Annotated in this window: 58 protein-coding genes and 2 tRNA genes (2 of these 60 only partly in view); 26 read left to right on the forward strand and 34 right to left on the reverse strand. The window is 59.0% G+C overall.

Annotated elements, in window-relative coordinates; translation table 11 throughout:
* Positions 1 to 823, reverse strand: partial view of a flagellin gene (locus ACI3K0_RS10185; RefSeq protein WP_183823315.1) — the 5' portion only. The gene continues 59 nt to the left of window position 1, outside the view; 823 of the gene's 882 nt are visible here — the first part of the coding sequence; its start codon is at positions 821 to 823; its stop codon lies off the left edge, out of view.
* A 388-nt stretch (positions 824 to 1,211) separates the two neighbouring features.
* Here ACI3K0_RS10185 and ACI3K0_RS10190 point away from each other — a divergent pair, with 388 nt between their 5' ends.
* Together ACI3K0_RS10190 and ACI3K0_RS10195 are read left to right on the forward strand one after the other, a co-directional pair.
* Positions 1,212 to 3,140 (forward strand): glycosyl transferase, encoded by a 1,929-nt coding sequence (locus ACI3K0_RS10190; RefSeq protein ID WP_183823317.1) that lies wholly within the window; start codon positions 1,212 to 1,214, stop codon positions 3,138 to 3,140.
* A 382-nt stretch (positions 3,141 to 3,522) separates the two neighbouring features.
* Positions 3,523 to 3,984, forward strand: coding sequence for a hypothetical protein (locus ACI3K0_RS10195; protein WP_148144387.1), 462 nt, complete (start codon positions 3,523 to 3,525; stop codon positions 3,982 to 3,984).
* 426 nt (positions 3,985 to 4,410) lie between these two features.
* Here the strand turns inward: ACI3K0_RS10195 and fliP are convergent, their stop codons facing one another.
* Genes fliP through flgB form a run of 10 tightly spaced genes read right to left on the reverse strand, consistent with a single transcriptional unit; the run spans position 4,411 to position 10,550 of the window.
* Positions 4,411 to 5,145 (reverse strand): flagellar type III secretion system pore protein FliP, encoded by a 735-nt coding sequence (fliP, locus tag ACI3K0_RS10200; RefSeq protein ID WP_404945299.1) that lies wholly within the window; start codon positions 5,143 to 5,145, stop codon positions 4,411 to 4,413.
* On the reverse strand, positions 5,142 to 5,642 hold the full coding sequence (locus tag ACI3K0_RS10205) for a flagellar basal body-associated FliL family protein (RefSeq protein ID WP_148144389.1): 501 nt from the start codon (positions 5,640 to 5,642) through the stop codon (positions 5,142 to 5,144). The genes fliP and ACI3K0_RS10205 overlap by 4 nt, the downstream gene beginning before the upstream one ends.
* A 33-nt stretch (positions 5,643 to 5,675) precedes the next feature.
* Positions 5,676 to 6,395, reverse strand: coding sequence for a flagellar basal body L-ring protein FlgH (flgH, locus tag ACI3K0_RS10210; protein ID WP_148144390.1), 720 nt, complete (start codon positions 6,393 to 6,395; stop codon positions 5,676 to 5,678).
* Positions 6,392 to 6,949, reverse strand: a complete 558-nt coding sequence (locus ACI3K0_RS10215) for a MotE family protein (protein WP_246435961.1) — start codon at positions 6,947 to 6,949, stop codon at positions 6,392 to 6,394. Before ACI3K0_RS10215 ends, flgH begins: the two co-directional genes overlap by 4 nt.
* The gene (locus ACI3K0_RS10220) at positions 6,946 to 8,067 is read right to left on the reverse strand and encodes a flagellar basal body P-ring protein FlgI (RefSeq protein ID WP_148144391.1); all 1,122 of its coding nucleotides are present in this window, start codon (positions 8,065 to 8,067) and stop codon (positions 6,946 to 6,948) included. Before ACI3K0_RS10220 ends, ACI3K0_RS10215 begins: the two co-directional genes overlap by 4 nt.
* Positions 8,064 to 8,552, reverse strand: coding sequence for a flagellar basal body P-ring formation chaperone FlgA (flgA, locus tag ACI3K0_RS10225; protein WP_183823319.1), 489 nt, complete (start codon positions 8,550 to 8,552; stop codon positions 8,064 to 8,066). The genes ACI3K0_RS10220 and flgA overlap by 4 nt, the downstream gene beginning before the upstream one ends.
* A gap of 21 nt (positions 8,553 to 8,573) precedes the next feature.
* The gene (flgG, locus tag ACI3K0_RS10230) at positions 8,574 to 9,362 is read right to left on the reverse strand and encodes a flagellar basal-body rod protein FlgG (RefSeq protein ID WP_148144393.1); all 789 of its coding nucleotides are present in this window, start codon (positions 9,360 to 9,362) and stop codon (positions 8,574 to 8,576) included.
* A 20-nt stretch (positions 9,363 to 9,382) separates the two neighbouring features.
* A complete protein-coding gene (locus tag ACI3K0_RS10235; protein WP_148144394.1) occupies positions 9,383 to 9,730 on the reverse strand; it encodes a flagellar hook-basal body complex protein FliE in 348 nt (115 codons plus the stop codon).
* A 2-nt stretch (positions 9,731 to 9,732) separates the two neighbouring features.
* On the reverse strand, positions 9,733 to 10,146 hold the full coding sequence (gene flgC, locus ACI3K0_RS10240) for a flagellar basal body rod protein FlgC (RefSeq protein ID WP_148144395.1): 414 nt from the start codon (positions 10,144 to 10,146) through the stop codon (positions 9,733 to 9,735).
* Between the two features lie 2 nt (positions 10,147 to 10,148).
* Positions 10,149 to 10,550: a flagellar basal body rod protein FlgB gene (gene flgB / locus ACI3K0_RS10245; protein WP_148144448.1), complete on the reverse strand. Its 402-nt coding sequence runs from the start codon at positions 10,548 to 10,550 to the stop codon at positions 10,149 to 10,151.
* Positions 10,551 to 10,772: 222 nt separating this feature from the next.
* Here flgB and flgF point away from each other — a divergent pair, with 222 nt between their 5' ends.
* From flgF to flhB, 8 genes are all read left to right on the forward strand, one after another.
* Positions 10,773 to 11,507 (forward strand): flagellar basal-body rod protein FlgF, encoded by a 735-nt coding sequence (flgF, locus tag ACI3K0_RS10250; RefSeq protein ID WP_148144396.1) that lies wholly within the window; start codon positions 10,773 to 10,775, stop codon positions 11,505 to 11,507.
* Positions 11,508 to 11,608: 101 nt separating this feature from the next.
* Positions 11,609 to 12,946 carry a flagellar protein export ATPase FliI gene (gene fliI, locus ACI3K0_RS10255; protein WP_373289445.1) on the forward strand — a complete coding sequence of 446 codons (1,338 nt, stop codon included), beginning with the start codon at positions 11,609 to 11,611 and terminating at the stop codon, positions 12,944 to 12,946.
* 2 nt (positions 12,947 to 12,948) lie between these two features.
* Positions 12,949 to 13,518, forward strand: a complete 570-nt coding sequence (locus ACI3K0_RS10260; protein WP_404945300.1) for a hypothetical protein — start codon at positions 12,949 to 12,951, stop codon at positions 13,516 to 13,518.
* A gap of 127 nt (positions 13,519 to 13,645) precedes the next feature.
* Positions 13,646 to 14,518, forward strand: a complete 873-nt coding sequence (gene motA, locus ACI3K0_RS10265; protein WP_148144399.1) for a flagellar motor stator protein MotA — start codon at positions 13,646 to 13,648, stop codon at positions 14,516 to 14,518.
* Between the two features lie 5 nt (positions 14,519 to 14,523).
* Positions 14,524 to 15,477 (forward strand): FliM/FliN family flagellar motor switch protein, encoded by a 954-nt coding sequence (locus ACI3K0_RS10270; RefSeq protein WP_148144400.1) that lies wholly within the window; start codon positions 14,524 to 14,526, stop codon positions 15,475 to 15,477.
* Positions 15,478 to 15,548: 71 nt separating this feature from the next.
* Complete coding sequence (fliN, locus tag ACI3K0_RS10275; RefSeq protein WP_148144401.1) at positions 15,549 to 16,127, forward strand: flagellar motor switch protein FliN; 579 nt, start codon at positions 15,549 to 15,551, stop codon at positions 16,125 to 16,127.
* 33 nt (positions 16,128 to 16,160) lie between these two features.
* The gene (gene fliG / locus ACI3K0_RS10280; RefSeq protein WP_148144402.1) at positions 16,161 to 17,204 is read left to right on the forward strand and encodes a flagellar motor switch protein FliG; all 1,044 of its coding nucleotides are present in this window, start codon (positions 16,161 to 16,163) and stop codon (positions 17,202 to 17,204) included.
* A gap of 258 nt (positions 17,205 to 17,462) precedes the next feature.
* On the forward strand, positions 17,463 to 18,542 hold the full coding sequence (flhB, locus tag ACI3K0_RS10285) for a flagellar biosynthesis protein FlhB (protein WP_183823321.1): 1,080 nt from the start codon (positions 17,463 to 17,465) through the stop codon (positions 18,540 to 18,542).
* 12 nt (positions 18,543 to 18,554) lie between these two features.
* On the opposite strand, the gene visR is transcribed toward flhB, so the two are convergent.
* The 14 genes from visR to ACI3K0_RS10355 form a co-directional block, all read right to left on the reverse strand.
* Positions 18,555 to 19,301 (reverse strand): transcriptional regulator VisR, encoded by a 747-nt coding sequence (gene visR / locus ACI3K0_RS10290; RefSeq protein ID WP_404945301.1) that lies wholly within the window; start codon positions 19,299 to 19,301, stop codon positions 18,555 to 18,557.
* A gap of 12 nt (positions 19,302 to 19,313) precedes the next feature.
* Positions 19,314 to 20,036, reverse strand: coding sequence for a transcriptional regulator VisN (gene visN / locus ACI3K0_RS10295; RefSeq protein WP_246435964.1), 723 nt, complete (start codon positions 20,034 to 20,036; stop codon positions 19,314 to 19,316).
* 307 nt (positions 20,037 to 20,343) lie between these two features.
* Complete coding sequence (gene fliF, locus ACI3K0_RS10300) at positions 20,344 to 22,017, reverse strand: flagellar basal-body MS-ring/collar protein FliF (protein WP_183823323.1); 1,674 nt, start codon at positions 22,015 to 22,017, stop codon at positions 20,344 to 20,346.
* A gap of 142 nt (positions 22,018 to 22,159) precedes the next feature.
* Positions 22,160 to 22,549, reverse strand: coding sequence for a hypothetical protein (locus ACI3K0_RS10305; RefSeq protein WP_148144407.1), 390 nt, complete (start codon positions 22,547 to 22,549; stop codon positions 22,160 to 22,162).
* A gap of 31 nt (positions 22,550 to 22,580) precedes the next feature.
* Positions 22,581 to 23,138, reverse strand: a complete 558-nt coding sequence (cheD, locus tag ACI3K0_RS10310) for a chemoreceptor glutamine deamidase CheD (RefSeq protein WP_148144408.1) — start codon at positions 23,136 to 23,138, stop codon at positions 22,581 to 22,583.
* On the reverse strand, positions 23,135 to 23,524 hold the full coding sequence (locus tag ACI3K0_RS10315; RefSeq protein ID WP_112508324.1) for a response regulator: 390 nt from the start codon (positions 23,522 to 23,524) through the stop codon (positions 23,135 to 23,137). The genes cheD and ACI3K0_RS10315 overlap by 4 nt, the downstream gene beginning before the upstream one ends.
* Positions 23,525 to 24,574 (reverse strand): protein-glutamate O-methylesterase CheB, encoded by a 1,050-nt coding sequence (cheB, locus tag ACI3K0_RS10320; RefSeq protein WP_183823325.1) that lies wholly within the window; start codon positions 24,572 to 24,574, stop codon positions 23,525 to 23,527. It abuts the gene before it with no gap.
* On the reverse strand, positions 24,571 to 25,479 hold the full coding sequence (gene cheR, locus ACI3K0_RS10325) for a protein-glutamate O-methyltransferase CheR (RefSeq protein WP_148144410.1): 909 nt from the start codon (positions 25,477 to 25,479) through the stop codon (positions 24,571 to 24,573). Before cheR ends, cheB begins: the two co-directional genes overlap by 4 nt.
* The gene (locus ACI3K0_RS10330; RefSeq protein ID WP_183823327.1) at positions 25,476 to 25,961 is read right to left on the reverse strand and encodes a chemotaxis protein CheW; all 486 of its coding nucleotides are present in this window, start codon (positions 25,959 to 25,961) and stop codon (positions 25,476 to 25,478) included. The genes cheR and ACI3K0_RS10330 overlap by 4 nt, the downstream gene beginning before the upstream one ends.
* 8 nt (positions 25,962 to 25,969) lie before the next feature.
* A complete protein-coding gene (locus ACI3K0_RS10335) occupies positions 25,970 to 28,198 on the reverse strand; it encodes a chemotaxis protein CheA (protein WP_183823329.1) in 2,229 nt (742 codons plus the stop codon).
* A 16-nt stretch (positions 28,199 to 28,214) separates the two neighbouring features.
* Positions 28,215 to 28,580, reverse strand: a complete 366-nt coding sequence (gene cheY1, locus ACI3K0_RS10340) for a chemotaxis response regulator CheY1 (protein WP_119938787.1) — start codon at positions 28,578 to 28,580, stop codon at positions 28,215 to 28,217.
* Positions 28,581 to 28,582: 2 nt separating this feature from the next.
* Positions 28,583 to 28,876: an STAS domain-containing protein gene (locus tag ACI3K0_RS10345; protein WP_148144413.1), complete on the reverse strand. Its 294-nt coding sequence runs from the start codon at positions 28,874 to 28,876 to the stop codon at positions 28,583 to 28,585.
* The gene (locus ACI3K0_RS10350) at positions 28,876 to 30,504 is read right to left on the reverse strand and encodes a globin-coupled sensor protein (RefSeq protein ID WP_183823331.1); all 1,629 of its coding nucleotides are present in this window, start codon (positions 30,502 to 30,504) and stop codon (positions 28,876 to 28,878) included. The genes ACI3K0_RS10345 and ACI3K0_RS10350 overlap by 1 nt, the downstream gene beginning before the upstream one ends.
* 371 nt (positions 30,505 to 30,875) lie before the next feature.
* Positions 30,876 to 33,260, reverse strand: coding sequence for a cellulose synthase (locus tag ACI3K0_RS10355; protein ID WP_404945302.1), 2,385 nt, complete (start codon positions 33,258 to 33,260; stop codon positions 30,876 to 30,878).
* A 261-nt stretch (positions 33,261 to 33,521) separates the two neighbouring features.
* On the opposite strand from ACI3K0_RS10355, the gene bcsN reads away from it, so the two are divergent.
* The 3 genes from bcsN to ACI3K0_RS10370 are packed head-to-tail and all read left to right on the forward strand — an operon-like array spanning position 33,522 to position 39,261.
* Positions 33,522 to 34,547 carry a cellulose biosynthesis protein BcsN gene (gene bcsN, locus ACI3K0_RS10360; RefSeq protein ID WP_183823335.1) on the forward strand — a complete coding sequence of 342 codons (1,026 nt, stop codon included), beginning with the start codon at positions 33,522 to 33,524 and terminating at the stop codon, positions 34,545 to 34,547.
* A 40-nt stretch (positions 34,548 to 34,587) separates the two neighbouring features.
* A complete protein-coding gene (bcsA, locus tag ACI3K0_RS10365) occupies positions 34,588 to 36,765 on the forward strand; it encodes a UDP-forming cellulose synthase catalytic subunit (protein ID WP_404945303.1) in 2,178 nt (725 codons plus the stop codon).
* Between the two features lie 9 nt (positions 36,766 to 36,774).
* Positions 36,775 to 39,261 (forward strand): cellulose biosynthesis cyclic di-GMP-binding regulatory protein BcsB, encoded by a 2,487-nt coding sequence (locus ACI3K0_RS10370; RefSeq protein WP_404945304.1) that lies wholly within the window; start codon positions 36,775 to 36,777, stop codon positions 39,259 to 39,261.
* A gap of 5 nt (positions 39,262 to 39,266) precedes the next feature.
* Here ACI3K0_RS10370 and ACI3K0_RS10375 read toward each other — a convergent pair whose 3' ends face one another.
* The gene (locus tag ACI3K0_RS10375; RefSeq protein WP_183823341.1) at positions 39,267 to 39,815 is read right to left on the reverse strand and encodes a DNA-3-methyladenine glycosylase; all 549 of its coding nucleotides are present in this window, start codon (positions 39,813 to 39,815) and stop codon (positions 39,267 to 39,269) included.
* Positions 39,816 to 40,026: 211 nt separating this feature from the next.
* Here ACI3K0_RS10375 and ACI3K0_RS10380 point away from each other — a divergent pair, with 211 nt between their 5' ends.
* Positions 40,027 to 40,269, forward strand: coding sequence for a hypothetical protein (locus tag ACI3K0_RS10380; protein ID WP_183823343.1), 243 nt, complete (start codon positions 40,027 to 40,029; stop codon positions 40,267 to 40,269).
* A 135-nt stretch (positions 40,270 to 40,404) separates the two neighbouring features.
* Here the strand turns inward: ACI3K0_RS10380 and ACI3K0_RS10385 are convergent, their stop codons facing one another.
* The gene (locus tag ACI3K0_RS10385; protein ID WP_183823346.1) at positions 40,405 to 40,665 is read right to left on the reverse strand and encodes a hypothetical protein; all 261 of its coding nucleotides are present in this window, start codon (positions 40,663 to 40,665) and stop codon (positions 40,405 to 40,407) included.
* Positions 40,666 to 40,958: 293 nt separating this feature from the next.
* On the opposite strand from ACI3K0_RS10385, the gene ACI3K0_RS10390 reads away from it, so the two are divergent.
* From ACI3K0_RS10390 to ACI3K0_RS10425, 8 genes are all read left to right on the forward strand, one after another.
* Positions 40,959 to 41,390, forward strand: coding sequence for a DUF2948 family protein (locus ACI3K0_RS10390; RefSeq protein ID WP_206823974.1), 432 nt, complete (start codon positions 40,959 to 40,961; stop codon positions 41,388 to 41,390).
* A 53-nt stretch (positions 41,391 to 41,443) separates the two neighbouring features.
* Entirely contained in the window at positions 41,444 to 42,742 is a 1,299-nt protein-coding gene (gene hisD, locus ACI3K0_RS10395; protein WP_404945305.1) for a histidinol dehydrogenase, read from the forward strand.
* Positions 42,743 to 42,745: 3 nt separating this feature from the next.
* Positions 42,746 to 43,219 (forward strand): UPF0262 family protein, encoded by a 474-nt coding sequence (locus tag ACI3K0_RS10400; protein WP_404945306.1) that lies wholly within the window; start codon positions 42,746 to 42,748, stop codon positions 43,217 to 43,219.
* Position 43,220: 1 nt separating this feature from the next.
* Positions 43,221 to 43,712, forward strand: coding sequence for a low molecular weight phosphatase family protein (locus tag ACI3K0_RS10405; RefSeq protein ID WP_246435966.1), 492 nt, complete (start codon positions 43,221 to 43,223; stop codon positions 43,710 to 43,712).
* 142 nt (positions 43,713 to 43,854) lie between these two features.
* The gene (gene infA, locus ACI3K0_RS10410; protein ID WP_004435948.1) at positions 43,855 to 44,073 is read left to right on the forward strand and encodes a translation initiation factor IF-1; all 219 of its coding nucleotides are present in this window, start codon (positions 43,855 to 43,857) and stop codon (positions 44,071 to 44,073) included.
* Between the two features lie 25 nt (positions 44,074 to 44,098).
* Complete coding sequence (locus ACI3K0_RS10415; RefSeq protein WP_220327268.1) at positions 44,099 to 44,719, forward strand: Maf-like protein; 621 nt, start codon at positions 44,099 to 44,101, stop codon at positions 44,717 to 44,719.
* Between the two features lie 90 nt (positions 44,720 to 44,809).
* Positions 44,810 to 45,028, forward strand: coding sequence for a DNA gyrase inhibitor YacG (yacG, locus tag ACI3K0_RS10420; protein ID WP_183823354.1), 219 nt, complete (start codon positions 44,810 to 44,812; stop codon positions 45,026 to 45,028).
* Positions 45,029 to 45,573: 545 nt separating this feature from the next.
* Positions 45,574 to 45,649 (forward strand) — tRNA-Phe (locus tag ACI3K0_RS10425).
* A 324-nt stretch (positions 45,650 to 45,973) separates the two neighbouring features.
* Here the strand turns inward: ACI3K0_RS10425 and ACI3K0_RS10430 are convergent.
* Positions 45,974 to 46,062 (reverse strand) — tRNA-Ser (locus ACI3K0_RS10430).
* Positions 46,063 to 46,395: 333 nt separating this feature from the next.
* Here ACI3K0_RS10430 and ACI3K0_RS10435 point away from each other — a divergent pair.
* From ACI3K0_RS10435 to ACI3K0_RS10445, 3 genes are all read left to right on the forward strand, one after another.
* On the forward strand, positions 46,396 to 47,100 hold the full coding sequence (locus ACI3K0_RS10435; protein WP_183824106.1) for a GntR family transcriptional regulator: 705 nt from the start codon (positions 46,396 to 46,398) through the stop codon (positions 47,098 to 47,100).
* Between the two features lie 105 nt (positions 47,101 to 47,205).
* On the forward strand, positions 47,206 to 48,168 hold the full coding sequence (locus ACI3K0_RS10440) for a dihydrodipicolinate synthase family protein (protein ID WP_183823374.1): 963 nt from the start codon (positions 47,206 to 47,208) through the stop codon (positions 48,166 to 48,168).
* A 95-nt stretch (positions 48,169 to 48,263) separates the two neighbouring features.
* Entirely contained in the window at positions 48,264 to 49,517 is a 1,254-nt protein-coding gene (locus tag ACI3K0_RS10445) for an NAD(P)/FAD-dependent oxidoreductase (RefSeq protein WP_404945375.1), read from the forward strand.
* Positions 49,518 to 49,615: 98 nt separating this feature from the next.
* On the opposite strand, the gene ACI3K0_RS10450 is transcribed toward ACI3K0_RS10445, so the two are convergent.
* Positions 49,616 to 50,191, reverse strand: a complete 576-nt coding sequence (locus tag ACI3K0_RS10450) for a hypothetical protein (RefSeq protein WP_183823378.1) — start codon at positions 50,189 to 50,191, stop codon at positions 49,616 to 49,618.
* A gap of 252 nt (positions 50,192 to 50,443) precedes the next feature.
* Here ACI3K0_RS10450 and ACI3K0_RS10455 point away from each other — a divergent pair, with 252 nt between their 5' ends.
* Positions 50,444 to 52,222 (forward strand): bifunctional diguanylate cyclase/phosphodiesterase, encoded by a 1,779-nt coding sequence (locus ACI3K0_RS10455; RefSeq protein WP_183823380.1) that lies wholly within the window; start codon positions 50,444 to 50,446, stop codon positions 52,220 to 52,222.
* 63 nt (positions 52,223 to 52,285) lie between these two features.
* Here ACI3K0_RS10455 and ACI3K0_RS10460 read toward each other — a convergent pair whose 3' ends face one another.
* The 5 genes from ACI3K0_RS10460 to hutX form a co-directional block, all read right to left on the reverse strand.
* Positions 52,286 to 53,128 (reverse strand): oxidoreductase, encoded by an 843-nt coding sequence (locus ACI3K0_RS10460; protein WP_183823383.1) that lies wholly within the window; start codon positions 53,126 to 53,128, stop codon positions 52,286 to 52,288.
* A 201-nt stretch (positions 53,129 to 53,329) separates the two neighbouring features.
* Entirely contained in the window at positions 53,330 to 54,622 is a 1,293-nt protein-coding gene (gene murA / locus ACI3K0_RS10465) for a UDP-N-acetylglucosamine 1-carboxyvinyltransferase (RefSeq protein WP_148144432.1), read from the reverse strand.
* A gap of 106 nt (positions 54,623 to 54,728) precedes the next feature.
* A complete protein-coding gene (locus ACI3K0_RS10470) occupies positions 54,729 to 54,971 on the reverse strand; it encodes a hypothetical protein (protein ID WP_404945307.1) in 243 nt (80 codons plus the stop codon).
* 84 nt (positions 54,972 to 55,055) lie between these two features.
* Positions 55,056 to 55,727, reverse strand: coding sequence for an SDR family oxidoreductase (locus ACI3K0_RS10475; protein WP_183823387.1), 672 nt, complete (start codon positions 55,725 to 55,727; stop codon positions 55,056 to 55,058).
* Position 55,728: 1 nt separating this feature from the next.
* Positions 55,729 to 55,834, reverse strand: the end of a protein-coding gene (gene hutX / locus ACI3K0_RS10480; RefSeq protein WP_183823389.1) for a heme utilization cystosolic carrier protein HutX. The gene runs 425 nt beyond the window's last position; only the last 106 of its 531 coding nucleotides appear in the window; its start codon lies beyond the right edge, outside the window; the stop codon is at positions 55,729 to 55,731.

The raw sequence follows: 55,834 nt of genomic DNA on the forward strand, positions 1-55,834 counted from the left end.
CAGCGAGCTGCTGCTGGGTCTGGAGAGCCGAAAGCTTTGCAGATTCTTCTTCCATATCGGCGTCGATGAGGCGGCTGACGCCCGAGTCGATTGCGTCGGAGATCTTGGAAGCGAATTCGTCCTGCAGGGTGATACGGGTGGTCAGAGCGCCGAGAGCAGCGCCGGCATCCGTCAGGCTCGACAGAGCGGTTTCAACCGTGGTCATGAAGCCGTCGATTGCGCCCTGCGTGGAAGCAGAGGTCAGAGCGATGGTCATGACAGCGCCCAGAATGCCGCCGGAACCGACGTCGCTGGCGAGCGTCGAGAACATTGCGTAGCTGGACAGGTTGAAGTCGGCAGTGGTGATCTTGACCGTACCGCTGTCTTCGCGGACGAAGCCGTCGACAACCTTAGCGGTGGTCGAGGTGTTCGAGCCGGAAATCTGCCAGTTTTCGCCGTTGAACGAGGCGGCCTTACCGATTGCGGTCAGCTGTTCCTGAAGCTTTTCAACTTCCAGGTTGATCTGATCCTTGTCGGCAGAGCTTTCCGAAGCGGTAACCAGCTTGGCCTTGATTTCGTTGACGACGTCAATGGCGCTTTCGGTTGCAGCGTAAGCTGTGTCGACCTTGGCAGCGCCAACGCCGAGTGCGTCGGAAGCGGCGCCGAGAGCCTTGTTGTCCGACTTCATCGTGGTCGCGATGGACCAGTAGGAAACGCCGTCAGAAGCAGAGTTAACGCGCTCGCCCGTGGAGACGCTGTTCTGCGTCTTCTGCAGATCCTTGTTGATGTTGCGGAGGGTTTCGAGAGCCGAAGTAGCGCCGGCATTGAAGTTGATGCTAGACATGAAGTGTCCCCTAAAGACTGAAAACAAACGGTGAGGACATGCCGGTTCTTAATCGGCTGCGACGGTCCGACATCATGCCACTCGGTTCCGTTTATTCGTTTAGGACACCAACCCGTCGCAGGACCAAATTAGCCAGCCAAGAGTTGCCACAGTCTTAATTTTGGGGGTGAGTCGTCGGCAATGCGGACACATAGTAAACAAACGGTTAGCGCTCGGGGTGGTACGTTAAACATAATTTTAGCGAGCGTTTTTCCGGCTCCGGCCAACCAACACCGGTTTCAAGCAAGCTTCGCCGGATAGCAAAGTCGGATCGATTTCTTGCGTCGCCCGCAAGCAAGCCTCTGCAACCAACAGACGAACTTGGCGCGGCAACGAAAATACGGAGCAGATGTTGACCGAGATCAGCTATAAGGCCGCGTCCCAGCATTTCCGCAGCGGCGACTACACCTCCTCGCTCGTCACCATCAACAGGTTGCTCGAAGTTCAAAAGGATGCCCGTACCTACACGCTGCTCGCCCGCACGCTGAAGCAGCTCGGTCACAAGGCGGAAGCCGCCCAGTCCTTCCAGTTGGCTGCCGAGCTCGGCGGTCAACATGCCGACGACAATCTGATCGATGCCATCAAGCTCAATTTCGAAATCGGTGAGAAGGACAAGGCGCTGGCTCTGGCCAATCGCATTCTTCCAAAGCTGACCCGCGACCCAGAACTGGCTTTCATCGTCGCGTCAACTCTGGTCGAGAGAGGTGAGGCTCGTATCGCCCGCGTGTTTAAAACCTTGCTGATCAGGAGTAAGGAGCTGCCGCATATGCTGCTCGGCGCCCGGATTTCGCTGAACACCTGGGATATGTTCGATCCGTCCGATATCGAGACAGCCCGTGTACTGCTCAGCCGAATTCCGAACAGCCAGCCGGTGCGGCTGATGTATCTCACCTTCAGCCGCGAACACAGCAAGTACGACGCGATAGAGCGCCACCAGCCGATCATCGACGCTGAACTTGCGTCAGGCGAGACGGACTTCGTCAGGATGGACGGCACCTTCTTCAACCTCCATTGGACCGGCAATGAGCATCTGAACCAGCTGGCTCGTAGCAACACGCCGAGATTTTCCCCGGAGATGACCGCAATCCGGCATCAAATGCCCCATACGTGGGGTGACAAGATCCGTGTCGGTTACCTCTCCTCCGACCTTTTCGACAAACATGCCACGATGAAGCTTATCCGCCGGGTGTTCGAATTGCATGATAGGGATCGCTTCGAAGTGACCCTCTTTTGCCATACCGATCCGAAGATGCTGGCGACCAATGAGGCAAACCGCGAAGAGTGGGGCAATGTCGTCACCGTTCGCGATCTCAGCGATGAGGAGATCGTGGCCGAAATCAGGTCCCGCAATATCGACATCCTCGTCGATCTCAAGGGCCATACGATCGGCACTCGCAATACGGTCTTCAACATGCAGGCGGCACCGATCCAGGTTGCCTGGCTGGGCTTCCCAGGCTCCACTGTCAACGTCGATCTCGACTATGCCGTGGGCGACAGATACGTTTTGCCGGATAGTTCGAAACCGCACTATTACGAGAAGTTCTGCCGCCTGCCGGAAACGTATCAGCCGAACGATCCGGTCAACAGGCCGCTTGCCAAGCCTATGACACGCAAGGAAGTGGGCCTTCCCGAAGACGCCTTCATCTATGGGTCGTTCAACGCGAACCGCAAGATTACGCCGCAGATGCTGGATATGTGGGCAGATATCGTGAAGTCCACGCCGAACGGCATCCTCTGGATCCTGACCAACAATGCCGAAAGCAGGATGAACATACAGAAGAAGCTCGTCGCCGCCGGCGTTCCAGCCAAGCGCATCTTCTTCATGACCAAGATGCAGTTCGAGCACCACCTGAACCGCATTCCGCTCGCGGACCTTGGCCTCGACACCTATCCCGTTAACGGCCACACGACGACTTCCGAGATGCTCTGGGCCGGTCTGCCGGTCCTGACCTACAAGGGCACCAATTTCGCCTCGCGCGTCAGCCAAAGTCTGCTGCATGCAATCGGACTGCCCGAACTTATTGCGGAAGACGAGAACGACTATGTAAGGCTGGCCGTCGAGTTCGGCAAAAATCCCGAACAGCTCAAGCCTCTGCGGCAGCGCCTGGAAGACAATCGCCTGAAAAGCCCGCTTTTCGACGACGCACGCTTCACCCTGCATCTCGAAACCGCTTACGAGACAATGGTAGAGCGCGCCAAAAACGGCTTGAAGCCCGATCATATCGATGTTGCGTGCCTGCCGGCACGTAGCGGGCCTTTCATGGAAAAGTCCGACTGAACACAAACGCCAGACACAGGCCTGGCCGGACGCACATTGAGCGTTGCGCCCGACAACCTACAAGCATGATGCTGCTCTGAAGCACACCGTTCCCGACACGCGTTGTCCGGAACCGAACATCATTGCCGAGATGCGTGCAAGACGCATCATGACAGCCCGGTATTCAACCTGATGAGAACTGGCGATCGAAAGCCGGCGCGATCTGTTGCGCTACGATGGTCGACCAAGCCTTGGAATGTCGAATTTCCTTTTAAATTCAACACTCCATTTCTACGCAAGCCTCATACTCTAACTTCACTACCGAGCGATCCTCTGAAGTTTCAGGGATCTCGTGACGGCCCGAATACAACGTTAACCATAAAAACTGGCTAGACGGCTCATTATGAAAACATGCCCCTACTCCATCGAACGAGAAGAAATCCTTGCCAAGGCGATTGGCCCGTTGGCGGCCGAACTGAGGCTGCTGGACGCTGCCGATCTCATTTCGCTTCTTCGTTTCGAGTATCACAGCAGCATCGCTGATCTCGTCGATTCTGCTGCCGAACTCTATTTTCATCCGGGGACGGTCCGCTTCGGCGTCGGAGGCGACTATGCTCTCGACTGGTCGACCTACCCGTCGATCACGCTCGATCTGGAGATCAGCCCACCGGGCATCACCATATATAGCCGATTGAAGCTGGAAGCCGACAAGGCAAGCATCTCGATCAACTACATCAACTTCCACAGCCCGTCTGCCGATCCGAGGGAGAACACGTCCATTCTGGCCGACAGCCTCAGGAAGGTGACCTTCCATACGACCAAGGCGCAGGCGGCTCTCGAGCTGAGCAGCCCGGCTCATCACTGACAAGACTATCGTTCCCCTCCTGCGTGCGTCGGAGGGGAACCGAGCGATTTATTCACCGCTTGCCGCGCCATGTGCGCGGCAATTTGCGTTTAAGAAGCCCCTCACCCGGCCGATGGGCAATCCCAGTGCTGCCGCCTCGCCTATTGCACACAGGCGAGATCGAGCGACGGGAGCGGATGTGACATGAAGGAGATCAGTATCGCCACCAACGCGCCTGCTCGTTGCCTGGCCTCACGGATATCCAGGAACGGAAGATAGGAATGCGAGGTGCGCTACGGCGCCGAGCGGAGGACAAAGCCAGCCGGCACCGACAGGAGAGCCACGCTCGCCACGGAGGTCAGGAGGCCTTCAGATAGACAGCTGCAGGCCCCTACCGCAACCCGGCAGGCTTGCCGCGCAGAGAGACAGGCGCACAATTTCGATTGTTCAGGAGAAAGATCTGACCAGAGAGCCGACGAGCAGGTTCCAGCCGTCTATAAGGACGAAAAACAGGATCTTGAACGGAAGGGAGATCGATGTCGGCGGAAGCATCATCATGCCCATGGCCATGGTGATCGTGGCGACAACCATATCGATGACGAGGAAAGGCAGGACAATAAGGAAGCCGATCTCGAAGCCGCGACGGATTTCGGACAACATGAATGCCGGAACGAGCACCCGATAATAGGGCCTGTCGTTCTCTAAAGTCTGCTGACCGCGTTCAGTGGCGAGATCGACAAACAGGGCGAGATCCTTCGGCCGAGTGTTGGCGATCATGAAGCTTCGGAACGGTTCGGCCGTACGCTCGATCGCCTGCGCTTCTGTTATCTGACTTTGCAACATGGGCTGGATGCCCTCGCGCCAAGACTGCTCAAGGGTCGGAGACATGACGTAGAACGTCATGAACATCGCCATGCTGGTGAGGATCATGTTCGACGGCGTGGTGGCGAGGCCCATGCCGGTTCTCAAAATCGAGAAGGCGATGATGAAGCGCGGGAAGCTCGTCACCATGATCAGGATGCCTGGCGCCACAGACAGGACGGTCAGAAGGCCGAAAGTGCGAACGATCCAGGCAGCAGCAGAGCCGTCAACAGGAGCGTTGATCAAATCCTGTAGCTGCTGCGCATGCGCAAGACCGGGCACCAAAGCCAATGTGGCAACGAAAATCGCGAGACGAATCATTCGACAACAAAAGTCCTAATCAGGACCTTTGTTACACGCCCTTGGGAACGCAGGCTAGCAATCTCCTGAAGGTCGCCCTTCAAATATGTGAATCCACGCGGCCCCTGCAACTGCTGCAGCGAGAGCGTCCGCAGATAGGTCATGATGTTCTGGTTCACAGTTTCGGCCAGCGCCGGGTCAGGCGGGCCGTCAAATACCAAACCCACCTGCAGCCGGATGAGATTTTCCGCCGGATAGCCAATATTAGTCAATATCGGTGCCAGTTCCAGCATGTTGGGGAGAGCCGGCGCGGCCTTTTCGCCCTCGCCTTTCTTCTCGCCCTCGGCGGCAGGGGTGCTTGTCGCTTCCTCCACCGGTTTTGGCGCCGGTGCAATCAGCTTTCCCGTCAGCCAGCCGCCGCCGCCGCCCACCAGGGACAACAGCACCACGGCGCCGATCATCGGGATAAGTGCGTTCTTCTTCTTCGGGACGCTGTCGTCCTCAGCCGTGATAGCCATGTGGTTTCACTCCTCGGCAAAAACCCGGACGCCTCAGATCGGCGAGAACAGGTCCATGAGCTGCTGGCCGACCGGCGGCTGTTGAATTTCGGTTACGCGACCGCGGCCGCCGTAGGAGATGCGCGCCTCGGCGATCTTTTCGTAGGAGATCTCGTTCTCCGAATCGACGTCCTGCGGCCTGACGATACCGGCCACGTTCAGGATGCGGATCTCATGATTGACACGCACTTCCTGCGAACCGCTGATCAGAAGGTTCCCGTTTTCGAGAACGCCGGTCACCACGGCCGCTACGAGCAGGTTCAGCTGTTCCGACCGGGTTGTCGACCCCTTGCCGTCGGAATTGGATTCGCCGTTGAAGCCAAAGGAAGAATCGGTCTTGGGGTTCCATCCGAAAATTGTGGCATCGGCCTTCCACGCGGTCGTCCGGTCGTTGCTCTTTTCAAGCTTCGTCTCGTTGTCGAAATCAGCCTTGTCGTTGATCTTGATCGTGACGGTCAGGATGTCGCCGATATTGAGCGCGCGTGCGTCCTTGAACAAAGCGGCCTGGCTGTCGCTCCAGAGCGAATAGCCATTGTTCATGTTGTGCGGGCGCTTAGGATAGGAAGCCAGCTGCGGCGCCTGACTGAACTGCAGGCCACTGCCGATGGGGCTCATCGACGGTGCATTGCCGACTTCCCTAATCGTCTGGGGCGTTTGCGAGCATCCCGAAAGAAGCGCCACGGTAGCAAGGAGTGCAGGTGCGAGTTTGGTCATGACGGATCTTTCGACGTGTTGGGATCCGCTGCACTGGCGATGATGGACGCAACGGCCGCAGCCTTCTTGGCCTCCATCTCACTCAATATCAGACCGGATTGGCGGGGCGGCAGCCGCATGACGATTGCGGCGGCAAGCCCTGCCTGCATTTCGGACAGCTGCGGAGCAGCAGTGTCAGGCTTCATGGTCTTGAAGATATCGACCAGGCCGTTTTCGGCCTGCTTCATGAATTCGTTGCGCCGGCCGATCCAGTCCTCGTATTCGGCCTTGCGGGCCTCCATCACGGCTATGCGATCATCGACCTCGGCCTGAAGTTTCTCAAGGTCCTGTTTCTGCAAGGCATAACGGCGATCGCGCGCCGCGTCGGCAATATTGCCGCAGAATTGCTGGACTTCGGTCTCGCTCGTCATCCCGGTCGTGTCACGAACCTGCTCCTGGGCGTCGGCCGAGGGCAGCGCAACGAGCAGCCCCAAGAGAGCGAGAACCGGAAGTGCAACCGAGGAGCGCTCCCATGGGCGCAACCGAGCCGGAGATGAAGTGTCTGGGCCAATCATTGCAGTACTAGCTCCGCTTGCAGCGCACCTGCAGACTTGATCCCCTGCAGGATCGCAATAATTCCATCAGGCTTGACGCCGATGCTGTTCAATCCTGCCACCAGCGAGCGCAGATCCGGACCCTCGAGAACTGCAACCGGACCACCAGTCTTCTCGGCCATGATGTCCGTCTGCGGCTGGACGTAGGTCTCGCCGCGCGAGAAAGGCAGGGGCTGCACGACCTGAGGCATTTCGGTAACCTGTACCGTCAACGTTCCATAACTGACCGCGACCCGGGAGATGCGGACATCCGCGCCGATAACGATGGTTCCCGTCCGTTCGTTAATGACGACCTTGGCGGGTGTGTCGGTTTCGACGGCAAGGTTCTCGATCCTCGCCATGAGGCGAGCGAGATCTTCCTGCGGTGGCTTCTGCACGGCGACGACCTGGGAATCGCGCGCTTCGGCAATCGGCATGCGATAGGTACTGGTGGAGAAGGAGTTGATCGCGTCAGCAACGCGGATTGCCGTAGAGAAGTCCGGATTGCGCAGCTGAAGAACAAGATTGCCCGAATCCTTGAAGCGCGAAGGCAATTCCCGCTCGATGATGGCGCCACCGGGAATACGGCCGGCCGTAGTAATGCCTTCAGTGACGGTGGCGGCTGCGCCTTCGGCCAAGAAACCGGAAACGACGACTGCGCCCTGTGCAACGGCATAGATCTGTCCATCGGCACCCGTGAGCGAGGTCATGACAAGTGTTCCGCCGCGCAGCGAGGTGGCGTCACCGAGAGAGCTGACGGTCACGTCGATGCGGCTGCCGGGACTGGTGAAAGGCGGGAGGTTCGTCGTGACCATAACGGCCGCAACGTTTTTGGCGGCCGATTGACCGCCTTGCGTCGAAATACCCAAGTTCTGAAGCATCGCGCGCATTGACTGGTCGGTAAACGGCGAGGCACGCAAGCCATCGCCGGTTCCCTGCAGGCCGACAACGAGACCATAACCGATGAGCTGGTTATCACGCCCGGCCTGGAGCGATACCACGTCCTTGATACGCGCATTTGATGCCGCTTCGACGACAGACGCCGCAGCAAAAAGCGCCAGCAGGCTGGCGGCGATCGTTGTTAGCAGTCTACCGATCATTTCTGGACAACCTCGACATTTCCGTCAGCCCTCACCACGCCGGTGACGGTAACTCCACTCTCAGTGTTTCGGACTCGGATCGAGTCTCCGGTCATGGCATCCTGCAGAGCCGATCCGGCAGCCGAAATCGTCAGGCCGCCAACATTGAACATGATACGGATCGCCTTGCCGCGCTCGATCGTGTAGGGCTCACGCAGCGAGGAAACCGGGATAGTCCGTCCCGCCACCAGCGTCCGCTTTGCCACCTTGCCGATGACATCTGTGACGCTTGACGTGTATCCGCCGGCCAGGTTCGGATTGGTCACTTCGACCTCCATGACCTGGCTTGAGGAGATAATATCGCCCGGGAAGATCGTCGATGTGGGAACGACGGCATAAAGAGGCTGGGCAACCGCGACCTGCGATCCGGCACCAGCGATGAACAGCAGTGACAGGATAGCCCCGCCGACAGCCGACCGAAGTGCATTTACACTAGGAAACATCATGTTTGCCCGCCTCTTAATCCGTTACTTCAGATTCTTACTGACGATCTGAGCCATCTCATCCGCTGTCGTGATGACCTTGGAGTTCATTTCGTAAGCGCGCTGTGCAGAAATCAGGTCAGTGATTTCCTTGACGGAATCGACGTTCGAGCTTTCGAGATAACCCTGCTTCAGATAGCCGTAGCCGGTATCCAGCGGCGAACCGACAACTGCATCGCCGGACGCTTCCGTGACCGCGAAAAGGTTGTCGCCCAGCGGACGCAGACCTGCATCATTGGCAAAAAGCGCCACCTGCAGCTGACCGACCTGTGTCATGTTATCCTGTTCGCCGATGCGAACCGAGACGGTGCCGTCCTGAGCGATGGTGACTTCGGTCGCGTCCTGCGGAATGGTGATCGCGGGAATGACGCCGTAGCCATCGATCGTCACCAGACGGCCGTTGGCATCCTTGTTGAATGCACCGGCACGCGTATAAAGCGTCGTACCGTCCGAGCCTTCGATCTGGAACCAGCCATTGCCGACGATTGCGGCATCAAGCGTATTGCTTGTCTGGGAAATTTCACCCTGTTCGAACAGCTTGCGAACAGCCGATGTCTGCACGCCGAGACCGATATTGGCGCCTTCCGGCACAACCGACTGGTTGGCGCGGTTGGCGACGCCTGCGGCGCGTTCGGTCTGGTAGAGAAGGTCGGTAAACTCCGCCCGGCCGCGCTTGAAGGCGGTCGTGTTGATGTTGGCGATGTTGTTGGCGATGACTTCGAGGTTCGTCTGCTGGGCATTCATACCCGTTGCAGCAATGGCGAGTGCTCTCATGGACGTGAAACCTCTTTATCCTAGATCTGCATTTTGGAAATTTCGAGATAGGCCGATACGACCTTGTCTCGAAGGGCGACCGCGGTCTGGAGCGTGCGATTGGCTTCCATGACAGCATCGACGACTTCGCGCGTATCTGCCTTGCCCTGAATGCCGGCAAAGGACATCGCTTCGCCTTGCTTCACGCTATCGAGCGCACCCTTGGCGGCATCAGCAAGAAAACTGCCGAATGTCGGCCCCGCAACACCGGTTGCAACCGTACCGACGGCGGCGCCCAGCATGTTCGACATGCTGCTGGAGGTGGTCTCCGTCTGGTCGAGGCCAGTGGACTTTTTCAGCGCACCGATGCTTGAAATGCTATCGATCATAGTTAACCTTTCAACAAATCGATTGTCGACGAGATCAGATCCCGCGTCTGCTTGATGCTTTGCAGGTTTGCCTCGTAGCTGCGGTTGGCTTCGCGAAGGTCGGCCATCTCGATCAGCACATTGACGTTCGGATATTTGACCATGCCCTGCGCATTTGCAGCGGGGTGGTCCGGATCGTATTCCTCGGTGAACTTGCCCTCATCAGCGCCGATCTTCTTGACATCCACCATGTTGATGCCGCTGGCGCGATCCATCTCATTGCCGAAGGTGATGATCTTGCGACGATAGGGATCCGCACCCGAGGTGTCGCCGGTCGTACGTGCGTTTGCGATGTTTTCAGAAACGACGCGCAGGCGGGTGGACTGGGCTTCCATTCCACTACCTGCGATCTTGAGCGAAGCGATCAAAGAGTCCATTTTTATTTACCCAATGCCGTCAGCATCATCCTGTTGATATTTTGAACGAGGAGGGTGTTCAGCTCGAACTGCCGCTTGATCTCGCCCATCTTCGACATTTCCGACGCCAATGAGACCGTATTGCCGGATTCCTGGACGCCTATCTCCTGATTGAGCTTAGAGTCCTTCAGCTCAACCCGACCATTGCCGGCGATGTCCGCGGTCATGTGAGCCGCATTCGTTCTGGCCATTTCCATGGACCCGAGACCACTTGCAGACTTGAGTTCGGCATCGAAAGGCGTCAAATCCTTGGAGACGTATTTCGGCGTGTTGGCGTTGGCGATGTTCGTCGTCGTCACCTGCTGTCGAACGGACAGCCATTCCGCCTGTCGAGACGCAAGCTCGAACAACTGAATCGGCTGCATGGTCATGGTTGTTCTCCATCTTGTTGTCCCGGACGCTAGAGAGACAATCTTGCGCGGGACTTGCGGTAGGCGCAGCCCGCCGATTTGCCGTATCCGCACGCATTTTCCCCCTCGCTAAACCAAACAGGTTCGCGCAAGCCCGGGCTCTTAACTGTCTCCTTCAAATCGCCACAGCTCTCCCGCGCGGGGGCATGCGCCGTATCCGTAAATCAGGAGACATCCATGCAATCCGGTATCTATGTCGGCATTTCCTCGCAGATCGCTCTCGAGCGTCGCCTCACCACGATCTCCGACAATATTGCCAACATGAATACGGTCGGCTTTCGTTCGACTGAGGTGAAGTTCGATCAGATCCTCAGCCAGACCCAGAACGAGAACAACACCAAGATCGCATTCGTCTCCCAGGGCAATGACTACCTCTCCATGCGTAATGGCGAGCTTGAGCAGACCGGGAATTCCCTGGATTTCGCCGTCAAAGGCGACGCGTGGTTCGCCATTCAGACTCCTCAAGGTCAGGTTCTGACACGTGACGGACGGTTTTCCATGTCGCTTACGGGTGAACTCATTTCGACGAATGGCTACCCCGTTCTCGATGGCGGCGGCGCTCCGATCCAGCTCGATCCGAGAGCCCCGACACCAAAGGTCGGCCAGGACGGACGCATCATGCAGGGCGACCGCGCGGTCGGACAGATCGGCGTATTCTCGGTCGACATCGACAAGGGTTTCTACCGCGCTGACAACAGCGGCATCATCCCCACCGACACGCCGCAGGCGGTCGTCGATACCATGGGCGTCGGCGTCATGCAGGGCTTCCTAGAGCAGTCCAACGTCAACGCCATCGGCGAGATGACCCAGCTGATCCAGGTGAACCGCGCGTTCGAAAGCATTTCCTCGCTGATGAGCACCAGTGAAGACAACTTCTCATCCGCCATGAGAACGCTGGGCGGTAGCCAGTAGGACGCACGCGGATGACGACGACGGCCCAATCCGATTTTCAGCCGGTTAGCGAACCGGTCACCCCACCAGTCGTGATGCCACGACTGGAACGTCTGTCGGACATGGCGGCGCATTATGCAAATCCTTCGAGCGTCCTGTCCTGGGGCGGTCGGGTGAGGATGATCGCGGCCGGATATTACACCGTCAGTGGCCTTTCCAGACATGTTCGCCTTGGCGAATTCGTTTCGCATCAGAGTGCTACTGGCGCGCATATGGGCGAGGTCGTGCGTGTCGAGCCCGATCTCATCTATGTCTGCCCTATCGAGCCGGGCGAGCCGATCGGTGTCGGCGATCTCGTGCTGCGTACCGGCGAATTCCGGCTGGCTCCCAGCGACAGCTGGTGCGGTCGAACGATCAATTCACTCTGCAGACCGATCGACGGCAAGGGTCCACTGCGGGAAGGCTCGGTGCAGCGTTCAATCAACACCCTGCCGCCGCCATCCATGACCCGCAGGCGGGTCGATACCTCGTTCCGCACCGGCGTGAAGGCGATCGATATCTTCGCCCCTATCTGTTACGGGCAGCGTCTGGGCATTTTCGCTGGTTCAGGCGTCGGCAAATCAACGCTTCTATCGATGCTGGCAAAGGCAGATGCCTTCGACCGGGTGGTCATAACGCTGGTCGGCGAACGTGGTCGCGAAGTGCGCGAGTTCATCGAAGATACTTTGGGTGACAACGTTGCCAAAGCGGTGATCGTCGTCACCACCAGCGACGAAAGCCCGATGCTGCGCAAGATGGCCCCGCTGGTGGGCATGACGATCGCGGAACATTTTCGTGATCAGGGACTGAACGTGCTGTTCATCGCCGACAGCGTGACGCGATTTGCGCATGCGATCCGCGAGGTCGCGATCGCCGCCGGCGAGCCGCCGGTCGCGCGAGGCTATCCGGCTTCAGTATTTACCGAGCTGCCGCGCCTTCTGGAACGTGCCGGCCCCGGCATCGAAGGCACGGGCACGATCACGGCAATCATCTCGATCCTCGTCGACGGCGACAATCACAACGACCCGATCGCCGACTCGACCCGCGGTATCCTTGACGGACATATCGTGCTTGACCGTGCACTTGCCGACGAAGGCCGGTATCCGCCGGTCAATCCGCTCTCCTCGATCTCGCGTCTCGCCCGCAAGGCATGGACCGGGGATCAGGAACGGCTGGTCTCCAGATTGAAGGGGCTGATCAGCGTTTACGAGGAGACAAAGGATCTTCGCCTTATCGGTGGCTACAGGCCCGGCGCGGATCCCGATCTCGACATGGCCGTCAAGCAGGTGCCGATTATCTATGACGTGCTGAAGCAGTCACCTGGCGATGCGGCGGTCATCGACGCCTACACCGAACTCGCCAATGCCCTGAAGGCATCTCTCAGCAATACCAATCGCCCAATGCCGGCAGGAAAGAGATGAGCATGAAAACCAGGCTCTTTGGTAAAACCAGACCCGGCAGGCATCAAGCTTCAGGGCCGGCAACGACTTTAGACAAGCCGATCGACCGCTGGCTTGTCGCCTCGCTGGTCGGATTCTCGATGTTGTGCGCCGCCTTCCCCTGGTATGTCTTCTTCAACCAGGAGAAATTCGGGGTCAACGTAGCCGGCTGGGAAGGGCTTCGCGACGTTCGCCACGCGCGTCCAGCCGGTGAGGCCGGCATCGGCGCAATGCGTGATCCGCAGCAGGACGAAGTCGAGCGCGCACTTCTGCGCGAGATGGAAACAGACCGGCTGACCACCGCTGCAATACCGTCGACGCCATCCGGTAACGGATCGGATGCAGGCGGCTTCGAAGATCAGGCGTTTCCCGGCGGCACTGAATTCAAGCTGCTGCATGTCGCCAACGGCCGCGCACTGATCGAAAACGGCAACGGCATTTTTCTCGTCCAGATCGGCTCGAAGCTTCCGGATAGCTCGCGTCTGGCAGGCTTGCGGCAACGCAATGGCAAATGGGAAATCGTGACCTCGGCAGGCAAGGTCTATGGCGAATAGCTGCGCCGGATCTCCTCAGCGGCGTTCGAGGCCATTCGGTCGCATCGCCCCGCGAACCACAACAGTCTCACGCAAGGCAGCTGCCTTATCGGTTTAGTCTAGGACAAGCGTTGGATACGAGCTTACAATGAATCTTATTATCGGATTTGTCATCACGGTCGGCTGTATCATTGGCGGCTACATGGCTATGGGCGGGCATGTCGCGCTCCTCATGCAGCCGTTCGAACTGGTCGTTATCGGTGGTGCGGGCGTCGGCAGCTTCATCATGGCGAACCCGATGAAGGTGCTAAAGGATTCCGGCAAGGCGATCGGCGAGATCTTCAAGAATGCCGTTCCCAAGGAGCGGGCCTATCTCGAAGTGCTCGGCGTGCTTTATTCGTTGATGCGCGACCTGCGCACCAAATCACGTAACGAGATCGAAGCGCATATCGACAATCCCGCAGAATCGCCGATCTTCCAGTCAGCGCCATCGGTTCTGAAGGATACCGAACTTACCTCCTTCATCTGCGACTATGTCCGACTGATCATCATCGGCAACGCACGCTCCCACGAGATCGAAGCGTTGATGGACGAAGAGATCGAGACGATCCTTCATGATCGCCTGAAGCCGTATCATTCGATCCAGCTGATGGGCGACGCCTTCCCAGCGCTCGGCATCATCGCCGCGGTTCTCGGCGTCATCAAGGCGATGAGCCATATCAACGAATCTCCCGAGGTACTCGGCGGCCTGATCGGTGCGGCTCTCGTCGGCACGATGCTCGGCATCTTCCTTTCCTACTGCCTGTGCAACCCGATCGTCTCGCAGATCAAGATCGTGCGCACCAAGCAGCACCGGCTTTACATCATCGTCAAGCAGACCCTGCTTGCCTACATGAACGGCTCGGTACCGCAGGTGGCGCTTGAATACGGCCGCAAGACGATCTCCTCCTCCGACCGTCCGTCGATCGACTCGGTCGAGCAGGAAATGATGAAGCCCGGCGGCGACACGAAGGCGGCTTAACGACAATGACCAGCAACAACCAAGCTTCGCAGGCACAGCCAGCCATGGAGCGGGCACTCCTGGCCCGCCTGACGGGTTCGCTCGGCGACCAGAAAACGCTGGAGCGTCTGGCCCAGGATTTCGGTACTCTCTACCAGAGCTTCCTTCCGGACGTGCTGCAGAGCGAGCTCGGACTTTCGGTCGAAGTTATCTTCGCTGGATACAGATCCGGCCTTATGAGCGAGCTGGTTGGCAGGCTGGGCGATAATGTCGTGCTGGCCGACGCAACCTTGCGCAACTGGTGCCCGAAATTCGTCATCGCCTGCGACAATGCCTTCGTCATCACGCTGATGGAAAACATGCTCGGCGCAACGCCGGATTCGATTTTCCAACCGCCGCGCCGGGCTCTGTCACAGATCGAGCTGGATCTTTCGACGATGGTCTTCGACAAGATAGCTCAGGTATTGCGCTCCGGTGTGAACGCACCGGGCGGCTTCGAAACGACGATCGAGAGGCCTCACAATGCCGATGCAAGGCCGATGCTGGAAGACGAAGAGGCCGATCCCTTCGCCATGTCCATCCGGGTCGAGCTGAAGCTAGGCAAGATCGCTTCCGAATTCTTCCTCGTCATCCCGCAGAAATATCTGCTCAAGACGACCATTACACTGCCGAAATCGAAGGGTGACTTCTCCCGTGAGCAGGATGCCTGGTCGGAAAGCATGTCCGAGCAAGTTCGCCGGTCACGGGTAACGCTGGAAGCCAAGATTTCCCTTGAGTCCCTGACACTCGAGACGATTTCCAAGCTTGTGGCAGGCGACGTGATTGCCTTCCGGGACAAGGAAGAGATCATCGTCGATGTCAGTGCCAATGGGCGCGAAATGTATAACTGCGAGTTCGGCAGAAGCGGCGAGAACTACACCGTCCGCGTCAAGGACAATGTGAGCAACGAAAACGACATTTTGAAACATCTGCTTGGCTAGGGCAGCGGACCTCCGGGGCTTGGTGGAAAAACACCGATAGTCGATAGATTTGGAACGGGAATGCTAATTTCATGGCGACAAAGAAGACAGCTTCGACGGAAGAAAATGAACTGAACCCATCGGATTCGGACTTCGATTTCGACAATGCGGTCAACGAACTCCGTGGCGTGATGAAACACGATGCCGACGGTACGGCGCCGGCAGCTGACGACAGTTTCGGCTTCGACTTTCCGGCCGGCGGCGAAACGAACTCCGAATTGCCTTCATTCGGCGATGTTGCCACCACGAGCGATTTTGGCGGTGACAACGACTTCGGGGCAAGCAGCGATTTCGGCGGGAGCAGCGATTTCGACTACTCCATGCCCGAAAGCAAGCCGACTGCTGGCTCGGGGCTTAACAGCAACCTCGATCTCATCATGGATATCCCCATCGATGTTCATGTTGTGCTCGGAACCAGTCGCATTTCGGTGTCGAATCTGATGAACCTTCAGGAAGGCGCCGTCGTGGCGCTCGACAAGAAGATCGGCGAACCGGTCGATATCACCGTCAACGGGCGTCGCATTGCCCGTGGTGAGATCACGGTTCTCGAAGACGACGACACCCGCTTCGGTGTGAAGCTCATTGAAGTCATGAGCTCCAAAACTTCCTGATCCAGGAAGTCGGAAGCAAAGAGGAAAAAGACCATGATGGACTTTGAAGACTTCGGCGGGGCATTGACAGACAAACCTCTTTCCCAGGCGGAAAAGGCAGCAGCAGTGCTGCTCGCCATGGGAAAGAATGTCGCCGGAAAGCTGCTCAAATTTTTCACCCAGGCAGAACTGCAGGCAATCATCGCCGCGGCGCAAACATTGCGCACCATTCCGCCGAATGAACTTGCACAGCTCGTCAACGAATTTGAGGACCTGTTCACCGAAGGTGCAGGCCTTATGGACAACGCCAAGGTCATCGAGAGCATTCTCGAGGCTGGCCTTACCCCGGAAGAAGTCGACAGCCTTCTCGGTCGACGTATGGCTTTCCAGTCTTACGAAGAGTCCATCTGGGACCGGTTGCAGGAAGCCGATCCCGATTTCATCGCGACTTTCCTGATGCGCGAACATCCTCAGACCGTGGCCTACATCCTTTCGATGCTGCCGTCCGGTTTCGGTGCAAAGGTGCTGCTGAAACTGCCCGACGGCCAGCGCGCGGACATCATGAACCGCACGGTGAACCTGAAGAACGTCAACCCGAAGGCGGCGCAGATCATCGAGAACAAGGTCGTCGACCTGATTACCGAGATCGAACGCGAGAAGAACTCCGTCGGCCCGATGAAGGTCGCGGAACTGATGAACGAACTGACCAAGCCCGACGTCGATACGCTGCTCAATTCTCTCGAGGAGATCAGCCAGGATGCCGTTGCCAAGGTTCGTCCGAAGATCTTCCTCTTCGAAGATATTCTCCTCATGCCGCAGCGCAGCCGCGTGCTGCTCTTGAACGACATCTCCGGCGAAGTGCTGACGATGGCGCTCAGAACCTCTTCTGCGCAGCTGCGCGAAAGTGTCCTGTCGTCGATCAGCCCTCGTTCTCGCCGCATGATCGAATCCGATCTGCAGGTCGAGATGCCCGGCACCAATCCGCGCGAAATCGCGATTGCACGCCGCGCCATCGCACAGGAAGCGTTGCGTCTCGCCAATTCGGGCCAGATCATCCTCAAGGATCCCGAAGCCCAGGCAGAGGGAGCGGCGGCCTGAACGAGGCCGTGACACCAATCCCGCGCGCCCGGTTCGGCGCGCGGCACCATATCGGTCGCTGTTGATAACCGCGATACCGCCGGGGCTTAACGATTGCCCCTTTTCGATCCCATGAATAATGTCTGATGACCGCTTGCGTATCGGTGCGGAAACCTAGGGTTTCCTATCGATGCATCGTTATAGGTTTCTGCAGCATCCCTTTTGCGGGGGACGACTGCAGGTTTCGGGGTCTGCTCCAGGGCCGTCAGGAAGGCGCTCGTGTCCGACGATCAGGACAAGGACAGTAAAACAGAAGACCCGACAGAGAAAAAGATCCGGGACGCGATGGCCGAGGGTAATACTCCCTCGTCACGCGAAGTTCCTATCTTCGCGTCCTCTCTCGCCTTCTATATCTATCTGGTCTTCTTCCTTCCGACGGGTGCAGCCAGGCTAGCGGAAACATTGCGCGATTTGCTTGAACAGCCGGATCAATGGCGAATGCAGACCGCCAACGATCTCGTCTCACTGTTTGTCCGCCTGATGTGGGATGCGAGCGCGATGCTGCTTCCGGTGGCGGTTTTGTTCATCATATTCGGACTGGGATCCAATTTTGCCCAGCACATGCCAGAATTCGTACTGAAGCGTATAACGCCCCAGTTCAACCGGATATCGCCGGTAAAGGGATGGCAGCGCCTTTTCAGCATGGCGGGACTGGTCGAATTCGGCAAGTCGATGTTCAAGATCATCGTCGTCTCCGTCGTGATGGTTCTGGTTCTGCGCAGCGATTATTTCCGCTCGCTCGATGCCCTCTTCTCCGATCCCCAGGTGATGCTCGTCGAGATGATGGCGATCATGAAGAAAATCATGATCGTAATCCTGTTTGCGACCGGCATTCTTGCCATAGCCGACTACATGTGGACGCGCCATCACTGGTATTCGAACATGCGAATGACCAAGCAGGAAGTGAAGGACGAATTCAAGCAGTCACAGGGCGATCCGCTGATCAAGGCTCGCATCCGCTCCATCGGCCGCGATCGCGCACGGCGGCGGATGATGACCAATGTTCCTCGCGCCACGCTCGTGATCACCAATCCTACTCACTATGCGGTGGCACTCCGTTATGCCCAGGGAGAAAACGAAGCTCCGATCGTGGTCGCGAAAGGTCAGGATCTGGTCGCGTTGAAGATCCGCGAAGTGGCGCAGCAGAACAATATCCCAATCTTCGAGGATCCACCGCTGGCGCGTTCAATGTTCGCGCAGGTCACCGTCGATGGCGTTATCCCGCCGCCCTTCTACAAGGCCGTTGCCGAACTTATCCATCGTGTCTATGCGGCAAGAGCAAAACGCGGCCGGCGATAGCGGCAGAAGAAATCAGGTAATGTAGCCGAGCCTGATCGCCTTTGCGATCGCCTGGATACGGTTGACGGAATCGAGCTTGATCGTCGCCGAACCGAGATAGGCATTTACGGTGTGGACCGAAAGGCCGAGCTTTTCGGCAATCTCTTCGCTGATGCGACCATCGCCCGCCAATTGCAGGCAGGCAATTTCCCGCTCACTGAGCGATTCCGCCGGCACGTTGCGCCGCTCGTCCAATGCCAGCAGATCCATCATGATCTGGCAGCTTTCCACATGCTGGTCTATCACGGATCCCGCATCAAGCGTGAGATGCTCGGCGAAGAACGCAACGTAACCGTTCCCGAGAGCACCCAAGCGGACGGGGAAAACAACGCCCGAAAATGGCAACACAGCGGTCTCAAGTCTCCGGATAAGCGGTGTGAACTCGCCGGCATCCATGGTGCTGCCGGAACCATTTCCACTCCATACCAGAGGGAGAAGCGACATCTCGACATGATCGAGCAATATCTCTTCAAACTCTCCGAGAAGCCGGTTGCTGTTTTCAACCGCGTTCGGTCCCCAGTTCTCCAGTTCGCATACCAGCTTTCGCTTATTCGGAAGCCCGGCTCCCGAGATCCGGAAAACAGCAAAATTACGAGCCTTGAGGCTTTTCTGCATGGCGACGAGTTTCGGAAAGATATCCGATCTGCTTGATCCACGCTGCAAGCGGAGATGTTGAACGCTCCCCGGTCCGTCAGCGGTGCCGCCTCGCGAATAGCCCATTCCGTTGCCGCCCTATACCAGATTGTTGCGAACCGCGTAGGCGATCGCCTCGGAGCGGGTTTTGGTAGCAGTCTTGCGCATCACGCTAGTGATGTAGTTGTTGATGGTATTTCTCGAAATTCCGAGTATGACCGCAATCTCGTCGCTGGTCTTGCCTTCGGCGATCCAGAAAAGGCATTCCAGTTCTCGTTCGGTCAGCTCGAAATCACGTTCGGTGCGGGATTCCACGCTTTCGACAAAGCTTGCGCCATAGGCGGCAAGAAGCCCAATTTCGCGTAGATGTTCCTGCGAAAGAATGACGCCCTCGACAAACAGAAGCATCAAGGAAAAACGTGTGCGGCCGACCGAAAAGGTCAGGGCGCAATACTGGCGGCTCAATTTTTCAGGCAGGACAATTTCGTCCGGCAAAAGCGCAAAGCTCGGTGTCAGAACGGCGAAACATTTTTCAAGCTCCGTCGACCGCGTGTAGGCACTGGCCAATTCAGAGCCGAGACGACGAACGAGATCGAAGGGCCAGTTCGAGGTCACGATGAAATCGAGACCCTGTTCCTGGATGAGATCGTAACGAGCAAGCAGAAAATGGGACGCCCCGACGTGATCGGCGAGCAATCGCATGATCACCTGCAGATTTTCCGAACCGGCCAAGGCGGAAAGGCGGCGCACCAACTCATTACGAGACATTACTGGAGTGCGATCATTCTCCGGAATAGGGCGTCCTTGCGCCGATACATCCATGCCCGATAACTCCATTCGTTATCTGCTCCTGCTGCGTCGATTAAGACCTCGCCTGAAGAAGCCTATCCGAGTTCCTGTTACCGACACCCGCTGCACCCCTTGCTGAGGGGTTATGAAACCGCCGACGAATCACGGTCAGTTTAAGAGAAGCCCACACAATTGCCATCATGTGCTGGGCGAATTTCCCCAGATGCTGCGGGAGTGTCACATCTTAGGTTAAAGTGACGCAGACGAATTGGTTCCAATTTCCGCAAAAAAGGGCCGGATTTGCATCCGACCCTTTGCATCATGTTTCCGTGATCTACCCTTAGGCTGCTTTTTCGAAGGCCCACTTGCGGAGGATTTTCGCTGCACGCTCTTCGGAAATCTCGACCATGCGGGCAAGACGTTTTTCCGGGCCTTCCTTGACGCGGCGGTTGAAGCCATCGCCTTCGTCGTCGCCCATGAGGTCGTTGCTGCCATCGAAACCGAAGTCTGCGCCGAAACCGTCCATAAGAGCGGGGCTGCCGCCGGCCGGAGAGAAATCGGGCAGTTCCAGGCCGGCACCTTCGCCGATCGTTTCTCCCGATGCGCTCGTACCGGAAACCGTGCGAACCAGAGGGCGCAGGCCAAGCCAGATAACCAGGAACGCGACACCGAGGAAAGCCAGCGAGTTGATGATGCCGCCGAGGTTGCGAGTAAGAACTTCCGTGACGCTCGGGCCGGTAGCGGTTTCTTCAAGCAACTGGCTTTCGAGGAAGTCCATGGCCGTGAGGGTGATCACGTCGCCACGATCCGGACTGATGCCGGCGGCAGAGGTCACGATCTTCTGCATCTCGGCGAGGTAGGCGTCAATCTTGGCCTGATCAGCAGGTTCTCCGACCATCTGAGCGATACGGCCCCTGTTGACCACAACGGCAACCGACACTTTTTCAATCAGATAGCTGTTGCGCGTCGTGGCAATGGTCTTCTGGTTGATTTCGTAGTTGGTCTGCTCTTCACGCTTGTCGGACTTGTCGGAAGACTTCGGCCCGTTATTGCCACCCTGGTCAGGTGCCGCCTGGGGAACATTCTGCTCGACTGTCGATGCGTTGTCGTCAGCCGACTGCTGCGACTGCGCGTTTTCACGCGTCGCGCGGACCGAACGCTCTACACGTGAATTCGGATCGTAAACGGTCTCCTGGGTCTGCTGGCTATCCGTGTTCAGGGCGGCCGTGACGCTGGAGCGGAAATTGTCCATGCCGAGGAACGGCGCGAGAGCCTTGTCGATATTGGTCTCGATTTCGGACTGGACAGACTGGACGATACCAAGCGAGCGGTTGATCTGATTATTGCCACCGTCGTCGCCCGAAGCAAGCAACTGGCCGGTGGAATCGAGAATCGTTACGTCCTCGACGTCGAGCCCGGGAACGGCCGAAGCGACAAGGTGACGAATTGAAGATGCGGCCTTGCGGCCGGTCGACGATCCCGCACGGATCATCACCGAGGCCGTCGGCTTCTGTTGTGCGCGCCGGAAGTTTCCGACATCGGGCATGACGATGTGGACGCGGGCGGCGGAGACGCCGCTGATCTGCTGAATCGATCGGGAAATTTCGCCTTCAAGCGCGCGGACGCGCGTAACTTCCTGCATGAAGGACGTCAGGCCGAGCGAGCCGACATTGTCGAAGAGTTCATAACCTGCGTTGGAACTGTTTGGCAGCCCGCGTTCCGCCAACAGCAGACGCGCCTTGCTGGTGCTGCCGACCGGAACCTGGATGCTTTTGCCGTCGGAACCGACTTCAAAAGCCAGGTTGGCTTCTGCAAGTGCCATGCTGACCTGATTGAGATCGCTGGACTCAAGGTTCACGTAGAGTGTCTCGTAGGCAGGCTTATTAACAAACATCGCGGCGGCAATGACGATCGCGATTGAAATCGCACCTGCAGCGGCCAAAGCAATAAGTTTTGTCTGACCGAGAGATGCCAGATTTCTAGAAATTTGTGAAAATTGAGCTAACAGATTCATTCTGTTCCCACATCGCCGAACACGGTTATAGAGCTACTGCCCAGGCGCACCCTATGAGGCGAAGCTTGTGCGAGCGTTTCGGCAATTTGGAATGTGGGGGTGCAGACGCGAAAGTTTGCGAGCAGCGCGTCAGCCTACAAGATCAGAAGAAGTCGAAGTCGCCTGCTGCCTTGGTCAGCGGCTGCGAGTGACCATGCCGCATGCCGTTCGCCAGAGATCTCTGCATGTCTGCCAGCTTGACGAGGCTGAGCGCCGTGGAAACATCCACCTTCCACTCATTGGGAATGGATCCCGTAATGGTATCGATGAATTCAGCCAGACCGCGCGTTTTCTGCACGGCAAGATCGATGCCCTGCAAGATCTTCATCGTGTCGGGCGACTGCAATACATTCTCTCCGCCCACTTCGAGAATTTGCGGCTCCACCCGCTCGATCAGATATGCAACATCGTGCAATTCGGAAACCAGCCGCATCAGAACATCCGGCAAAGCCTCCTCGAGGGCAGAGATCTGCGGCGTAACAATGTCGTTCATGGCCATTCCAGAATAAGAATTGAGGTGACGATCAGAAGAATTCGATAGCGTTGTCGACTGGCTTGGGTGGCGTGCGGACAGGGCGCTGTTCAAGCGCAACTGTTCTTTGCGTTTCCGCGCCCGTCAGCGGGTATTGTCTGGCACGTCCGTGGACGGGCCAATATTCAAGCTTTCTTCCGTGCTCTCCGCCGGTCGACGAGCCGACAACCTGAATGCCTTCGTCCCTCAGGAACTGCATGGCAAAGGCTGCGTTCTGTTCGCCGACATTCGAGAAGCTTGCGATCGTTTTTGCGCCGCCGAAGACCTTTGCCTCCAGCCGGTCGCGCCGGGCGCCCTTCTTCAGGAGACCGTTGATCAACAGCTCCATCAGATGCACGCCATAGCGCGTCGCATCACCTCCCGATGCCATGGCCCCGCCCGAGCCAGGCAACAAGAAGTGGTTCATGCCGCCGACACCGGCGACTGGATCACGAAGACACGCGGCCACGCACGATCCAAGTATCGTCGACAGGACGACGTCAGGGTCGTCAATGACCTTGTACTCTCCCTGGATGATATGGACGCGCCTGGACGCGATAGCATCATTCATTTTAGGGCTCCGAACACCGCCTCGATAGCGGCCTTCATCTTTTCGATGGTGAACGGCTTGGCGAGAACGTTGTTGGCGCCGAGCTGGGCTGCCTTCTGAACCAGAGCGCGATCGCCCTGAGCCGTCAGGATGATGAAGGCTGCCTTTTTGGTTGCCGGGTTCGAGCGAACGGCCTGCAGGAAACCAATGCCGTCCATGTTCGGCATGTTGAAGTCGGAAATGACCAGGTGATGCGGCTGTTCGGACATGATCTTCATGCCCTGTACGCCATCGCCGGCGGAGGTGATCTGCTTGAAGCCGAGCTGTGTCAGAGCATCGCTGAGCAGCAGGCGGCTGGTAACCTGATCGTCGACGATCAGAACTTTGATTTTTTCAGCGAGAGACATTTATTCGGTACCTTCTTTTCGGGCGGCAGTTAATTTCAAAACTTCTTCTCCAATGGAGCCCAGGGGCAACTGCTGCTCGACGGCACCCAGTTCATAGGCAACCCTCGGCATCCCATAGACCACACAGGTCTTCTCGTTCTGTCCGATAGTGCGTGCGCCGGCGCCGCGCATCTTCAGAAGTCCGGAAGCCCCGTCGCGCCCCATGCCGGTCAGAATGACGCCAACCGCGTTGCGGCCGGCCAATTCCGCAACTGAATCGAAGAGTACATCGACCGACGGCCTATGGCCGTTGACGGGTTCCTTTTCGATCAGCCGGCAGCATGGCGCTGACGGATTTGCCACCTGCATGTGTCGTTCACCACCGGGCGCGAGATAGATCTTGCCGATCTCCAGGCGTGCGCCATCGGTCGCTTCTTCCACTACAGGAGCGCAGATACGATTAAGACGTTCTGCAAAACTTTTCGTAAACGTCGGAGGCATATGTTGAGTGATTACTGTCGGCGGGCAGTTCTGCGGGAACTTTTGCAGCACCGTAATCAACGCTTCCACACCACCGGTAGAAGATCCGATCGCGACAACTTTGCGTCCCACACGGTATTCATGAACCGACATTGGCGGCGCAACCGGAGCGGGCGCGGATGTTGCCGTAAACCTGCGGCCCGAGCGGGCAGCCGCCTTGACCTTTTCGGCAAGATCCATGAACGGACGCCGTTCGCCCGGAGCAGGCTTGCCGACGCAATCGAAGGCGCCGATCTCAAGTGCTGCCAGCGTCGCGTTGGCGCCGTGATGCGTCATCGTCGAGACCATGATGACCGGCATCGGCCGCAGGCGCATGATCTTTTCGAGGAACTCGAGGCCGTTCATGTTCGGCATTTCGATATCGAGCGTGACGACGTCCGGGTTCAGCTGCTTGATTGCGGCACGCGCCTCCATGGCATCGCCGGCCTGACCGATGACGCTAACCTCCGGATCGGAATTCAGCACAGCGGTGATCAGGCCCCGCATAGTGGGGCTGTCGTCCACGACGAGGACGCGTGCGGGCGCGCTCATGCCTTCCTCCCTGCATGCTTTCCGATATAGCGATAGGTGGTGATCCCGATATTGTCGAAGAGATGCTTCGCATCACCCGACACGCGCTCGGAATGGCCGATATAGAGGTGACCGGCATCTGGAAGCAGCGATGCGAAACGGGACCAAATCTTCATCTGCGTCGGTTCATCGAAATAGATGACCACGTTGCGGCAGAAGATAACGTCAAAACCGCCCTTGAATGGCCACTGAGCCATCAGGTTCAGTTCGTTGAAGGTGATCAGCTTCTTGACGCGATCGTCAATCTGGCACTTGCGGCGGCCGTTGATATCGACGTCGCGGAACCATTGCTTGCGCATGGCCGGCGAAATGCTCTCAAGAGCGTTCTCGTCATAGGCACCGGCTCGTGCCGTTTCGAGGATCTTGGGATCGATATCGGTCGCCAGAATACGGAAATCGTAATCGGCGGCGTTCGGGAACATCGCGAGTACGGTAAGCGCGATCGAATAGGGTTCCTGCCCATCCGAGCAGGCAGCCGACCATATGCGCACACGTCCGCCGCTCTTGGCACGGTTGATAAGGCCCGGCAAGACTTCGTCACGCAGATGTTCGAAATGATGGTTCTCGCGGAAGAAGCGAGTGAAATTCGTGGTCAGATGCGACAGCATCTCGCGACGAACAGCTGCGCCTTCCGGCGATGAGACAAGCTCGCAATATTCGCGAAAACCTCTCAAGCCCAGATTGCGGATATGCTTGGAGAGACGCGAATAGACGAGAGAAGCCTTGGAATCGTTGAGATAGATTCCGGCATCGGCATAGATCATTGCAGCGATTTCGGAGAGATCACGGCGCTTCAGCGGATATTCTCCGCTCGCCAATACCTCATCCGGCGACTGCCGGCTATCAAGCGCGCCCAACGGCATCATGCAGCTTCACTTTCCTTGTCGTGAGCTTTCTCGGGGAAAAGGGCTTCCAGCTCGATCAAGCAGATCATTCGCTTGTCGATGGCCAGGATGCCCCTTGCGTATTGCTTCTCCAGGTCCGAGGAGACTTCCGGAACCGGCTGGATATTATCGTCGGTAATCGTAAGGATATCGGAAACGGCCTCGACCAGCAGGCCGACAACCTTGCTCTTCACCTGCGCGACGATGATCACGTGGCGCGGGGTCGGTTCTGTTTCCTTCATGCCGAGCCGGGCCGACATGTCGATGATCGGCAAAACCGCACCGCGCAAGTTGATCACGCCCCTGACATAGGCGGGCGCATGCGGCATCGGCGTGGCCTGGGTCCATCCGCGGATTTCGCGGACGGACATGATGTTCACGCAAAATTCCTGATCGCCGATACGGAAGGCAATAAGCTCCCGGGCACCCTGCGACAGAGACTTTACGGCATAAGATACGCTCATGACCCAGGTTATCCTGCTGCTGCGAGCGACATTTCAGGCTTCAGCGACTGACCGCGAGAAGCACCGACGACCGCATCGACGTCGAGGATGAGCGCCACGCGTCCATCGCCGAGGATGGTTGCGGCGGCGATACCCGGAACGTGGGTGTAGTTCGCCTCGAGCGACTTGATGACGACCTGGCGCTGGCCCTGGATCGCATCGACCATCAGGGCGCGCTGGCCACCGCCTTCGGATTCGACCAGAAGCGCGACGCCATCGACTGGATTGGCCTGGTTGGTGCGGAAGTTGAGGATGCGACCAACATCGACCAGCGGGCAGAACGAGTTGCGGATCGAGATGAGCCGCTGGTTCGCGCCAAAGGAGTGAATGGCAGAGGCTTCCGGCTGGAGCGTTTCAACGATCGCCGTCAGCGGCACGACCAGCGTCTGGCCGGCAACGGTGACGACCATGCCGTCGAGGACGGCGAGTGTCAGCGGCAGGCTCATGGTGAAGGTCGAACCGAGGCCCGGGCGCGAGGAGATCGAGATGCGACCACCAAGTGCCTGGATCGAACGCTTGACGACGTCCATGCCGACGCCGCGGCCGGAGATGTCGGAGATCTTGTCGGCGGTGGAGAAGCCCGGCGCGAAGATCAGGTTGTCGATTTCTTCATCCGAAAGGTTTGCATCGGGGCTGATGAGATCGTTGTCGATCGCCTTCTGCTTGACGCGCTCGCGGTTGATACCGCCGCCATCGTCCTGCAGTTCGATGAGGATGCGACCCGAACGATGCTTTGCGGAAAGCTTGATCGTGCCTTCCGGATCCTTGCCGGCGGCTTCTCGCTTTTCCGGGCTTTCGATGCCGTGGTCGACGGCATTGCGGATCATGTGGGTGAGCGGCTCGGCGATCTTGTCGATGACCGTCTTGTCGACTTCGGTGTTTTCGCCTTCGGTGACGAGGCGGATCTGCTTGCCGACCATGTCGGCCACTTCGCGGACGATACGCGACATGCGCTGGAAGACCGGCTTGACCGGCTGCGCGCGGATCGCCATGACCGAGTCCTGGATTTCGCGGGTGAGCTGCTGCAGCTCTTCCAGACCCATGTTGATCGAGGACACGCCGTTATTGTCGTTCTCGATAACGCTCTGCGAGAGCATCGCCTGGTTGATGACGAGCTCGCCAACGAGGTTGATCAGGCGGTCAACGCGATCGAGATCGACGCGGATCGTCTGGCCGGCCGAAGATGCGGCGGCTGCGGCGTTGTTCTGGGTGGCAGCAGCAGCCGCGGCGGCTGCGGCGGCAGCGCTTTCCTTCTTTTCGACGGCAGCATTGACGGCCTTGACGACGCTCGCAGAAGCTTCTTCCGTCGCAGCGGTCTCGGTCTGCGGGGTCGGCTCGGCCGGCTCGTCGTCCAGTGCAGAGAGATCGAAAGGCACCGGGATCATCGGTAGCTGCTCGCCTTCCGACACTTCGGCCGGCTTGACCTCCAGCTCACAATCCCACTCGGCGAATTCGAAGACCGCACGGACTTCTTCCTCGGACTTCGGCGTGGTGATGGAGATCTTCCAGCCGAAATAGGATGCTTCCGGATCCATGTTTTCCAGCGCGGGAAGCTGATCCATATCGCAGGCAATGCCCATCTCGCCGAAGCGGGAAAGATCGCGCAGCAGAAGCGCCGCTTCGTTGCCCTTGGAATAGAGTTCACGCGTCGGCTTGAAGGTGACTTCGTAGGTGAACTGTTCGACCACTTTCTCTTCTTCGCCGAAACCGTCGAAGGTGAAGGGGATCGGCTGGAAACCGCTGTCGTCAGTCGGCTTTGCAGGAGCAGCAGCAACGGGCTTTGCAGCCTTCGGTGCCTCGGCGGCCGGCAGAGCTTCGCCGTTGGCCAGAGCCTCCAGTTCCTTCACCAGTCCACGCGTACGGCTTTCCTCGACGCTGCCGCCATCACGCGAGCAGGTCACGAGGTCGGCGAGCACGTCGGCCGACTTGAGCATGACCTTCAGGACATCCTGGTTCGGCTCCAGCTTGTTGGAGCGCACGCAGTCCAGCGTGGTCTCGAAGACGTGGGCAAAGGCCACGAGCTCTTCCAGACCGAATGCACCGGCACCACCCTTGATGGAATGAACGGCGCGGAAAACGGCGTTGACCGTCTCGGGATCGCGATCCCCATCGTTCAGCTTGAGAAGACCGGATTCCAGTTCAGCGAGCTGCTCTTCGCATTCCTGAAAAAAGATCTCTTTGATTTCGTTCATATCCATCGGAAGAATTCCCGGTTCAGGCGGTTACACGCTCGATCGCATCAATGAGTTTTGCCGGATCGAAGGGCTTGACGATCCAGCCGGTCGCGCCGGCCTGGCGCGCACGGTTCTTCTTTTCGGCATCGCTTTCCGTGGTCAAAACCAGGATCGGGATGGCGCGGTATTTCTCGTTGCGGCGCACGCCTTCGATGAAACCGAAGCCATCGAGGCGCGGCATGTTGATGTCGGTAACGATGACATCCGGCTCGCAGCCTTCGAGAACCTCAAGGCCCTCGACGCCGTCCTCTGCCTGGATCGTTTCGAAACCGGCATTGTTGAGGGTGACCAGAAGCATGTTCCGGATCGTCCGTGAATCATCCACGGTCAGTACTTTTTTCTTCATTGCTAGATCTCCTTAGCAATTAACTGGGTTTCGCTGATTCCAATCAGCGCCATCGTCTTTTCAAAGGCATCCGATGCCTTCTCGACGAGGAATGACTTCTTGTCGGCCTGCCATGCTGTGGCACCGGCAACCAGAACCTGGGCGCATTGCACGCCGACACGCTCCACCGCAGAGGCATCGATCACGATATCCTTGCCCCGCATGGACATGAGCTTACCGTGCAGGACCGATGCTTCATTGAGGTCGAGAACGGCCGAGAGAGCCAGTTTTCCGGATGCGGCCTTCTTTGCTGCCATCAGCGTATTCCTTGCCGTTTGTAAAAGGGTTGTGCCTCGGCCTCAGCCAATGCCTGATATCGGTCGGACAATGCGCCAACCGGCTGAACTGCCGGGCGCCTGCCATCGTGGGTATTCTGGACGTCGCGCTCGAAACCCTGCTGGCGGGCAATGCGGAATTCGCGCACCGTGCGGCCCAGTTCGAGAATGACGGTGTGCAGCTCATCGGCGCTTTCACCGGTATTGCGTGCGAAGCTCGCATTTGCACTGATCTCGTGGCTGAGCGAGCCGATCTCCGAGGTGACGCGGTTCAGCCCGTCGGCCTGTTCGACCGTGCGGCGGGCGACGCCGGTGATCGCATCATTGATCTCGCCGACCTGCTGGACGATGCCGCCGATCGCCGCCTGGGTGCGATGAACCATGTCGACACCAGCCCCGACCTGCGATTTGGTACCGGTGACCAGTGTCTTGATTTCGCGGGCCGCATCGGCGGAACGCTGGGCAAGCGCCCTCACCTCTTGTGCGACGACGGCAAAACCGCGGCCGCTATCGCCGGCGCGCGCCGCTTCGATGCCGGCATTGAGCGCGAGAAGATTGGTCTGGAAGGCGATCTCGTCGATGACACCGATGATCTCGCCGATCTTTTCGGCCGAATTCTCGATATCGGTCATGGCGCTGATTGCGCGGCCAACGATCTCACCGCTTTCTTCGACGGAACGGCGTGTCGCAACGGCAGCGCTTTCGGCAGCCGACGTTCCGGCAACGCTTTCCTTGACGAGTGCGGAAAGCTGATAAAGGTCGTTATGCACTGATTGTGCCCGGCGCGCCTGCTCTTCCGAAGCGGCCGCGAATGTCGAGGCGTTGCGTGCCATGGCATCCGTCAGACCGATCGCCTGCATTCCGGCATTGTCGATCACGCCGACCGAGTTGCGCATGCCGCCGATCGCGCTTGACAGAAGTTCGGCCAGTTCACGATAGGCTTCCGGCACGTCATTCGGCAGGGCGGCTGTCAGATCACGCTCGGCGAGCGCGCCAATGACGGCGGCAAAGGTGTCGACCGCTTCGGCCTGATCGGCGGAGCGCTGGTCGGCAAGGGCGCGCTGGTGCTTCTGTCTCTGTTCATTGAAACGGAGCGAGACGGCGATTTCGACATCGACCATGACCAGGCGCAGGATGGCGGCGATGAGATCGCGCAGTTCCTGTTCGCGCCGGCGGGCACCGGGAAGGAAGGAGCGCGGCGCAAAATCCTCGACAGCGCCGAGTACCAGATGTTCGAGCATCACCGAATGGCCGGCGATATGCCAGCGCGGGTCGAGACCCATGCGGCTTTCAGTATCCGACAGAACCTTGACGCGATCTGCATAAAGCGCATCGAAGCGAGCGTCGGTCAGCACCGCCCAGTGGGACGCCTGAAGATCGTTGAGACGGTCGACCTGCTGTTCGGTTTCGAAATGGCTGGAGGCTTCGGGAGAGGACTGCAAGCGTTGAAAGAGATCGCGCAGACCGTTCTTCAGATGGCCTTCGAGCTGTGGGCGACACCGGCGGAGCAGATCGCACAGATCGCCGTCGAGACCGGCGAATGCCAGTCTCTCGCCAAGGCTGCCTGCCTGGCGACGTCGAACCTGTTCGCTTGGCGTGTCCTGCACCAAAAGTCGTCCCCAAAAACCACACAAACCGAGAATTCGGCGTGAGAGAAGCCATGCGGGTCAGGGACTGGAGATGGACAATGAATGCCTTGGCACACAGGACATGATCCCGTGCCGTGCGAACGCGGTCACCGCAGTTTTCCTGACTTTTCTTGAGCGGATACCGGATTCAAACCGGTACGGCCTTGGCGGCTTCATGCCTTGGTGAGCAGACCGCAGTCGTCCCATTTGCCGTATAGTCCAATTTGTATGGTTAATTCCTTGCCCGAAGGTTAATGGACAGTAGATATCGGCCGTTTTGCTACAAAACGACCATTGAAACCACGGTATCGGAACACCGTCCGGCAAAGACTGCAAGCAGAGGTTTCATCGGCTCAATTGTTCTTGGTTGTAAGATCGGCAATCGCTCTCAGGCCATCCTTGTTGCCGAGATCGGCCAAGGCCTGGAAGATACGCAGCGCTTCCGCCTGCCTGCCGATGTTGAGCAGGGCGTATCCGCGCAGGCTCATCAGATCGGTCTGTTCGGGCACGATCTGCGCCCGCTGATCGAGCGCGATCAGCGTCTCCCGGTAGCGGGCCGACTTGAACGAATTGACGGCCCTGTCGGCAAGGATGGATGCCTGCAGTTCGACGGCGCGGGTATTGTTCTGCGGTGCGATCGTTGCGGCGGCAGCCGCCTTGTCAGTCAGGCCGACACGCAGATAAGCGAGGCTCTTGCCGTAAGCGGCATCGGAACGGGCGGCCTGAGAGGAAGCCATGGTCGCGACATCGAATGCCTGCGCTGCTTCGAGCGGCCGGTTGAGATCCATCAGGCACCAGCCGCGGGCGAGAGCCTGATCCGGCGAAAGTTGGCGAGGGTCGACGGTAGAGGCGCACCCCCTGTTGACTGGAGCACTGCGGGCAGGTGTGGCGCGTGACACACGCGGTGCGGGCCTTTCGACGGGCACAGGCCGGTAAGCCTGAGTGACCGGTTCAGGCTGAGCGGCATAAGGCTGCTGGTTTGAGGGCTGCTGGTAGTAAGCCTGCTGGCGCGGCGGCGGCTGTAGTTGCTGCTCCACCGGATATTGCTGCATCTGCTGCGCAAGATAGGGTTGCGTCTGCTGTTGCTGCGGCGGCGTGAGCTGCGAGAGATAATCCTGCCCCTGCAAACGACGACGATCGTCCTCGCCGAGATTGGCGATGCGGTCGGACCTGCCGGCCCAGGTGCGCTGGATCGCCGCGACACCGGCCCTGTCGCCGAGATCGTTACGGCTCAGGACCAGACCATAGGCGGAAGGTTCGTCATCCGGCTTCCATGTGAGGGCTGCGGCAAACCATTGAGCCGCCGTTGTCGGCTGGCGCATGTAACGCGCATACCATCCGAACTGCTGGGCCGCGGCTGCATCCTTCGCTTCGATGACGACAGGCGCCATGCGCGACAGCACTTCCTCCTGCAAGATCGGCGGAGGATCGATGGCGAGAAGGTTGGCGACGGCGGCCATATAGGCGGCCTTGGAGCCGGGCGACGTGTCACGCCATTTGTAGAGCACGTTTTCGGCTTCGAGCGGAGAATTCTGGCGTGTCAGGGTGAGAGCCAGGCCCTCAGCTGCAGAGGCGGTCTCTTCCTTGGTGAAGGCCTTGCGGAACCAACGCTCGGCGCCGCCGAGATTGTCTCGGCGATAATAATACCAGCCGAGCAGAAGCGCATCGGACGCCAGTTCATCCTTTTCGGCCAGCCGTTCCAGCCGCGTCAGATATTTGTCAGCGACGACGAGCTTGGGATCGGTATTGCCGTCGCCCACCAGACGGCGGGCCAGATCATCACGCAGGCTTTCGAATTCGGGCTGCCCGTCCGCGCCGGTTCGTTCCTTCGACAGCAGTTCCTCGATCATGTCCGGCGCCAGCAATTCGCTCGCCTTCTGGACCGTGGCCATCCGCTCCGAAGGATTGTCGCAATTGCTGAGCACGTACAGATAGGCATCACGCGCCCGCGGCTTGCGGTCGGTATCGGCAAAGGCTTCGGCAAGACGCCACAAGACATCGACTTCGCTGCAGGTCAGAAGCGTCGGGTTTTCCGCTGCAATCCGAATAACCTCGTCATAGGTCTTGGCATCGGATGCCGCCGTCAGCCGGGTGCGCGCCTCGGCAAGCTTCAACCTATCCAGAAGATCGGTAGGCGGCTGCCAGCTCGGCTCGGCGGCCTGGCGATCGGAGATTGCCTTGCGCACATCGGCATAGCGCGCCTGTGCGTAGAGCTGCCACATGTTGTCCAACTGCGGATCTGTCGTCGGTCGTGCGGCCAGCGGATCGGCCGGAGGTGTCCAGTTGGGATAGAGTGCTCGAAGACGGGAGATTTCGGCCTGTAGACGGGCTGTATCGCCTCGGGCGGCAAAATAGCGGAGCGCGCTTTCATCGACCTGCGGAGCCGAGGCTGACGGCTGAGTGCCCGGCCTCGACTGCGCTTGTGCTGGCGGCTGCGTCTGAGACTGATTCGGGAACTGCTGCGAAATCTGCGCACTCGGCTCCGAAGCCGGGGCAGTCTGCTGTGATTGTGCAATTACCAGTGGCGGGCGTCCGGCGCGCTTATCGGCTGGCGCCACGGTCGGAGATTGCGACTGCAATCGGTTCGTGCGGTTCACGTCTGTGCCTGCGAAAAACGAATCAGCAGCAGTCAACGAACCGGTGATCTCGTTGAAATCGACGTCAGACGCCTGTTTGTAAGCGATCAATGCCGCTGCGGCCATGCCGAAAGCAGCTAAAGAGATCAGCGAAAACCGCATTTGCACCCCGGTCCCTGTCCATCCAAATCATTTCGGCCCGTGCACACAAGCCCACATCTGACAGCAATTGGTTAAAGAATGAGGGCATATAGTTAACGAACAATTTAGATTTCGTAAGTAAATAAGAAATCATGAATACACAAAAGTGACTCGAACCGGCAGGCATTCCACAAATGGCTGCCCGGTGACCCTCGCAGAAAGCGGGCAATGAGTAATGCGTGTCTGCCCCAGGACTGGATTTTGATGACGGACGGACACTTTATGACTTTGCAGCCGGGATGGAGCGGTCGCCGTGCTGCTATCACGGCCTCCATAGGATTTGCAGCGCTCAGCCTCACCGGATGCGCAGGAAAGCCGATCCAATCCGAAGCCTTCATAAAGAGCGTTCCGCCGGAACAGGCCATAGTCATGCCACCGCCAGGGGGACCCGCGGTCGTCAACATTATCGAACGACGTTTCAACAATGCCATCAGCCAGGACATCCATCTGGCGACCAACGCATCCACACCCGGACAGAACATGCTGAAGGTCCAGCTCTTTGGCACAGAGAGCGCCTACAGCCAGGCCGATAACAGTCTGGGCATGTCGTCGATCACCGAAGGACGCATCTCATCTGAAATGCGCCAGTCCCTGCCGCGTGTGGCGATGGCGAAATCACAGTTCTATGTGCAGAACGCCTATGGTCCATTCGGATATGCTTTCGGGCGCGGCAGAGGCTCCGATCTGTGCCTTTATGCCTGGCAACAAATCCGCACCCGCGACCAGGGCACGCCATTCGCCAACTACGGCGTGATCCAGATCCGCCTGCGAACCTGCGAGGCGAATGCCACCGAAGCAAAGCTCCTTTCGGTCATGTATAACTTTACGATCAACGCATCGGTTGATGCACTCGGCTGGAACCCTTACGGTGCAAATCGCGAGTTCAACTCCGCCGTCGGCACCACCGGCGCTCCGATCTATCCGCGCCCGGCGTCATCCGAGCCGATGGTCCAGACGCTGCCGCAGCGGCAGACGACGTCCTATGCGCCGCGAGTTCAGGTCCGTCGTGTCCAGCCGGTCGCTCAGCCTGTGGCGGCGCCGGTCGCACCGCCGCAGCTTGAGCCGCGTGGTCCCCGCGTACCTTCGCCTTTCGGCAACGGCTATTCTTCTGCCACCGGACGATCCTCCGATGGTTATGCCGCAACGACGACGCCAAACGGCGCGACGGTACCGGCAACCCAAAGGGTGGCAGTTCCGTCTCCATCCTGCTCCATGGCAACCGACGGAGCAGACGTTGTCTGCCGCTGATCCTGTTGTCCGTCTTCGGCTCTCATCGAGGTAGTCCGCCATGAGGACACTATATTCAGCCGTTATCTGGGCCGTCGCCACGGTGATGATCATCCTTCTGGTGACCTTGCCGATCAATACGCGCACGCAGCTGATCGCAAGCATCCTGATCGTCACGGTCATGGCGATCATCAAGCTTCTGGATGTCGGCGGAAAATGGCGACTGGTGGCGCTTGCCTTCGGTACAGGGATGGTGCTGCGTTATGTCTACTGGCGCACGACAAGCACGCTGCCGCCGGTCAACCAGCTGGAAAACTTCATTCCCGGCATGCTTGTCTATCTGGCAGAAATGTACAGCGTGCTGATGCTGTCGCTCAGCCTGTTCGTCGTTGCCATGCCGCTGCCGCCGGCGCGGCCAAGCAGCAGATCGAGCAGCGACGAAAACCTGCCGACCGTCGATGTCTTTGTGCCAAGCTACAACGAGGACGAACAGCTTCTTGCCAATACTCTGGCCGCTGCCCGCAACATGGATTATCCGCCGGAAAAGCTGACCGTCTGGCTGCTCGACGATGGCGGCACTGTGCAGAAGCGCAAGGCGAGTAATGTTGCCGACGCCCGTGCGGCCGAAGCCCGCCACGAAAAGCTGAAGCAGCTCTGCGTAGAAATGGGGGTGAATTACCTCACCCGCGAGCGCAACGAGCATGCCAAGGCCGGCAATCTCAATAACGGGCTTGCCCATTCGACCGGCGATCTTATCGCGGTCTTCGACGCCGACCATGCGCCGACGCGCGACTTCCTTCTGGAAACGGTGCATTATTTCGAGAGCGATCCGAAACTCTTCCTCGTCCAGACGCCGCACTTCTTCCTCAACCCGGACCCAGTCGAACGCAACCTCCAAACATTTGAAAAGATGCCGAGCGAGAACGAGATGTTCTACGGCATCATCCAGCGCGGGCTCGACAAATGGAATGCGGCCTTCTTCTGCGGCTCGGCTGCGGTCTTGAACCGCAAGGCGCTGGAAGTATCAAATGGCTTTTCGGGCGTCAGCATCACCGAGGATTGCGAAACGGCGCTCGACCTGCACGGCCTCGGCTGGAACAGCATCTATGTCGACCGCCCGCTGATTGCCGGGCTGCAGCCGGCGACATTCGCCAGCTTCATCGGCCAGCGCTCGCGCTGGGCTCAGGGCATGATGCAGATCCTGCGCTTCCGTTTTCCGCCGCTCAAACGCGGCCTCTCGCTGGCGCAGCGTCTCTGCTACATGTCGTCGACGCTGTTCTGGCTGTTTCCCTTCCCGCGGACGATCTTCCTGTTCGCGCCGCTGTTCTACATCTTCTTCGATCTGGAAATCTTCACCTCGTCCGGCGGCGAATTCCTCGTCTATTCGCTGACCTATATGGCGGTGAACATGATGATGCAGAACTATCTCTACGGATCGTTCCGCTGGCCATGGATTTCCGAACTCTACGAATATGTGCAGACGGTGCATCTGTTGCCGGCCGTCATCTCGGTCATGCTCAACCCGCGCAAGCCGACTTTCAAGGTCACGGCGAAGGATGAATCCGTTTCGGTGAGCCGCCTTTCGGAAGTCAGCCGGCCGTTCTTCGTGATCTTCTTCATCCTGATCGTCGCCTTCGCTATGAGCGTCTACAAGCTTTATAACGAGCCGTTCAAGGCGGACGTGACACTCGTCGTCGCCGGCTGGAACATGCTCAACATCATCATTGCCGGCTGCGCGCTCGGCGTCGTTTCCGAACGCGGCGAACGCCAGGCGTCACGTCGCGTCAAGATCAGCCGGCGGTGCGAATTCGGCATCGACGGAAAGTGGTATACGGCGACGATCAACAATGTCTCGGTGCACGGGGCTCAGCTCGAGGTCTATACGGAAGGCGCGACGGGCATTGCCAAAGATACGATCGGGCATATCCGCTTCCAGCCATTCAGCGACCTTCCGGTCAGCGAATTGCCGGTCGAAATCCGTAACTTCGACCGCACCGGCGACGTCACCTCCGTGGGCTGCCGTTACGTGCCGCAAAAGGCTCTCGATCACCGATTGATCGCCGACCTGATGTTCGCCAATTCCGCCCAATGGACCCAGTTCCAGACCGCTCGCCGGAACAATCCGGGCCTCTTCCGCGGCACGTTGTGGTTCCTGTGGCTGTCCGTCTATCAGACGAGCCGCGGCCTTGGTTACCTGATGCGTGACCTCGGAAAGTCCCGCAGCGCAGAGAAAGGCTAGGAGATCGACATGAACAAGCTCATTGTCCTTGCCCTCGTTGCCTGCGCCGCCACTCCGGTTTGCGCCCAACAGGGCGCAACGCCTTTTGACATGGGTTCGGAGCGTCGCGATCGCGGCATTCAGGAGACGCCGCCGCCCGCACCGACGCCTGTGCCCGTCAATCCCGTGCCGATTGCTCCTGGCCAGCCGGCACCAACAAGCCAGGCTCCATCGCCCGCCATTACGCCGCCGATCGCAAGGCCTGCCACTCCGCCCGCACAACAGACGGCACCCGCGCAGTGGAGCGCCCAGCCGCCGTCACCCGCACAATCTGCGGCCCCTGCACAGACGGTGTCCGCAGCCGGCTCGGCCGATCAGGCACGCCGTTATATTCTTCCGTTTACGGACATGCGGCTGAATGGAGAAATCGAACAGCGATCGTGGTCCGTCTACCTGACGGCCGATCAGGCAGGACGCGCAGCAAAACTGCATCTTGCCTATCAGAACTCGATCTTTGTCGCGCCAGAAACATCGAAACTGACAATCACGATCAATGACGTGGTCGTTGCCGCAGAGACGATTGCCTCGGCCGAACAGCCTGCCGAACGGGCCTTCGAGATCCCGGCCGGATTGCTGAAGGCGGGTGGCAACATGGTCCGTTTCGGTACCAGCCAACGCCATCGCACCGACTGCACGATCGAATCCACCTATGAATTATGGACCGATATCGATCCATCCAAAACTTACCTGTCCTTCGACGGCACCAACGACCGGCGCCTAGGCACTCTGGACGACCTGAGGGCGATCGGCGTGGACGGCAAGGGCAATACCCGCTTCCGCATCATTGCTCCAGCCCTCGATCAGCTCGGCGCCACCGACACACTGATGCGGCTGAGCCAGGCGCTTGCACTCATCGCCGGCATGCCCAACCAGTCGTTCACCTTCAGCAGGCAGGCGGATGGTGACATCCAGCCCGGCGAAGTTGCCGTCTTCATCGGCACGACCGATGAACTCAGGACCGTTCTTCCAGGACTTTCCGCTTCTAACAGCAACTCGGCGGCGGCAAGCTTCGTCGATTATCCGCGGAGCAAGGGCGTTTCCTCGCTCGTATTGTCCGGTCCAACCTGGTCTTCCATCGACGGACTTGTCGAAAGTTTCGTCGCGTCGCTCGACAACCGCTCGACGCAACGGCGCGAAACGCTTTCGACTGAAAGCTGGCGCGGCATGGATACGCCGCTGTTGTTCTCCGACAAGGTACTCGACTTCTCCGCCCTTGGGGTCAACAGCCAGGAATTTACCGGCCGCCTCTTCAGAACCAGCTTTACGATCGGCGTTCCCGCGGATTTCTACGCAAATGCCTATGGCGAGGCTCGTATCCTGCTGGATGCGGCCTATACGCCTGACGTTCTGCCGGGCAGCCATCTCGACATCTTCGTCAACGGAAACATCGCCTCCACCGTTCCGATCACCTCTGCGGGCGGTGCGATCCTGCGGCATCTGCCGATCAAGCTGACGCTTCGGCACTTCCGGCCGGGCGTCAATACGATCACTGTCGAAGCGGCACTTCGTACTGCTTCTGATGCATCCTGCGCCCCTGGCGCGAGCAGCGAGGAAAAACCCCGCTTTGCGATATTCGGTACGTCGCAATTCCACATGCCGGACTTTGCCCGGATTGCCCAGGTCCCGAACGTCGCCGCAACTGCTGGCATCGGTTTTCCCTATTTCCTCGGACAGGACCCGGTATCGCTATTTCTCGGCCGTATCGATGAACATACGCTTTCGGCTGCCGCAACCTTCGCCGGCAAGATAGCCAACGCTTCACATCGGGTTATACCGCTCAATGTGACAATCTCGGCAGCACGGATGGCCGAGCGCAACGCGATCTTTGTCGGCGGTATCTCCGAGATGCCGCTCAACGTCCTGTCCCAGCTGAAAATCGACCAGGACAGCCGCAACAGCTGGAGCCCCGATATCGCTCCGCAGACGGTTACGCCCTCCAGTATCAGCCTGCAGGACTGGCAGCAGCGCGCCGATGGCAACTTCTTCAGCCGCCAGTTCGAAGAGTTGAGCCAGTGGGCCAAGGACAATTACGATCTGTCGCTTTCCGCCTTGCGTTTTGCGCCGCCTACCGACCAGCTCTACAAACCACCGAAATCCGCCCATCTTCTGGTTGCGCAGGAAAGCGACCCGACGGGTCAAGGGACCTGGACGGCGGTGCTTGCGCCGGACAGCGCCCAGCTAGACGAGGGCATGCGAGAAATTTCCAGCCGCGAGGCGTGGGAAAAGATGAGCGGGCGCATCGCAATCTACAGCGGTGAGACAGACGTGATGGGAAGCGTTCCAGTCAGCTGGTTCCGCTTCATGCCAACGCAGGATCTTAGCTTCAGCAATGCAAGGCTGATCACCGCAAACTGGTTGTCGGACAACATCATGTCCTATGCCCTGCTTCTGGCAGCAGGCAGCGTACTGCTCGGACTTGCGACCGGCGGATTGCTCAGTCTGCTCGGCCGTCGCTAAACCCGTCAGCCGGGAAAGCGCTTGCTGAGATAAGCCGAGCCCTCAAGTCCGAAGCGCCATGGATTGTCGACCGCCCTCGAAATCCCGATCCGCGGGCCGGTCACAACGCGTGCCGGCTCGCTCGGAACCCTCAGATCGAACGGATGTGCGAACAGGGATTTTCCGTCATGATCAATGGTTATCCCAAGCGCCTGACAGAGCCGACCCGGGCCTGAACACAGCAGCAGAGGATCGTCCAGGCGACGGCGCACCTGCATTGCCGCAAGACCATAAAGCGGCTGGACGGCGCGAATGAGAACTGCACTACCGGGCCTGCAGACGAAATTCAGGCACCAATGAATACCGTAGGATCGATATACATAGGCATTGCCGGCCGGACCGAACATGCTTCCATTACGGTCGCTTCGGCCGCGAAAACTGTGCGAGGCGGGGTCATCGGGCAGATAGGCCTCCGTCTCCACAATAATACCGCCAGATCCCGCGACATCGAGTTCCACACCGATCAATTCCGCAGCAACGATCGTCGCTTCACGTTCGAAGAAATCCTGCTTCATCTATCCTGCTACCCAACCATGGGATGCACACACGTGCCACACAGCTATAAGAGATCATCCGCCCTTCGAACAAGATTGTGCTCAGAGCCGATGTTTACTTTCTGCTAACACCATATTTGTTTCTCGCTTTCCTATCGGGGAGAAAAGCACACTTATTAGACTTATCTAAAAAGCAATCGTTGGGGCGAAGCAAGGGATGGGAAGTTCCAAAATGCCGGCAGCATACGAGCCGATCGAGCCCGAAGAACTCGAACGGCTTCAGACCATTTTCGAGACGGCGCGCTATATCGCCTGCATGTCGCGTCATGATCCTGCAGCCGAACGGCTGGCAGCCATGACGATCCGGTTCTATCAGCTAGGCATTCGCGATGACGATGCTCTCATCCACACGATCGTCAAGACCAACAGGGCATTGCGGCCATCCGGGCGTGAACAGGTTGCGGATTTGGCCTGACACACAAAGCCGCTCAAGGCTCGGTCTCGATCAACAGAGAGATGATGGACTGACGTGTAGTCTCCACGATTAGAGCCTGTCGCGATCCTCGCACTTTAGATTTCTGCCTCATCGAATGTTTTTGTCCGGCAGACTTTAGCATTCATCGATCTCCAGCACCTCCGAAACAACCTCGAAAATCTCGGTCTGCGGCGTCACAAGAACGATCGCGCGGATGTCGTGAGAAAACTCGAGGCCAGTATGTTGCCGGCGCAGAGCAGACATGCAGCTACGCGCAATTGCGTCGCCGCGATCGGCACTTTCGATTGCAAAGCGATAAATCGGCAGCGCCTGCTGAGAAGAGTTCAGATCTGCGCCTGCATCACTGTAGAGCGTAACGACATATAGCATTGACATTTTCCCCTCCTCCCAAAGGGTATCGTCATTTTACTTATAGTTGCATATACTCAGATTATTCGCGCCGACAAATGTCAAGTCGACACAAGGAGGGTGGTATCCAGGCTCTCCGAGCAGTTCCGTAGAACATCGCTCCACTCCACCAAGCGAAATGTCGTCGTCTTGCATCATTCTCGCGCGAGACATGGACAAGCGCGGTTGTTTACCGCAAGCGTTCATCCTATCTCCTCATTATGGAACAACGGCCGCCCGGAATATTGTAAGTCCGGGCGATGCAATCATGGAAAAAGCGCATGACCGAGCTGAAACTTCTGGCTCTCGATACGGATGATCTGGATGTGATATCCGCCCATATGCAGGATGCGGTTTTCAAAGTGGGCGATTTGCACTGGTCCGCATCGGAGAAGGCGTTTTCGCTTGCCGCGAACCGGTTCGATTGGGCTGCCGCCGAAGGCAAGCGCAAGGGTTTCGAGCGCCATCGCGCCGCCCTTGTCCTGAAGCGCGTCGAGGCCGTGCGCTCCAACGGCATCAACCGCGCCCGCAAGGAGGACGTGATGTCGCTTCTGGCAATCCGCTTTACCCAGAAAGGCGATGGTCCCGACGGCACGGTCGAACTGGTGCTTTCCGGCAATGCCGCGATCGAATTGGATGTCGAATGCATCGAAGTCGCACTTGCGGATATCGGCGGCGCGTGGGAAACCCCAACAAGGCCGCGCCATCCCTGACCTATGTGGGTGTGTCCGGCCGATGATGGCAGGACATAAGAAGGACGACCCGCGTGGCACTCTGGCTGGAACAGACATCCGACGATTTCGAAACGCAGTTCAAGGCGTTTCTATCGACCAAACGCGAGGTCTCGGAAGACGTCAATGCCGTGGTCAAGGCCATTATCGATGACGTGCGCGCCCGTGGTGATGCGGCACTGATCGACTATTCCTCGCGTTTCGATGGCGTGGATCTCTCCAAGGATGGTATCCGCATCTCGGAAGCCGAAGTGGATGCAGCGATCGCGCAAACGGATGCCGCCGTCATCGACGCGCTTAAGCTCGCGGCCGAGCGTATCGAAAAACACCATGCACGGCAGATGCCGAAGGACGATATCTACGAGGATGCGATCGGCGTCGGTCTCGGCTCCCGCTGGACGGCGATCGAGGCGGTCGGTCTCTACGTGCCGGGCGGCACCGCCAGCTATCCGAGTTCTGTGCTGATGAATGCCATGCCGGCCAAGGTCGCAGGCGTTCCGCGCCTCGTCATGGTCGTGCCGGCCGGCGGCGGCAAGATCAATCCCGCGGTTCTGGCTGCGGCGCGCATTGCTGGCGTTACCGAAATCTACCGCGTTGGCGGTGCACAGGCCGTTGCCGCCCTTGCCTATGGCACCGACACGATCGCGCCGGTCGCCAAGATCGTCGGCCCCGGCAATGCCTATGTAGCCGCCGCCAAGCGCCAGGTTTTCGGCACGGTTGGCATCGACATGATCGCTGGCCCCTCGGAAGTTCTGGTGATCGCCGACAAGGATAACGATCCGGACTGGATCGCCGCCGATCTTCTGGCCCAGGCCGAGCACGATGCCGGTGCGCAGTCGATCCTGATGACCGACGACGCCGATTTCGGCAAAGCGGTGGAAGCCGCCGTCGAACGGCAGCTGAAGACGCTGTCGCGCAGCGAGATCGCAACCGCCAGCTGGCGCGATTTCGGTGCGGTGATCCTGGTGGAGAATTTCGCAAGCGCGCTGCCGCTCGCCAACCGCATTGCCGCCGAACATCTGGAGCTTGCGGTTGCCGATCCGGATGCGCTGATGCCCGGCATCGTCAATGCAGGCGCGATCTTCATCGGTCGCCATACGCCGGAAGTGATCGGTGATTATGTCGGTGGATCGAACCACGTCCTGCCGACGGCGCGTTCGGCGCGGTTCTCGTCAGGCCTCGGTGTGCTCGATTTCGTCAAGCGCTCGTCGATCCTGCGTCTGGGCGCAGAACAGCTGCGGCAACTCGCCCCGGCGGCGATCACGCTGGCGAAATCCGAAGGGCTGGACGGGCATGCCCGTTCCGTATCCATTCGCCTCAACCCCGGAGAGTGACGGATGAGCCAGGGGGAGTTTCGTCTTTGCGATGTCGTTCTGGACGACTCGATCGGGCGTTCCACCCCCGATGTGGAGCATGAGCGCGCCGTCGCGATCTTCGATCTGGTCGAGGAAAACTCGTTCACACCGCTCGGCCATGCGGGCGGGCCGTACAAGCTGCGGCTCTCGCTGCTCAATGCGCGGCTGGTGCTGACGATCACGACGGAAGCGGATCAGGATGTCGCCACGCACATCCTGTCGCTGACGCCGTTCCGCCGGATCATCAAGGACTATTTCATGGTCTGCGAGAGCTATTACGAGGCGATCAAGACCGCCACGCCATCCCGGATCGAAGCGATCGACATGGGCCGCCGCGGCATTCACAACGAAGGTTCGCAAACCCTTATGGACCGGCTGGACGGCAAGATCGGCGTCGATTTCGATACAGCACGCCGGCTGTTCACGCTGGTCTGTGTTCTCTACTGGCGTGGCTGAGATGACCGCCGACGCACCGAACCGGAAACAGGAAATCGGCATTCCGACGGCGATCCTGTTCATGTGCGGGCAGAATTCAATCCGCTCGCCGATGGCCGAAGCCATTGCGAAAAGCCTGCTGCAACCCGATATATATATACAGTCGGCCGGTGTACGTTCCGGCGAGCCTGATCCCTTTGTCGATGTCGTGCTGGAAGAAGTGGGGCTTTCGCTCAACCACAAGCGTCCGCACAGGCCGCGCACACTGGAGGAGATCGAAGACGACTTCTTCGATCTGATCGTCACGCTTGCCCCGGAAGCGCATCACACGGCGCTGGAACTGACCCGTTCGCATGCCGTGGATGTGGTCTACTGGCCGACCATGGATCCGACGGTGGTGACGGGCACGCGCGAGCAGCGGCTGGATGCCTATCGCCAGGTGCGGGACCATCTTTGGAAGCTGATCGACAAACGAATGAAACCCATCAGGCGCGCGCCGCCGGCAAGCGGCTGAACGGCGAAATTGTGCATGTAAAAGAATAGCTATTAGGCGTGGTTCACAAACCGGACGCGATTGTGTAGTTTCCGCGCAAATTTCGAGGCGGCGGACGAAGATTCCTGCCTGCCCGACCTTAGACAGAAAGAAAACCGATAAAATGGCTAAAGAAGAAGTCCTTGAATTTCCGGGCGTTGTCACGGAACTGCTGCCGAATGCGACTTTCCGGGTGAAGCTCGAAAATGAGCATGAAATCATTGCCCATACGGCAGGTCGCATGCGCAAGAACCGTATCCGCGTTCTCGCCGGCGACAAGGTTCTGGTTGAAATGACCCCTTACGACCTGACCAAGGGCCGTATCACCTATCGCTTCAAGTAAGTTTTTCGGCGGGATAAGGCCTGAAATGGCGCTTGAGCAAAAGCTGATATTGGCATCGGGTTCGCCGCGCCGTCTGGATCTTCTCAACCAGATCGGCATCGAGCCTGCCCGGCTGATGCCGATGGATATCGACGAGACGCCGAAGCGTGCCGAGCATCCCCGCTCGCTCGCTCGTCGGCTGTCGAGCGAAAAGGCTGAGGCCGCCTATCGCGCCATCAAGGACGACCCAACCTGGCGGCACAGCTATATCCTGTCGGCCGATACGGTCGTTGCCGTCGGCCGCCGTATCCTCGAAAAGACCGAATATACGGAAGAAGCGTTTTCCGCGCTGCATCTTCTGTCGGGCCGCGGCCACTGGGTCTATACCGGCATCTGCCTGGTCACGCCCGGCGGACAGTTCCGCCAGAAAGTGGTCGAAACTAAAGTGCGCTTCAAGCGGCTTTCGACCCGCGAGATCGACAATTACATCGCATCGGGCCAATGGCGCGGCAAGGCAGGCGCCTATGCCATCCAGGGCATTGCCGGCGCATTCGTGCAGAAGCTTTCCGGCTCCTACACTAACGTTGTCGGGCTGCCGCTCTACGACGTGACGACGCTGCTTGCCGGCGAAGGGTTCGATGTGGCGCAGGGCTGGCCTGAAGCCTGATTTCGAGCTTTGCTGGCGCTGAACGCAATTCTGTCTCCGCCGCATACTGATTTCACGAGCCGGGGATTTGACGAAAAAGGAGTTGCTCCCATGACATCCGAACCGATCAAGACGGGCGGCAAGGTCGAGCCGCTCAGGAAAGCCCGGCCCTGCCCGGAATGCGGCAAGCCCTCCTCGCGCGAAGACTATCCCTTCTGCTCCGAACGCTGTCGCACGCTCGACCTGTCGCGCTGGCTGAAAGGCTCCTACGCCATTCCAGTGGCCGACGACGAGCGCAAGGCGGATGATGATCTGGAGGGTCGCGAATAATCGCTCGTAGTTAAGGCCAGGAACGTCTGCTGCATTGCTTGCCCTCAACGTCTACCTATGCCATCCGCGCCCCTGCCCCCCCGACAGCGGCGTCTGTTCTTCCTGAGCCTTTTCGCCTTCGATCGCCGACTGACTTCAGCACCTGCCGCTATCGCGTGATCCGCCTTTCCAAGACCGGCAGAAGCTTGCCCTGCGGACGACGAAACGCATCGCCGCCATTCGGACGCGATCACGACGCTTTGACGTCTTGTTTGCGTACCCATCCCCCAAAACCAGCGGCCACTTTCGGGAGATACACTCCCTGCAGACCGTGCCATCCCGGCAGGATTTGGCAATTATCCACAGCAGCAGCGGCCTCCGACCTCCACACGCCACCCTTTTCCGACTGATTCTGCAGGGAAATTCGGAATTTTCGCAAACCTGTCAAAAAAGTCGTTTGGGGTGCTGGACATGGCCGAACAAGATGTTATAACCCCGCTCGCTCCCGGGGATTACATGCTCCGGACGGTCCCAAACGACCGGCAGGCTTCACATAAGCCTAGGATGCCCGGATAGCTCAGTTGGTAGAGCAGCGGATTGAAAATCCGCGTGTCGGTGGTTCAAATCCGCCTCCGGGCACCATTTCTCTTCAGAAATCCATACAATCTGTTGAAACGGACGCCCTGTCGCCGCCAGGTACATGCAATCCCATAACCGTCGGCCTCACTGGCCTGTGAAAACTCATATTCAAGTCGAAAACGGATTGAGCGCAGATACCGCGCAAATGCAAGACTTCGCAAACCTCACGCAAACGCTCACTCAGCAAGCACCAATCAAACCATTGCAGCTACGCGTGACAGTGACTTTATCATCGATTTTCCTGAAAAAGACATCTCAGCCACTCAGACATCTATCACACACCGACCACACAAACTCGTCTCGAAGAAGGAGTTTGACTTGTAAAAATGGCAGACAAGGTGGATTCGAACCCACGGTACGCTTTCACGCACACACGCGTTCCAGGCGTGCGCCTTAAACCACTCGGCCACCTGTCCTTAAAAGTGTTCTGTGTCGCTGCGGACCCAAAACGTTGGAACGGCGCGATATATACCGATGAATTTTCCAGGATCAACCTCAATCTGAGAAAAAATTAGATGTCTCTCGATTTCGAGACGGGCCACAGAATAGGCCTACCCGCCACCTGATTTCGGCGCGAATTGCCGTCTTCCTGTTTGTTGACCCCATGTCCCGGCCCCGCTCACACCTTCGGTCGCCTTGCCACCACTTTCCTGATCGAACGAACCGAAGAGATCTATACGCCTCTGGCTTAACGCCTCGCGTCTAATACGCTAAGACGAAAAGACATCATGTCGACACGCGAGGCGCAAATGACCAATGACGATTCGAGCCAGATCACGGAACGCAAGCGCGGCTCCGGGGTCAAACTGGTCTATGATCTGTTGCGCGACGAGATTCTCGACCTGAAGCTTTCGCCCGGCAGCGCGATCGACGAGGTGCAGCTTGCGGCGCGTTTCGGCATGTCGCGCACGCCGATCCGCGAGGCTTTGGTGCGGCTTGCCGGCGAAGGGTTGATCGAGACCCTGCCGAACAGGTCGACCATGGTGTCGAATATCGATTTTCTCGGCATGCCCGCCTATTTCGATGCGCTCGTGCTGATGTACCGCGTCACCACCCGGCTGGCGGCTCAGCATCACAGGGCGGACGATCTTCTTCTCATTCGCGAGCGGCAGGCGGAGTTCAGCGCGGCGGTGGCGGCGCAGGATGCGCTGGCGATGATCGCCACCAATGCCGATTTTCATTCGGCCATCGCGGCTAGCGGCCGCAATGCCTATTACGCCAGCTTTTTCGACCGGCTGCTCGGCGAAGGACGACGCATGCTGCGCCTCTATTACCAGTCCTACGAGGATCGCCTGCCGCCGCGTTATGTCGATGAGCATGAGGAAATCATCGCCGCCGTCGAGGCGCGTAACGTTGCCGAGGCAGACCGTCTCGGCAAGGCGCATGGCGAGCAGATCGTTGAACAGATCGGCAGGCTCCTGACCCGCAACGACCGCCTCGATATTGATCTTTGACATCTTGTATTTTTTTTGTCGACAAAGAAAATGGAAGGAGTATTCTCTCTATCCAAGGGCTAGGGATCGTCTCCGCCGGCCGTTTTGATATCGAGGATTTGCAAGATGAAATCGAAGATTTTCTCCGGCGTCGTACCGGCACTGATGACCCCCTGCAAAAGCGACCGCACGCCGGATTTCGACGCGCTGGTTGCCAAGGGCAAGCAGCTGATCGAAGCAGGCATGTCGGCCGTCGTCTATTGCGGCTCGATGGGTGACTGGCCGCTTCTGACGGACGCGCAGCGCATGGAAGGCGTCGAGCGCCTGGTGAAGGCCGGCATTCCGGTCATCGTCGGCACCGGCGCGATCAACTCCGCTTCGGCCGTTGCCCTTGCCGCGCACGCTCAGAAGGTTGGCGCTCAAGGGTTGATGGTCATCCCGCGCGTCCTTTCGCGCGGTTCAGTCATTTCCGCCCAGAAGGCGCATTTCAAGGCGATCCTGTCGGCGGCTCCGGATCTTCCGGCGGTCATCTACAACAGCCCCTATTACGGTTTTGCCACCCGCGCCGACCTGTTCTTCGCGCTGCGCGCAGAACATCCGAACCTTGTCGGCTTCAAGGAATTCGGCGGTCAGGAAGACATGCGTTATGCGGCCGAAAACATCACCAGCCGTGACGACGACGTGACGTTGATGATCGGCGTCGATACTGCCGTCTACCACGGTTATGTCAATTGCGGCGCAACCGGCGCCATCACCGGCATCGGCAATGTTCTGCCGAAGGAAGTGCTGCATCTTTGCAATCTCGCCCAGGCTGCCGCCAAGGGCGATGCGGATGCGCGCGTGCGCGCCAAAGAGCTGGAAGAGGCGCTCGGCGTGCTCTCCTCCTTCGACGAAGGCCCGGATCTGGTGCTCTATTTCAAGCACATGATGGTGTTGAAGGGGAACAAGGAGTTCTCGCTCAACTTCATCGAGACCGACGTGCTTTCCGACAGCCAGCGCGGTTATGTCGAGGCACAGCTGAAACTCTTCGACAGCTGGTATGCCGACTGGAGCAAGCTGCCCGGCGCAGTTCAGACCTGCAAGGCCTGATATTCGAACACGCAAAGCCCTCCCACAAGGAGGGCTTTGTCACATAACAAGGGGAAGATGCGCGAAGCCGCAAACGGCCGCGTGAGGTTGGGACGATCAGGGAAATGGCAAGGTCGGATATAGTCGTCATCGGGGCGGGGGTCGTCGGCCTTTCCGTCGCCATCGCTGCGCAGATGCGCGGTTTCAACGTTACGGTCATCGACCGGGAGGGTCCGGCGGCGGGCGCTTCGGCGGGCAATGCAGGCGCTTTCGCCTTTACCGATATCCTCCCGCTTGCCTCCCCCGGCATCCTGAAAAAAGCGCCGAAATGGCTGCTCGATCCGCTTGGGCCGCTTTCCATTCCGCCCGCTTATGCACTCAACATCGCGCCCTGGATGTTCCGCTTCTGGCGCGCCTGTTCGGCCTCGCGCGTGGCGCATTCGACCAGCGCCCAGACGGCGCTGATGGATCTTTCCAAGGCCGAGCTCGAGCCCTTCCTGTCGGCCACCGACACGCTTTCCATGCTGCGCAAGGAAGGCAATCTGCAGGTCTATGAAAGCGATGCCGAATTCCGCACCTCGCTGCCCGGCTGGGAAGCGCGCGAAGAGCACGGTATCGAGTTCCAGCACATGGACGCCGCCGAGATGGCCGGTATCCAGCCGGGGATCGCGCCCCGCTTCATCCGCGGCACGTTCACGCCCGGCTGGTATTCGATCGCCGATCCGAAACTCTACACGCTGGTGCTTGCCGAGAATTTTCGCGCCCGCGGTGGCGTCGTCGAGATTGCCGAGGTCAAGGCTTTGCGCCCGGTTTCGGGTGGCGTCGAGATCGTGCTTGCCGGCGATGTTGCACGCTTGGCCGGCAAGGTCGTGCTTGCGGCCGGCGCATTCTCGCATCGCATTGCGCGCACACTTGGTGAAAACATACCGCTCGAGACCGAGCGGGGCTACAACACCACCCTCCCCTCAGATGCGCTCGACCTGCGCACGCAGGTCACATTCGGCGGCCATGGCTTTGTCGTCACCCGCCTGACCAGCGGCATCCGTGTCGGTGGCGCGGTGGAGCTCGGCGGGCTGTCATTGCCGCCGAACTACGCGCGCTCGGAAGCGATGCTGAAAAAGGCGAAGAGCTTTCTGCCGGGCCTGAAAACCGAAGGCGGCGTACAGTGGATGGGCTTTCGGCCGTCCATGCCGGACAGCCTGCCGGCAATCGGCCGGGCCAAGGCGACTGCGAACGTCGTCTACGCCTTCGGCCACGGCCATCTCGGCCTCACCCAATCGGCAGGCACGGCAAGGCTCGTGGCGGATCTCCTGCAGGATCAGTCACCCGCCATGGATCTTACAGCGTTTTCGCCCAGCCGTTTCGGCTAAAGCAATTCCAGCAAAAATGGGAACCGGTTTTGCGTCCGGAATTGCGGTAAAATGAAGAGATAGAGCGGTTTCGCGTTTCGAAGAAAAGCGGAAGTGCTCTAGGCTCGCAACACGCCGGTAATCAGCGTCACGGATACGACAGCCAGCCAGATGGAGGCCGCACGCTGGACCAGCAGCAACCGCCTGTTGCCGCCATCACCCGCCTGGGTCAGCCGGCCGAAGCCACCCCACAGCATGGCAACGACCATGACCATGATGCAGAAGGCGAAAAGGCGCGGCAGGAACTGACTGTCAGCGGGGGACGGTAAAAGCACGAGGCCGAAAATCAGGGCCTTGGGATTGAGCACGGTGGTGAGATAGACACGGCCAGCGGTCACGCCGCTGCCGTTTTGCGCATCGCCCGGCATGCGCCAGAGCCTGACTGCCAGGAACATGACCCACACAGCCGCAACCACTTTCAATGCGACAGAAGCGGAAGGAAAACGGGCGAGAAGTTCCGCGCCCAACCATGTCAGCGGCAGGATCGCCGTCAGGTAACCGGCAAGTTCCGCGGGCAGAAGCTTCGCCGAGGCGCCAAGGCCGCCGCGCGCGCCGGCAATGCCCATCAACGTATTCGTCGGCCCCGGCGCCAGCAGGAGCGCAAGAACAGCGGAGAGGAAGGCAAAATATGTCATGTGTAGATAGGATTCCCCAAGAGCTGCCCGGACGCTAGGGCGCGCGGAGGTGCGAAACATTGACCTGCGTCACCTTCGCAACCATATTTCTCAACAATATCGATGTTTTATAATAATTACGCCCACCAGAATAACCTTATACTTACCTTTCAACGGACATCATCGGAACATTCGATATCCAAGTCATTTAGAACCGGGAAATTTTGACGGATGGCAGTCGGGAGGGGACGACTTCAGCAGGAAATACTGGATATGCTTGCTCGCGGTTGCTCGGTAAGGGAGGCCGGCAATCATATCTGCAGCCATGCCGAACAGATGGCCGAAGGCGTGCTCTGCTCGCTGGTCACCGTCGATCGCAGCGGCCATCTGCATCCTTTGGCCGGCCCAACCATTTCGGAAGAGTATTCGGCAGCACTAGACGGTATCGCGATCGGGCCGGGTGTCGGCTCCTGCGGTACTGCCGCCTTTCTTGGTCAGCCGATCGCGGTCGAGAATATCTTCACCGATCCTTACTGGCTGCCGTATCGGGCGCTCGCGGACATTCTGGCAAGAGAACACGAGGTCATGGCCTGCTGGTCGAGCCCGATCTTGCAGAGCGACGGTCGTGTGCTCGGTGCCTTCGGTTTCTACTACAAGGAAAACCGGGGACCGACCGAAGAGGAGCGTATGATCGTTGCCGAATGCGTCGACCTCTGCTCGCTAGTGCTTGAACGCGAAGAGATGAAGGCGGAGAACCAGCGACTTGCTTATTTCGATATTCTCACAGGGCTGGGCAACCGCGCCAATTTCATCAGAACGGTCGAGGAGAGGGCGAAGAACAATCCCGATCCGTTCGGCATCCTCTTGATCGATATCGACCATCTCGGGCAGATCAACGATGCCTTCGGCCACACGACTGGCGACCGGCTGATCCTTGAGGCGGCGCATGCGATCACGCGGAATATCGGACCTGAGAAAAGTTTCAGAGTCGATGCCGACGAATTTGCGGTGCTGATCGACAATGATCCGTCGGATCTGGCCACGGTCTGCACAAGCATCCTGGAGGCGATGGCAGAGCGCAACCTGCAGGAAAACAGCCACACACTTCGCCTCTCGGCAAGCTGCGGCGGTGCCATCTGCGACCCATCGCATCCGTCCGGCGTTCCGTCCTATCTGCAGCATGCCAATCTCGCGCTTCATCATGCGAAACAGACTGCGCGCGGCAGTTTCGTTCTTTACAGCGACGAGCTTACCGGCGCGATGACGGAGCGTTTTCGTGTCCTTCAAACAGTGACCAACGCACTTATCGAAGAGCGTATAGAGCCGTATTACCAACCGATCGTCCGGCTAGACACCAAAGAGATCGTCGGGTTGGAAGCGCTTTGCCGCGTGCGCACGGCGGACGGACAGGTTCTTTCGGCCGGAATGTTTGCGGAAGCCTTGCAGGATGCGTCGCTGGGCCATCAGCTGACGAACCTCATGCTGAAGCAGGTTGCCCGCGACATGCGCTCATGGCGCGATCGGGATATTCCGCTTTCCTATGTCAGCGTGAATGTGTCGATGGCCGATTTCGATCAGGGAGATCTGCGGGCGCGGATCAGCCAGATCTTCTCACAGGAAAAGGTGCCGCCCGAACAGGTCGTCGTCGAAGTCACCGAAACGGTCTATATGGACGAACGCGACAGCAAGGTCGGCCAGACGATCGAAGGCATGCGGGCCGATGGACTGCTGGTGGCACTCGACGATTTCGGCACCGGTTATGCCTCGCTTACCCATCTCCTGAATTTCCCGGTCGATATCGTCAAGATCGACAAGAGCTTCGTCGATCGCATGTCGGGCGGTCCCGGCGAGGTGATCATCAGGGCGCTGCTCGGCATGGCGAGCGGACTGGGTGTTCGCATGGTGGCGGAAGGTGTCGAGACCACCGATCAGGCGCTTCGCCTGCAGCGTCTCGGTTGCGGTTTTGCACAGGGGTATCTGTTCGGTCGGCCTGCAGACCGCGACACGACAACCGAAATCCTTCGACGTCAGGCGCAGCAGCGATCGGCTTGAAGAACACAACAAAAAGCCGGAGCGGATATCACGCCCCGGCTTCGTTCAATGGATGTCAAAAGCTTATTTCGGGAAATCTGCAGAGAGGCTGACATCTTTCCAGCTCTCGATTTCGGCAAGGCGCTCCGCAAGTTTGCCGGTGATGCCGTTATAGGCAAGTTCACCGAGCACCAGATGGCGCGGTGGGTTTTGCGTTTCGGTCGCCTTGATCATCGCCTCGCCGGCACGAACCGGATCGCCCGGCTGCTTGCCGCTATAGCCTGCGGTCGTGGTCATGCGGCTACCGGCCGTCTCCTGATAGTCGGCGATCTTCACCGGTGTCTGCTTCAACGAACGGCCTGCCCAATCGGTACGGAAAGGCCCCGGCGCCACGCAGGTCACCTTGATGCCGATCGGAGCGCCTTCGGCGGCAAGCGCATCGGAAAAGCCCTCGACCGCATGTTTGGTGGCGGCGTAATAGCCCGATCCGGCAAAGCCTATGAAACCGGCCTGGGAGGTCAGGTTGAGGACATGTCCCTTGCGACGGGTGCGCATGCCGGGCAGGACGGCACGCGTCATGGCGAATAGTCCGAAGACATTGGCGTCGAACATGTCCCTGATTTCGGCTTCTTCACCTTCCTCGAGCGAGGCCTGATAGCCGTATCCTGCGTTGTTCACCAACACGTCGATGCGGCCGAATTTTTCTTCCGCAGCCTTTACCGCCGCCTCTATCTGGGCCTGATCCGTCACGTCGAGATCGACGGCAAGCGCATTGTCGTAACCGGCAACGAGATCCGCAAGACGGCTCTTGTCGCGCGCGGTGACGACGGTCGGCCAGCCGCGGTCGAGCGTCAGCTTGGCGAGTTCGCGGCCAAAGCCGGTCGAGCAGCCGGTGATGAACCAGACGGGAAAAGAAACGTCAGCCATTGGGAAATCTCCGATGAGAGCAATTCCAGCAAAAGTGGGCGCAGGTTCTGCATGCGGAATTGCGTTGAAACAGAAAGACCAAGCCGGATCATGAAGATGAGGCGGGAGGAACTTGGGACGCCGCTTCAACATAGGGATACGAAAAAGGACGGCAAGGGTTTCCTTGCCGTCCTTTCAAAGACTTCGTGATCTGGGCGACGATCAGTCGCTGACGCGTTCGACGATTGCGCCGCATCGGGTAAGCTTCTCTTCCAGACGCTCGAAACCGCGATCGAGGTGATAGACGCGGCTGACCATGGTGTCGCCTTCGGCAGCAAGGCCGGCGATGACGAGCGACACGGAGGCGCGCAGGTCGGTCGCCATGACCGGTGCGCCCTTCAGCTTGGAAACGCCTTCGATCCGCGCCATCTGGCCCGAGAGCGAGATCTTGGCGCCGAGGCGGGCTAGTTCCTGCACGTGCATGAAGCGGTTTTCGAAGATGGTTTCAGTCACATGCGAGACACCCGAGGAACGGGTCATCAGCGCCATGAACTGCGCCTGCAGGTCGGTCGGGAAGCCCGGGAAGGGTTCGGTGACGATATCGACCGGCTGGATGCCGTTACCGTTGCGTACGACGCGCAGGCCGCTTTCGGTCTCTGTGATTTCCGCACCGGCGAGCTTCAGCGTGTCGAGTGCGTTGTCGAGCAGCGAGGCGCGCGTGCCCGTCAGTGTCACGTCGCCGCCGGTCATAGCGACGGCCATGGCATAGGTGCCGGTCTCGATACGATCCGGCAGCACGCGGTGACGCGCGCCATGCAGGGAGGAGACGCCTTCGATGGTGATGGTCTTCGTGCCGGCGCCGGTGATCTTGGCGCCCATGGCGATCAGGCAATCCGCCAGATCGACGATTTCCGGCTCGCGCGCAGCATTGTCGATGACGGTCGTGCCCTTGGCGAGCGTTGCTGCCATCAGCAGCACATGGGTCGCACCGACGGACACCTTGGGGAAAGTGTATTGCGCGCCGACGAGACCGCCCTTGGGGGCCGATACGTTGACATAACCGCCGTCAATCTCGATCTCGGCGCCAAGCGCTGCAAGGCTTTCGAGGAAGAGGTCGACCGGGCGCGTGCCGATGGCGCAGCCGCCCGGCAGCGAAACACGGGCCTTGCCTTCACGCGCCAGAAGCGGGCCGATGACCCAGAAGGAGGCGCGCATCTTCGAGACCAGTTCGTAAGGAGCGGTGGTGTCGACAATCGTGCGGCAGGTGAACTGTATGGTGCGGGCATAGCTGTCGGTCTGGCCTTCGCGGCGACCGTTGACGGAAATATCGACGCCGTGGTTGCCGAGAATGCGCAGAAGCTGCTCGACGTCTGCCAGATGCGGCACGTTTTCAAGCGTCAGGGTGTCGCTGGTCAGAAGCGAGGCGATCATCAGCGGCAGGGCGGCGTTCTTGGCGCCGGAAATCGGAATGATGCCGTTCAGCTTGTTGCCGCCGGTAATGCGAATGCGATCCATGGTTGAAAAACTTTCCCTCTCACGCTCGGAAGGTCGCGTCCTTAGACGAAAACCCCTGGCGCTTCAATGTTCGTGAAATCTCGTAGTATCCCGTGGCCGACATAAATCAGGATGATTCGTCCGATTTTGCGGCAGACGGTGTGGATGCCGGAAGTCCCTGTGTATCGTCCGCTTCGCCGGCGCGACGGGCGCGGGCCTGTCCCTTGCGACGCATCAGGTTTTCGCGAAGTTTGGCAGCGGCCTTTGCCTTGCGGTCGGCCTCTCGCGCCGCCTGCGCCCTGCGGGCGCGATCACCGCGGCTTTCGCCCCTTGCAAGGGCATCATCATTTACGTCGTCATTTTCGGCCATGGATGTCCATAACCAAAAAGCCCGGAAAACAAAAGCGCACCCGGTGTTTTTATCACCGGGTGCGCAATGCTGGAACGGACTGCCTCACGCGAGCGAGAAGGGTTCCACCGGCGTGTCGCACCTCATCCGGTCCCGATCGACAGCGGCAAACGCATGGCGGGATGTCGTGGGGTCACGCAGCACCCGGGAGGCAAGCAGTGCGACATCGGCGCGGTGGATGAAACCGTGGACCCGAGGGTTGCGGGTCAGCAGCCCATTGCCCGTGGCGGCTTCGGAGACGAGACCGCCCGGACGCAGGATCGTCCAGTCGAGACCGCTCTCTTTCAAACTGTCTTCGGCAAACGTCTTGGCGTCGACGACCGCACCGAAGGCCGCGATCGCTCTTTCCGACCGATAGGGCGCCATGTCTCCGCAGCCCATGGAGGTGATGAAGACAAAGCGCCCTGCCCTGCCACTCGCAGCCGTCGCTTCGATGACGTTGATATTGCCTTCGTCATCGACAAGCCGGCCAGCCTCGCCTCGCCCGCTCAATGTCGACACGACGTCAAACGGGCCGGACAGGCGTAACAGCGCCTGCTCTATCTCTGGCCGCGACAGGGCATCGCCGCGCAGGATCTCGACGCCGATCTGCAGCAGATCCACGGCATCCGATTGATGCCTCAGCATCGCTGCCACCGGACGACCGGCGGCGCGCTCGAGCTTTGCCAGTTCAAGGCCGACGCCGCGGCTGGCGCCGAAAATCAGAAGCGGCCGCATGTCAGGCATTGCCTGCAGGCCTGGCGAATTGAATGGAAAGCCGTTCGAAGCGCTCGACCTGCACGGCCTTCAACTTGCGTTCCCTGTCGCGCCCGACATAGATCTTG

Origin of the sequence: Rhizobium sp. ZW T2_16, assembly GCF_044987325.1 — a bacterium.
Lineage (GTDB): Bacteria > Pseudomonadota > Alphaproteobacteria > Rhizobiales > Rhizobiaceae > Neorhizobium > Neorhizobium cellulosilyticum.

Bases quoted from the DNA above. Each gene is read 5' to 3' on its own strand.
- ACI3K0_RS10385 (WP_183823346.1), bottom strand. From the start codon at position 40,665: ATGTCAATGCTATATGTCGTTACGCTCTACAGTGATGCAGGCGCAGAT.
- yacG (WP_183823354.1), top strand. From the start codon at position 44,810: ATGACATCCGAACCGATCAAGACGGGCGGCAAGGTCGAGCCGCTCAGG.
- ACI3K0_RS10390 (WP_206823974.1), top strand. From the start codon at position 40,959: ATGACCGAGCTGAAACTTCTGGCTCTCGATACGGATGATCTGGATGTG.
- ACI3K0_RS10235 (WP_148144394.1), bottom strand. From the start codon at position 9,730: ATGATCGATAGCATTTCAAGCATCGGTGCGCTGAAAAAGTCCACTGGC.
- flgC (WP_148144395.1), bottom strand. From the start codon at position 10,146: ATGGACTCTTTGATCGCTTCGCTCAAGATCGCAGGTAGTGGAATGGAA.
- ACI3K0_RS10460 (WP_183823383.1), bottom strand. From the start codon at position 53,128: ATGGCTGACGTTTCTTTTCCCGTCTGGTTCATCACCGGCTGCTCGACC.
- fliF (WP_183823323.1), bottom strand. From the start codon at position 22,017: ATGAATCTGTTAGCTCAATTTTCACAAATTTCTAGAAATCTGGCATCT.
- ACI3K0_RS10435 (WP_183824106.1), top strand. From the start codon at position 46,396: ATGACCAATGACGATTCGAGCCAGATCACGGAACGCAAGCGCGGCTCC.
- ACI3K0_RS10450 (WP_183823378.1), bottom strand. From the start codon at position 50,191: ATGACATATTTTGCCTTCCTCTCCGCTGTTCTTGCGCTCCTGCTGGCG.
- ACI3K0_RS10315 (WP_112508324.1), bottom strand. From the start codon at position 23,524: ATGTCTCTCGCTGAAAAAATCAAAGTTCTGATCGTCGACGATCAGGTT.
- fliI (WP_373289445.1), top strand. From the start codon at position 11,609: ATGGCGGCGCATTATGCAAATCCTTCGAGCGTCCTGTCCTGGGGCGGT.
- ACI3K0_RS10260 (WP_404945300.1), top strand. From the start codon at position 12,949: ATGAAAACCAGGCTCTTTGGTAAAACCAGACCCGGCAGGCATCAAGCT.
- fliN (WP_148144401.1), top strand. From the start codon at position 15,549: ATGGCGACAAAGAAGACAGCTTCGACGGAAGAAAATGAACTGAACCCA.
- cheR (WP_148144410.1), bottom strand. From the start codon at position 25,479: ATGATGCCGTTGGGCGCGCTTGATAGCCGGCAGTCGCCGGATGAGGTA.
- flgA (WP_183823319.1), bottom strand. From the start codon at position 8,552: ATGATGTTTCCTAGTGTAAATGCACTTCGGTCGGCTGTCGGCGGGGCT.
- ACI3K0_RS10470 (WP_404945307.1), bottom strand. From the start codon at position 54,971: ATGGCCGAAAATGACGACGTAAATGATGATGCCCTTGCAAGGGGCGAA.
- ACI3K0_RS10405 (WP_246435966.1), top strand. From the start codon at position 43,221: ATGACCGCCGACGCACCGAACCGGAAACAGGAAATCGGCATTCCGACG.
- cheY1 (WP_119938787.1), bottom strand. From the start codon at position 28,580: ATGAAGAAAAAAGTACTGACCGTGGATGATTCACGGACGATCCGGAAC.
- ACI3K0_RS10375 (WP_183823341.1), bottom strand. From the start codon at position 39,815: ATGAAGCAGGATTTCTTCGAACGTGAAGCGACGATCGTTGCTGCGGAA.
- ACI3K0_RS10215 (WP_246435961.1), bottom strand. From the start codon at position 6,949: ATGATTGGCCCAGACACTTCATCTCCGGCTCGGTTGCGCCCATGGGAG.
- ACI3K0_RS10335 (WP_183823329.1), bottom strand. From the start codon at position 28,198: ATGGATATGAACGAAATCAAAGAGATCTTTTTTCAGGAATGCGAAGAG.
- ACI3K0_RS10220 (WP_148144391.1), bottom strand. From the start codon at position 8,067: ATGATCGGTAGACTGCTAACAACGATCGCCGCCAGCCTGCTGGCGCTT.
- cheB (WP_183823325.1), bottom strand. From the start codon at position 24,574: ATGAGCGCGCCCGCACGCGTCCTCGTCGTGGACGACAGCCCCACTATG.
- ACI3K0_RS10355 (WP_404945302.1), bottom strand. From the start codon at position 33,260: ATGCGGTTTTCGCTGATCTCTTTAGCTGCTTTCGGCATGGCCGCAGCG.
- ACI3K0_RS10190 (WP_183823317.1), top strand. From the start codon at position 1,212: ATGTTGACCGAGATCAGCTATAAGGCCGCGTCCCAGCATTTCCGCAGC.
- ACI3K0_RS10305 (WP_148144407.1), bottom strand. From the start codon at position 22,549: ATGAACGACATTGTTACGCCGCAGATCTCTGCCCTCGAGGAGGCTTTG.
- ACI3K0_RS10440 (WP_183823374.1), top strand. From the start codon at position 47,206: ATGAAATCGAAGATTTTCTCCGGCGTCGTACCGGCACTGATGACCCCC.
- ACI3K0_RS10205 (WP_148144389.1), bottom strand. From the start codon at position 5,642: ATGGCTATCACGGCTGAGGACGACAGCGTCCCGAAGAAGAAGAACGCA.
- flgH (WP_148144390.1), bottom strand. From the start codon at position 6,395: ATGACCAAACTCGCACCTGCACTCCTTGCTACCGTGGCGCTTCTTTCG.
- ACI3K0_RS10330 (WP_183823327.1), bottom strand. From the start codon at position 25,961: ATGAGCGTATCTTATGCCGTAAAGTCTCTGTCGCAGGGTGCCCGGGAG.
- ACI3K0_RS10370 (WP_404945304.1), top strand. From the start codon at position 36,775: ATGAACAAGCTCATTGTCCTTGCCCTCGTTGCCTGCGCCGCCACTCCG.
- cheD (WP_148144408.1), bottom strand. From the start codon at position 23,138: ATGAATGATGCTATCGCGTCCAGGCGCGTCCATATCATCCAGGGAGAG.
- ACI3K0_RS10345 (WP_148144413.1), bottom strand. From the start codon at position 28,876: ATGGCAGCAAAGAAGGCCGCATCCGGAAAACTGGCTCTCTCGGCCGTT.
- visR (WP_404945301.1), bottom strand. From the start codon at position 19,301: ATGGGCTATTCGCGAGGCGGCACCGCTGACGGACCGGGGAGCGTTCAA.
- ACI3K0_RS10455 (WP_183823380.1), top strand. From the start codon at position 50,444: ATGCTTGCTCGCGGTTGCTCGGTAAGGGAGGCCGGCAATCATATCTGC.
- flgF (WP_148144396.1), top strand. From the start codon at position 10,773: ATGCAATCCGGTATCTATGTCGGCATTTCCTCGCAGATCGCTCTCGAG.
- bcsA (WP_404945303.1), top strand. From the start codon at position 34,588: ATGAGGACACTATATTCAGCCGTTATCTGGGCCGTCGCCACGGTGATG.
- ACI3K0_RS10380 (WP_183823343.1), top strand. From the start codon at position 40,027: ATGCCGGCAGCATACGAGCCGATCGAGCCCGAAGAACTCGAACGGCTT.
- motA (WP_148144399.1), top strand. From the start codon at position 13,646: ATGAATCTTATTATCGGATTTGTCATCACGGTCGGCTGTATCATTGGC.
- bcsN (WP_183823335.1), top strand. From the start codon at position 33,522: ATGACTTTGCAGCCGGGATGGAGCGGTCGCCGTGCTGCTATCACGGCC.
- flgG (WP_148144393.1), bottom strand. From the start codon at position 9,362: ATGAGAGCACTCGCCATTGCTGCAACGGGTATGAATGCCCAGCAGACG.
- flgB (WP_148144448.1), bottom strand. From the start codon at position 10,550: ATGCAGCCGATTCAGTTGTTCGAGCTTGCGTCTCGACAGGCGGAATGG.
- infA (WP_004435948.1), top strand. From the start codon at position 43,855: ATGGCTAAAGAAGAAGTCCTTGAATTTCCGGGCGTTGTCACGGAACTG.
- visN (WP_246435964.1), bottom strand. From the start codon at position 20,036: ATGGATGTATCGGCGCAAGGACGCCCTATTCCGGAGAATGATCGCACT.
- ACI3K0_RS10415 (WP_220327268.1), top strand. From the start codon at position 44,099: ATGGCGCTTGAGCAAAAGCTGATATTGGCATCGGGTTCGCCGCGCCGT.
- murA (WP_148144432.1), bottom strand. From the start codon at position 54,622: ATGGATCGCATTCGCATTACCGGCGGCAACAAGCTGAACGGCATCATT.
- ACI3K0_RS10270 (WP_148144400.1), top strand. From the start codon at position 14,524: ATGACCAGCAACAACCAAGCTTCGCAGGCACAGCCAGCCATGGAGCGG.
- fliG (WP_148144402.1), top strand. From the start codon at position 16,161: ATGATGGACTTTGAAGACTTCGGCGGGGCATTGACAGACAAACCTCTT.
- ACI3K0_RS10400 (WP_404945306.1), top strand. From the start codon at position 42,746: ATGAGCCAGGGGGAGTTTCGTCTTTGCGATGTCGTTCTGGACGACTCG.
- fliP (WP_404945299.1), bottom strand. From the start codon at position 5,145: ATGATTCGTCTCGCGATTTTCGTTGCCACATTGGCTTTGGTGCCCGGT.
- ACI3K0_RS10195 (WP_148144387.1), top strand. From the start codon at position 3,523: ATGAAAACATGCCCCTACTCCATCGAACGAGAAGAAATCCTTGCCAAG.
- ACI3K0_RS10475 (WP_183823387.1), bottom strand. From the start codon at position 55,727: ATGCGGCCGCTTCTGATTTTCGGCGCCAGCCGCGGCGTCGGCCTTGAA.